The 41085-nt window shown below is 61.9% G+C and carries 44 protein-coding genes and 2 pseudogenes; 22 read left to right on the top strand and 24 right to left on the bottom strand.

The window, feature by feature from the left end; translation table 11 throughout:
* From Q8O69_RS11720 to Q8O69_RS11700, 5 genes are all read right to left on the bottom strand, one after another.
* Window positions 1-214, bottom strand: a 214-nt coding sequence (locus tag Q8O69_RS11720) for a hypothetical protein (RefSeq protein WP_305592302.1), incomplete at its 3' end; no start/stop codon positions are given.
* Window positions 211-1119, bottom strand: a complete 909-nt coding sequence (locus tag Q8O69_RS11715) for a hypothetical protein (protein ID WP_305592300.1) — start codon at window positions 1117-1119, stop codon at window positions 211-213. The genes Q8O69_RS11720 and Q8O69_RS11715, both read right to left, overlap by 4 nt.
* 61 nt (window positions 1120-1180) lie before the next feature.
* Entirely contained in the window at window positions 1181-1531 is a 351-nt protein-coding gene (locus tag Q8O69_RS11710) for a hypothetical protein (RefSeq protein ID WP_305592298.1), read from the bottom strand.
* A 163-nt stretch (window positions 1532-1694) separates the two neighbouring features.
* The gene (locus Q8O69_RS11705) at window positions 1695-3188 is read right to left on the bottom strand and encodes a M20 family peptidase (protein ID WP_305592296.1); all 1494 of its coding nucleotides are present in this window, start codon (window positions 3186-3188) and stop codon (window positions 1695-1697) included.
* 16 nt (window positions 3189-3204) lie between these two features.
* Window positions 3205-5580, bottom strand: a complete 2376-nt coding sequence (locus Q8O69_RS11700; protein ID WP_305592294.1) for a penicillin acylase family protein — start codon at window positions 5578-5580, stop codon at window positions 3205-3207.
* 114 nt (window positions 5581-5694) lie between these two features.
* Between Q8O69_RS11700 and Q8O69_RS11695 the strand changes: the two genes are divergently transcribed.
* On the top strand, window positions 5695-6750 hold the full coding sequence (locus Q8O69_RS11695; RefSeq protein ID WP_305592292.1) for an AraC family transcriptional regulator: 1056 nt from the start codon (window positions 5695-5697) through the stop codon (window positions 6748-6750).
* 34 nt (window positions 6751-6784) lie between these two features.
* The gene (locus tag Q8O69_RS11690; protein ID WP_305592291.1) at window positions 6785-7570 is read left to right on the top strand and encodes an ABC transporter substrate-binding protein; all 786 of its coding nucleotides are present in this window, start codon (window positions 6785-6787) and stop codon (window positions 7568-7570) included.
* Here the strand turns inward: Q8O69_RS11690 and Q8O69_RS11685 are convergent, their stop codons facing one another.
* Window positions 7571-8179 carry a DUF6436 domain-containing protein gene (locus Q8O69_RS11685; protein ID WP_305592289.1) on the bottom strand — a complete coding sequence of 203 codons (609 nt, stop codon included), beginning with the start codon at window positions 8177-8179 and terminating at the stop codon, window positions 7571-7573.
* An 85-nt stretch (window positions 8180-8264) separates the two neighbouring features.
* Between Q8O69_RS11685 and Q8O69_RS11680 the strand changes: the two genes are divergently transcribed.
* Window positions 8265-9197, top strand: a complete 933-nt coding sequence (locus Q8O69_RS11680) for an alpha/beta hydrolase (protein ID WP_305592287.1) — start codon at window positions 8265-8267, stop codon at window positions 9195-9197.
* A gap of 117 nt (window positions 9198-9314) precedes the next feature.
* Here the strand turns inward: Q8O69_RS11680 and Q8O69_RS11675 are convergent, their stop codons facing one another.
* The gene (locus tag Q8O69_RS11675; protein ID WP_305592285.1) at window positions 9315-10082 is read right to left on the bottom strand and encodes a hypothetical protein; all 768 of its coding nucleotides are present in this window, start codon (window positions 10080-10082) and stop codon (window positions 9315-9317) included.
* Window positions 10083-10183: 101 nt separating this feature from the next.
* Here Q8O69_RS11675 and Q8O69_RS11670 point away from each other — a divergent pair, with 101 nt between their 5' ends.
* Window positions 10184-10807, top strand: coding sequence for a 2OG-Fe(II) oxygenase (locus Q8O69_RS11670; RefSeq protein WP_305592283.1), 624 nt, complete (start codon window positions 10184-10186; stop codon window positions 10805-10807).
* A gap of 178 nt (window positions 10808-10985) precedes the next feature.
* On the opposite strand, the gene Q8O69_RS11665 is transcribed toward Q8O69_RS11670, so the two are convergent.
* On the bottom strand, window positions 10986-11543 hold the full coding sequence (locus Q8O69_RS11665; protein ID WP_371136118.1) for a DUF6160 family protein: 558 nt from the start codon (window positions 11541-11543) through the stop codon (window positions 10986-10988).
* Window positions 11544-11765: 222 nt separating this feature from the next.
* Between Q8O69_RS11665 and Q8O69_RS11660 the strand changes: the two genes are divergently transcribed.
* Window positions 11766-12254: a DUF523 domain-containing protein gene (locus Q8O69_RS11660; RefSeq protein ID WP_305592281.1), complete on the top strand. Its 489-nt coding sequence runs from the start codon at window positions 11766-11768 to the stop codon at window positions 12252-12254.
* Window positions 12255-12600: 346 nt separating this feature from the next.
* On the opposite strand, the gene serA is transcribed toward Q8O69_RS11660, so the two are convergent.
* Complete coding sequence (serA, locus tag Q8O69_RS11655; RefSeq protein ID WP_167146271.1) at window positions 12601-13830, bottom strand: phosphoglycerate dehydrogenase; 1230 nt, start codon at window positions 13828-13830, stop codon at window positions 12601-12603.
* Window positions 13831-14016: 186 nt separating this feature from the next.
* Between serA and Q8O69_RS11650 the strand changes: the two genes are divergently transcribed.
* The 5 genes from Q8O69_RS11650 to Q8O69_RS11630 all read left to right on the top strand — a co-directional run bounded on the left by Q8O69_RS11650 (window position 14017) and on the right by Q8O69_RS11630 (window position 18799).
* Window positions 14017-15411: an FAD-binding oxidoreductase gene (locus Q8O69_RS11650; protein ID WP_305592279.1), complete on the top strand. Its 1395-nt coding sequence runs from the start codon at window positions 14017-14019 to the stop codon at window positions 15409-15411.
* A 238-nt stretch (window positions 15412-15649) separates the two neighbouring features.
* Window positions 15650-16315 carry a fumarylacetoacetate hydrolase family protein gene (locus tag Q8O69_RS11645; protein WP_305592277.1) on the top strand — a complete coding sequence of 222 codons (666 nt, stop codon included), beginning with the start codon at window positions 15650-15652 and terminating at the stop codon, window positions 16313-16315.
* 125 nt (window positions 16316-16440) lie between these two features.
* Entirely contained in the window at window positions 16441-17361 is a 921-nt protein-coding gene (locus Q8O69_RS11640; protein ID WP_305592275.1) for an SdiA-regulated domain-containing protein, read from the top strand.
* A gap of 84 nt (window positions 17362-17445) precedes the next feature.
* The gene (locus tag Q8O69_RS11635; RefSeq protein ID WP_275962085.1) at window positions 17446-17793 is read left to right on the top strand and encodes a YgiW/YdeI family stress tolerance OB fold protein; all 348 of its coding nucleotides are present in this window, start codon (window positions 17446-17448) and stop codon (window positions 17791-17793) included.
* A gap of 88 nt (window positions 17794-17881) precedes the next feature.
* Complete coding sequence (locus Q8O69_RS11630) at window positions 17882-18799, top strand: SdiA-regulated domain-containing protein (protein WP_305592273.1); 918 nt, start codon at window positions 17882-17884, stop codon at window positions 18797-18799.
* On the opposite strand, the gene Q8O69_RS11625 is transcribed toward Q8O69_RS11630, so the two are convergent.
* Complete coding sequence (locus tag Q8O69_RS11625) at window positions 18780-20177, bottom strand: NorM family multidrug efflux MATE transporter (RefSeq protein ID WP_305592271.1); 1398 nt, start codon at window positions 20175-20177, stop codon at window positions 18780-18782. The genes Q8O69_RS11630 and Q8O69_RS11625 overlap by 20 nt on opposite strands.
* 138 nt (window positions 20178-20315) lie before the next feature.
* Between Q8O69_RS11625 and Q8O69_RS11620 the strand changes: the two genes are divergently transcribed.
* Together Q8O69_RS11620 and Q8O69_RS11615 are read left to right on the top strand one after the other, a co-directional pair.
* A complete protein-coding gene (locus Q8O69_RS11620; protein ID WP_305592269.1) occupies window positions 20316-21260 on the top strand; it encodes a LysR substrate-binding domain-containing protein in 945 nt (314 codons plus the stop codon).
* A gap of 325 nt (window positions 21261-21585) precedes the next feature.
* A complete protein-coding gene (locus tag Q8O69_RS11615) occupies window positions 21586-22377 on the top strand; it encodes a gamma-glutamyl-gamma-aminobutyrate hydrolase family protein (RefSeq protein WP_305592267.1) in 792 nt (263 codons plus the stop codon).
* Between the two features lie 58 nt (window positions 22378-22435).
* On the opposite strand, the gene Q8O69_RS11610 is transcribed toward Q8O69_RS11615, so the two are convergent.
* Both Q8O69_RS11610 and Q8O69_RS11605 read right to left on the bottom strand, forming a co-directional pair.
* Window positions 22436-23935 (bottom strand): YifB family Mg chelatase-like AAA ATPase, encoded by a 1500-nt coding sequence (locus Q8O69_RS11610; RefSeq protein WP_305592265.1) that lies wholly within the window; start codon window positions 23933-23935, stop codon window positions 22436-22438.
* Between the two features lie 39 nt (window positions 23936-23974).
* Window positions 23975-24244, bottom strand: a complete 270-nt coding sequence (locus tag Q8O69_RS11605) for an accessory factor UbiK family protein (RefSeq protein ID WP_305592263.1) — start codon at window positions 24242-24244, stop codon at window positions 23975-23977.
* 427 nt (window positions 24245-24671) lie between these two features.
* On the opposite strand from Q8O69_RS11605, the gene glnK reads away from it, so the two are divergent.
* The 4 genes from glnK (at window position 24672) to sutA (ending at window position 28278) form a co-directional block, all read left to right on the top strand.
* Window positions 24672-25010 (top strand): P-II family nitrogen regulator, encoded by a 339-nt coding sequence (gene glnK, locus Q8O69_RS11600; RefSeq protein WP_021700071.1) that lies wholly within the window; start codon window positions 24672-24674, stop codon window positions 25008-25010.
* Window positions 25011-25046: 36 nt separating this feature from the next.
* The gene (locus tag Q8O69_RS11595) at window positions 25047-26360 is read left to right on the top strand and encodes an ammonium transporter (protein ID WP_305592260.1); all 1314 of its coding nucleotides are present in this window, start codon (window positions 25047-25049) and stop codon (window positions 26358-26360) included.
* A 79-nt stretch (window positions 26361-26439) separates the two neighbouring features.
* A complete protein-coding gene (locus tag Q8O69_RS11590) occupies window positions 26440-27690 on the top strand; it encodes an ammonium transporter (RefSeq protein WP_305592258.1) in 1251 nt (416 codons plus the stop codon).
* A 258-nt stretch (window positions 27691-27948) separates the two neighbouring features.
* Window positions 27949-28278, top strand: coding sequence for a transcriptional regulator SutA (gene sutA / locus Q8O69_RS11585; protein WP_160014953.1), 330 nt, complete (start codon window positions 27949-27951; stop codon window positions 28276-28278).
* Window positions 28279-28429: 151 nt separating this feature from the next.
* Here sutA and Q8O69_RS11580 read toward each other — a convergent pair whose 3' ends face one another.
* Genes Q8O69_RS11580 through Q8O69_RS11555 form a run of 6 tightly spaced genes read right to left on the bottom strand, consistent with a single transcriptional unit; the run spans window position 28430 to window position 32985 of the window.
* On the bottom strand, window positions 28430-29125 hold the full coding sequence (locus Q8O69_RS11580) for an HAD family hydrolase (protein WP_305592255.1): 696 nt from the start codon (window positions 29123-29125) through the stop codon (window positions 28430-28432).
* Complete coding sequence (gene xerC, locus Q8O69_RS11575) at window positions 29122-30018, bottom strand: tyrosine recombinase XerC (protein ID WP_305592253.1); 897 nt, start codon at window positions 30016-30018, stop codon at window positions 29122-29124. Before xerC ends, Q8O69_RS11580 begins: the two co-directional genes overlap by 4 nt.
* A 53-nt stretch (window positions 30019-30071) precedes the next feature.
* Window positions 30072-30770, bottom strand: coding sequence for a DUF484 family protein (locus Q8O69_RS11570; RefSeq protein WP_305592251.1), 699 nt, complete (start codon window positions 30768-30770; stop codon window positions 30072-30074).
* Window positions 30767-31597, bottom strand: a complete 831-nt coding sequence (gene dapF, locus Q8O69_RS11565; protein ID WP_305592249.1) for a diaminopimelate epimerase — start codon at window positions 31595-31597, stop codon at window positions 30767-30769. Before dapF ends, Q8O69_RS11570 begins: the two co-directional genes overlap by 4 nt.
* Before the next feature lie 5 nt (window positions 31598-31602).
* Window positions 31603-32850, bottom strand: a complete 1248-nt coding sequence (lysA, locus tag Q8O69_RS11560; RefSeq protein WP_305592247.1) for a diaminopimelate decarboxylase — start codon at window positions 32848-32850, stop codon at window positions 31603-31605.
* A 9-nt stretch (window positions 32851-32859) separates the two neighbouring features.
* On the bottom strand, window positions 32860-32985 hold the full coding sequence (locus tag Q8O69_RS11555; RefSeq protein ID WP_090387640.1) for a lipoprotein: 126 nt from the start codon (window positions 32983-32985) through the stop codon (window positions 32860-32862).
* A 141-nt stretch (window positions 32986-33126) separates the two neighbouring features.
* On the opposite strand from Q8O69_RS11555, the gene Q8O69_RS11550 reads away from it, so the two are divergent.
* The 6 genes and pseudogenes from Q8O69_RS11550 (at window position 33127) to Q8O69_RS22195 (ending at window position 36149) form a co-directional block, all read left to right on the top strand.
* On the top strand, window positions 33127-34167 hold the full coding sequence (locus Q8O69_RS11550) for an AraC family transcriptional regulator (RefSeq protein ID WP_305592244.1): 1041 nt from the start codon (window positions 33127-33129) through the stop codon (window positions 34165-34167).
* A gap of 52 nt (window positions 34168-34219) precedes the next feature.
* Window positions 34220-34552 carry an iron donor protein CyaY gene (cyaY, locus tag Q8O69_RS11545; RefSeq protein WP_090254611.1) on the top strand — a complete coding sequence of 111 codons (333 nt, stop codon included), beginning with the start codon at window positions 34220-34222 and terminating at the stop codon, window positions 34550-34552.
* Window positions 34533-34739 (top strand): DUF1289 domain-containing protein, encoded by a 207-nt coding sequence (locus Q8O69_RS11540; protein WP_305592242.1) that lies wholly within the window; start codon window positions 34533-34535, stop codon window positions 34737-34739. The genes cyaY and Q8O69_RS11540 overlap by 20 nt, the downstream gene beginning before the upstream one ends.
* A 116-nt stretch (window positions 34740-34855) precedes the next feature.
* Window positions 34856-35269 (top strand): nucleoside diphosphate kinase regulator, encoded by a 414-nt coding sequence (rnk, locus tag Q8O69_RS11535; RefSeq protein WP_305592240.1) that lies wholly within the window; start codon window positions 34856-34858, stop codon window positions 35267-35269.
* Between the two features lie 57 nt (window positions 35270-35326).
* Window positions 35327-35971, top strand: a pseudogene (locus Q8O69_RS11530) (lipase family protein); the annotation flags it as partial.
* A gap of 73 nt (window positions 35972-36044) precedes the next feature.
* The gene (locus tag Q8O69_RS22195; protein WP_371136114.1) at window positions 36045-36149 is read left to right on the top strand and encodes a Dickkopf N-terminal cysteine-rich domain-containing protein; all 105 of its coding nucleotides are present in this window, start codon (window positions 36045-36047) and stop codon (window positions 36147-36149) included.
* Here the strand turns inward: Q8O69_RS22195 and Q8O69_RS11525 are convergent.
* From Q8O69_RS11525 to Q8O69_RS11500, 6 genes and pseudogenes are all read right to left on the bottom strand, one after another.
* Window positions 36128-38983: a class I adenylate cyclase gene (locus Q8O69_RS11525; protein WP_305592236.1), complete on the bottom strand. Its 2856-nt coding sequence runs from the start codon at window positions 38981-38983 to the stop codon at window positions 36128-36130. The genes Q8O69_RS22195 and Q8O69_RS11525 overlap by 22 nt on opposite strands.
* A gap of 177 nt (window positions 38984-39160) precedes the next feature.
* Window positions 39161-39406 carry a TIGR02647 family protein gene (locus Q8O69_RS11520; protein WP_305592235.1) on the bottom strand — a complete coding sequence of 82 codons (246 nt, stop codon included), beginning with the start codon at window positions 39404-39406 and terminating at the stop codon, window positions 39161-39163.
* A 178-nt stretch (window positions 39407-39584) separates the two neighbouring features.
* Window positions 39585-39854 (bottom strand): hypothetical protein, encoded by a 270-nt coding sequence (locus Q8O69_RS11515; RefSeq protein ID WP_305592233.1) that lies wholly within the window; start codon window positions 39852-39854, stop codon window positions 39585-39587.
* A 24-nt stretch (window positions 39855-39878) separates the two neighbouring features.
* Window positions 39879-40358, bottom strand: coding sequence for a GNAT family N-acetyltransferase (locus Q8O69_RS11510; RefSeq protein WP_305592231.1), 480 nt, complete (start codon window positions 40356-40358; stop codon window positions 39879-39881).
* 6 nt (window positions 40359-40364) lie between these two features.
* Window positions 40365-40607, bottom strand: a complete 243-nt coding sequence (locus tag Q8O69_RS11505; protein WP_305592229.1) for a hypothetical protein — start codon at window positions 40605-40607, stop codon at window positions 40365-40367.
* A 31-nt stretch (window positions 40608-40638) separates the two neighbouring features.
* Window positions 40639-41085 (bottom strand): annotated as a pseudogene (locus Q8O69_RS11500) (argininosuccinate lyase); the annotation flags it as partial.

Raw genomic sequence — 41085 nt, 5'->3', positions numbered from 1 at the left:
GCCCGGGAACTGTTTTGTTAAACGTTGGGCTTTTTTCATCAAGCACCCAATAGCTGCCAGATTTATAATCTGCAGATATGCATCCGCTAGCTGTGATGGCTATGAGAATTATTAAAGCAATACGCACGGTAGTCCTATAACGTTTGGTTAAGGGGCTGGCTTTAGCCAGTCCCAGTGAGCGAAGCGAACGGTTTGAACCAATTGTTATATTCATTCCCCGTACTTTTCGATAAGTGTTGAAAAATCTGTTTTGATGAATTTTCTGTCTAGAACTTTTACAGGGGATTGCTTGCCGGCAAATTTTTGCATTTGCTTTAGCACTCCAAAGTGAGCGAAATTTACTTTGCTTTCAAATTTCGAGTAACCCTCATTACCCTCGTCGCACTCCAAAGATAGAAAGAAAGATTTCACTGCTTCTAATGTTTTGCTTACTGAATTTCCAAGGATTGCAAACTTAAGGTGCATGTCTTCTGGGAAATTGCAGGGGAATGGAAAAATCGCATATTGATCTTCAGTGGTTTTAGCTGACTTTACATCGTGAAATGCTGATTGCCAGGTTGGATGTTTTATCTGGCAAAGCCATTTGTAGTTGTAATAACTTATTGTCCAGTTATCCTCGAATTCTTTTTGCGGATAAGGCTGGCCCTTGTACTGTATTTTTAACTCTCGTTTGGCGTTGAGTTTCGCGAGTTGCGTTGGTGCCCAAGGTATTTCGGCGAATTTTGTTGACCTTGCTTGGTTGGTCAAAGACTCAGACTCTGCGAGAACTGCAGCAGTTAGAGCGTTTTCCCATAGAGATGCAGCAATGCTTGCGGCTTGGGATGTATAGCCGATTCTTACTAATAAATGTATTGCTCTAAGATCTGTAAGTGCCCGTTTTAGGAATGGGGCAGCAGCATTAATTCGGGGCAGGCCATGATTTTTAGCCGGTAAAGTTGGGGCTAATCCTCCGGCTTCAATACAGCTTTTAATTATTTCATCCCAGTCTGATAGCTCGGCTCTAAGGCTTTCTCGGCTTAGTGACTCAATCTCTTCTAGAGCAGAGTATGCTCCTTCAATGAACTCTGTTTTTTTCATTTTGAATATAACTATAATTAGACGACATATCCAAATCTGCACACCATTTCCACTGCTGGCAATAAGTATCCAAATCTGGCTATCCCGTATCCATATGTGATCATCAGTTATTGATGATCCGTTCTTGCAGCCCCAGCTGCACTGCCGCTTTGTAACTCAGCAGCCATGCTTTCTCTTCAGGCTGCCATTTGCCGCCAGCCTGCTTTACCGCCAATTGCATATTTTTCTCGTGAAAACTGATACGCACGAATACCAACGCCGTTGGTTGTTTGGGCGTATGGGCGCGGGTTTTCGCGGGTTTGTGTTTGCGTTCGACGATCAGTTCGACAGTGGTGTAGCTGATCTGCTTTTCCGCGTCGTGGCGGTAGCGCACGGCGATCAGGTCGTCGCCGTAGCGTTCGACAAAGCGTTTGGTGCCGTTTTTGCCTGGCTTGAGGCTTTTTACAACGTCCATATCGTGCCCCGTTGGGTGGCAGTGTCCTGCTGGCAGTCTGCCTATATCCGTCGGGAGGCTCAAGCGAGCATGAGGTGGACAAGCTTCGCGTTGTCCACCCTACGCGGCGCTGTGTTGGCTGCAGCACACGCGATGGGCGTTGCGCCCCTCGCGTGGTTTCGGTCTAGTTGGCCGGGTTGTTCAGGCTCTGCAGCAGCCGGTAATAGAAGCCGCTGGCATTGGCCAGCGTATCGATCCCCACGCGCTCGTTGGTGCCGTGCATGCGCGGTAGGTCGTCGCGTTCCATCAGCAGGGGGCTAAAGCGGAAGATGTTGTCGGTCAGCGGCTCGTAGTAGCGCGAGTCGGTGCCGCCGACGGTGAGGTTGGGGCTGACCAGGGTGTTGCTAAAGCTCTGCCGGATCACTTCGGCGAAGGCTTTGTAGGCTTTGCCGTTGACGTCGGAGACTGCCGAGGGCTCGCGGCCGGCGGGCATGACTTTGACGCTGATCTGCTCATCCGCCACGGCGTTGCGCACGTGTTCGGCAACGCTGGCGATGCTGTCGCGTGGGTGGATGCGCAGGTTGAGGGTGGCGCGGGCGCTGGGCGGCAAAACGTTTTCCTTAATACCGGCGCGCAGCAGGGTTGGCGACAGTGAGGTTTGCAGTTGCGCGGCACCGGCCGGTGAGGCGGCAAGCTGCTGTTCCACCAGTGGGCCGAACAGCCAGAGGTTGGCGAAGATCAATCGATAACCGAAAGATTGCGCCGGGGTAAAGCTGGCCAGCAGGTCGCCGGTGGGGCCGTCGAAGCCGCGTTGAAACGGCGCATCGCCTACCCGTTGCAGGGCCTGGCTCAAGCGGCCGATGGCGGTTTCATCGAAGGCCGGCGGCTGTGAGGAATGGCCGCCCTGGGCGTTGGCTTGCAGGGTCAGGCTGACGTAGCCTTTCTCCGCAATGCCGACCACGGCTACATCCTGGCTGACGCCGGGGATTTGCCCGCGCACCACAAAGCCGCCTTCATCGCTGACCCAGGCCAGGCGTTTGCCTTGCGCCTGCAATTGCGCGGCGATGCGCCGGTTGCCTTGGTGGCCGCCGATTTCTTCATCGTGACCAAAGGCCAGCAGCACATCGCGTTGCGGCTGAAAGCCCTGGGCGATCAGGGTTTCCACCGCTTCGAGGATCGCCACCATCGAGCCTTTGCTGTCGATGGCGCCACGGCCCCAGATAAAGCCATCGGCTATCGCCCCGGAAAACGGCGGGTGGCTCCACAGCTCTTCGGTGCCGGGCGCGACGGGCACTACATCCTGGTGCGCCATCAGCAGGGCGGCGGGCAGGTTGCTGTCCTTGCCCGGCCAGCGCAGCAGGATGCTCGGGCTGCCGGTAGGCAGTTGTTCGGTGTTAGCAGTCAGGCGTGGGTAGCGCTGCGTCAGCCACTCGCGTAGGCCGGCAAAGGCAGCGTCGCTGGCGGCCTGTTGGCTGGCCGGGGTGCCGACCTGATGCGACAGGGTCGGCAGGCGAATCGCCGCCGCCAAACTCTCCGCTGCACGTTGTGCATCCACCCCCTCAGGCAGGCTGACTGGTGCCTTGTTGACGGCGGCGGCAGGCAGCAAAAGGGTGCGGCCGACGACTACGCCAATCAGGCCGAGCAGGGCGATCAATACAACCAATAACAGGCGTTTCATGGCAGGCTCCGGGCGCTTAGGGGCGAAGAATCAGCTGGCTGCGGCTATTGGCCTTGATCGCCTCGGCATCCAGGTGCATCGGCACGTACTCACCACGAATATAGGCGTCGGCCTGGTCCTTGTAGTGCTTATCGAATAGCACGCCGCTCTGCCCGACCGGGTTGATGCCCCGCGCGCTGCTGGCGTCGGCCATATCGATCAGCCGACGGGTCGAGGGGCCGTAGACCACTGACCAGGGCGCCGGGCCTACCGGTTGCGACAGGTTGTTGGGCGTTTCATGGCCGCCCGGCGCCGCGAATGGGCCGACGTTGAACAGCTTATCCAGCGGCTGCTGTTGGCCCAGCGGGTGGCTGTGGGTGAGGGTATGCGCGCTGCCCCAGGTCCACTGAGTGGTGTCGTCACCCAGGGTGCTGCGCAGATGGGCAAGGCTGGCCTGCCAGGCGGCCTTGACGGTATCGGCGCGGCTTTCCACGGCATCGCTACCGCGCTTGTCCCACCACGGCGAGTTGGCGTCGGCGGCCAGGCGCGGCAGGGCGCTGTCGAGCACGCGGGTTTGCAGCAGGTTGGCGAAGAAGGCTTCGCCCAGTTCGTCGGCCATCGCCTCAGATGTCAGTTGATAGACCAACTGGTTGAACAGGGTGGCGGCAGTGGCATCGAGCGTATGTTGGCCATCCCAGCTCAGCAGTTGCTCGACCAGGGCTTGCTCCTCGGCATCACCCGCTGCGGCGCGCAGGTCGGCGGCCAATGGTGCAAGCAGGTGCTGCGGATAGCCGGTGCCAGGGTCGAGTTGCAGGGCTTGGCTGTTGCTCAAGTCCCATTTCACGCTGCTGTCGCTCAGGCGCTCATCCAGGCGCTGGCCACGGTCGGCGAGGTTGTAGTAGCCGGGTATTTCCATGCCGGTCGGCGACACGGGCTGGTAGTTGGCCGAGACGATATAACCGCGCGCTGGGTTCTCCTCCTGCGGGTTGGCGCTGAACGGGTAGTAGCCGTCTTTTTCTGCCTCGCCACTGGCGCTGTCGAGGATAAAGCTTGGGTTGACCCCGGCCGGGCGGCGCGGCAGTTTCGCCGCCGCCCACCAGCCGATATCGCCCGTGGCATTGGCCCACACCACGTTCAGCCCCGGCGCCTCGATATGCTCGACGGCGGCGCGGGCCTGCTCCAGGCTGGCGGCGCGGTTGAGCTGGTAGAAACCATCGAGGATCGGGTTCTCGGTTTCCAGAAACGCCCACCACATGGCAATCGGCGTGCTGCCGACGGTTTCACCCAGGGCGCTGTTGATCAGCGGGCCGTGTGGCGAGCGGCGGATGGTCAGGCTGACCGGCGCGGCGTCCTTGACGCTGATCTGCTCGACGCGGCTTTGCAGCTCGACCCACTGGCCGCGGTACCAGACTTGATTGGGATTGGCCGGGTTGGTTTTCTCGGCGATCAGGTCGAGGTCGTCGTTCTGGAACATGGTCAGGCTCCAGGCGAACTCGCGGTTATGGCCCAGCGAAGCCACCGGGTTGAGCGCCTGGTGATGGCCGTACAGGCTGAAACCGGGGTAGCTGAGATTGGCCTCGTACCACACCGACGGCACCGCGAAGCGGATATGCGGGTCGCCAGCCAGCAGCGGTTTGCCGCTGGCGGTGCGGCTGCTGGACACCGCCCAGGCGTTGCTGCCCTCGAACTGCGGCAGGCCGGCATTCAGCAGCGCGGCGTGGCTTAGTTCGGCAATGGCGTTGAGATCCTGCCAATCACCAGCGGCGAGGTTCTGCCCGACCACGCCCTGCGGGTGCCAGTCGAGGTCGAAGACTTTGAGGTAGTCGGTGCCCAGCTGGTCGCGGATATGCGTCAGCACTGGTTCGGTGCGAAACGCGGCGGCGAAGCTGTAGGCCATATAACCGGCGACGCTGAGGGTGTCGGCGGTGGTGAACGGGCGTTTCTCGATGCCCAGCACATCGAACTCGATGGGTGCCGGGCGGTTGGCCTGGTACTGGTTGATGCCATCCAGGTAGGCCTGCAGTGCCTGGCTCGCCGGGGTGCTCATGTCCATCTTCGCCGCGTAGCGGTCGGCGTGTTCGCGTATGCCCAGGGTGCGGAACAGGCGGTCGGTGTCGACCAGTGTGCTGCCGAGAATCTCTGCCAGCTCGCCACGGGCCAGGCGCCGCAGGATTTCCATCTGGAACAGCCGATCCTGCGCATGCACATAACCCAATGCGCGGTACATATCGGCCTCGTTCTGCGCCTGGATATGCGGCACGCCACGCTCGTCGTAATCCACCGTGACCGGCGCCTGCAGTGAACTCAGGCTCAGCTCGCCCGCGCGTTGCGGCTGTTTGCTGTCGATATACCAGTAAGCGCCGGCGGCAGTGGCTGCGACTAGTACGGCAAGGACGGTCAGGGTGCGTTTCATGGGTGTTCCTTGTTATAGGTTTTATCAACGCAGCCATTGTGCGGGCGGATTACGGCCCCGGCATTGACCAAATACAGCAGGAATGAAAGTCTTTGGTCAATTATTGAGGGCTTTATGGAAACCGACCCGCATAACAGCATCGCCAGCGCGCTGACCCATTCCTCGACCCTGCGCCGCCTGCTGTACGAAGCGTTGGCGGAGCTCGGCCTGGACCCGACCGATACCTATCGCCAGGCCTACCAGGGCGCCGTGCTGGCGCCGCCGCTGTTCAATGCCCGCGAGGACCACGACAACGCGCCGCGCTTCTGGCAGGCGCTGGCAGGCATCAGCGGTGATGTGGATATTGGCCTGCACCTGGGCGAAACCATGCAGCCACGGCCGCTGGATGTGGTGGGTTACCTGCTGCTGGCCAGTCGCGACTTGGGGCAGGCGCTGGAAGGGTTTGTGCGCTTTCAACATATCCTTTCCGGTGGCTTTGCCGCGCGCCTGGAGCTGGACGACGAGCAGGTGCGGCTGATCTTCGACCTCAACTACCGTGGCGTCGGCTCGCTGCGCCAGCAGATGGAGTGTTTGGCGCTGCTGTTGCAGAAGATGCTCGCCAGCATCAACAACGACGGCAGTTTCCGCCTGTCGGGGCTGGACTTTCGTCACCCCGCACCGCGTCGCCTGAGCGAGCATCGACGCTTGTTCGGCCTGCTGCCGCAGTTTTCACAGGCGCATGACGCGCTGATCTTCCCGCGTGCCTGGCTTGGTCGGCCATCGCGCAGCGCCAACCCACGGCTGTTCGAGGTGCTCTGGGCGCAGGCAGAAGTTGAGTTGGCGGAACTGGAGGAAAACCAGTTGCTCAATCGCGTGCGCTACTGGCTGGAAGTCAATATTGGCGTGCAGCTGTGCGATCTGCCGCGCTGCGCCAAGGCCCTCGGTTACAGCGTCGGCGGCCTGCAACGAGCGTTGGCCGAACAACAGCAGAGCTTTCGCCAGCTGCACGATGAGGTCCGCCGCCTACGCGCCCAGACCCTGCTCGACAGCGGTCTGGCGATCCGCGAAGTGGCGCGCGCCTGTGGCTTTGCCGAGCTTTCGCCGTTCTACCGCGCGTTCAAACGCTGGCAGGGCGAGACGCCGCAGGGCTTTCGCCGACAGTCGGGTGCGGGAATAACAGCGCCAGACTGATCTAGCCTTTCTACACAGGCCTGAGGTAGTAGTTATGTGGCGAATGATGGCGAGTGGAGTGTTGGTGCTGCTGGCGATGCCCTGCCTGGCGGCGCCGCCAGTGCAGATTTGTCTGGGCGACAGCAATGAGTGGCCGCCTTACACCTATTGGCAGCGCAGCGATGGCGAGGTGGACCGCAGCCGTCTGACTGGGTCGGCCAGCACCCTGGTGCTGGAGATTCTGCAGCGTTTGCAGCTGCCCTATGAAGTGCACTACATGCCCTGGGCGCGGGTGCAGCAGGAGCTGGCAGACTTTGCTGAAAAGGGCCGCTGCGAGCTGACCTGGGATGCCAGCTACAACGCCGAGCGCTCGGCCTATGCGCATTACAGTGCGCGCCTCTACGCAACGCGGCTTGGGCTGTTCTACTCCGCTCAGCGCTTTGCCGAAGTGCCGTTACCCGCCTTGCTGCAGAACCTGCAGCCCTATCGGGTGTGCGGGGTGATTGGCTACAACTACCAGCCGTTTGGCCTGGGCGAGCCGATCAAGCGCTTCCCCGGCATTCAGCAGAACCTGGATATGCTGCAGCGTCAGCGCTGCGACTTCTTCCCCAGCGAGATCGAGCCGTTATATGGCGGCCTGGCGCTGGGTATCTATCAGGGCCATGAACAATTACGGCATGTTCCACTGGTCGCCAATAAGGAGTTCTTTCTGCTGGTCAGCAAGGGCTCAGCGCGGGGTGAACGTCTGGTCAGCCAGTTTGATCAGCAGCTTAAACAGCTGCAGGCCAGCGGCGAGGCGCAGCAGATCTTTCAGCGCTTTACGCCGGACGGCCTGAAGTAGTCAGTGGCTCTGCCAGTCGCAGAAACAGCCTACTGCGAGCGTGTTGCTGGCGTTGACCGGGCGCTCTTCAATCAGCGCATCGAGAATCGGTTCGATAAAGCTGTTGCTGGAGGTGCATACGGCGCCTTCGCTGTAGGGGCCGAAGTAGGCCAGTTGGCCATTGCGGTCCCAGATCGCCACCGCCGGGCTGGCAGGGATCTGCGAGCTGCCCGCCAGTTCTGCCAGCGGTTGCAGGGCGCTGAGGGTGCTGGGCAGCTGGCCAGTGCTGCCGGGTTTTTGCACGGCATAGAAGCTCACGCCCTGGGGGCCGAAGCGTTCGATCAATTCGGCCAGGTGCTGCTGGTTGCCGACATTGCACGGGCAGGCCGGGTCCCAGAAGTGCACCAGACGGATCGGCCCGGGGCCGGCCAGCTCATCCGGCAGGCGCAGTTGTTCACCGTAAAACAGCGCGGTCTGCTCGCTGAAACTGCGCAGGTAGCGCGCTTCGTACCACCAGTAGGCGGCGAGCATGGCGGCGGCCCAGAGCAGAATCAGCAGGCTGGCGAGTAGGGTCTTGCGCGTGGGTCGAGTCATCGGCGGTCTTCGGCAAACAGGCGCGCAGCTTGCCATGACTGGCGCGACAGCTGAATATCCGCAACCTGATTGCACAGCCCTGGATGGCCTGTGACTAGCCCGTAAGTTTGATGGAAGCCTTATGCCAGAGCCGTTTCAGCCGGAAAACCTGCTTGCCAGTCTGCGACCCTTGGCCGCAGCCGTTGCCCTGTCACCGGCCGAACAGGCATACCGGCAGTTTTACGGCTTCAGCGATACCTCGGCTACGCACAGCCGTATGGGCACGCTGCAGGCGGGCGGCTACCAGATTGCGCTACAAGCCTGGTGGCCTGAGCAGCCGCGTGCCACGTTGGTGCTGCTGCATGGTTACTACGACCACGTTGGCCTGTACCGCCATGTGATCGAGTGGGCGCTGGGCATGGGCTTTGCCGTGTTGAGTTTTGATCTGCCGGGGCATGGCCTGTCCAGCGGCGCGCGCGCCAGCATCGGCGATTTTGCCGAGTACCAGACGGTGTTGCAGGCGGTGCTGGCTGAAGCCGCGGTGCTAGAGCTGCCGCAACCCTGGCATCTGTGCGGGCAAAGCACAGGCGGGGCGATTCTGATCGACTACCTGCTGACCGGTGCACCAGGCGCGGCAATCGGCGAAACCATTCTCCTGGCGCCGCTGGTGCGACCGCGTGCCTGGGGCTGGTCGCAGTTCAGCTACCGCATCATGAAGCGCTTTGTCAGCGAGATTCCCCGGCGTTTCAGCGTCAATTCCAGCGATGCCGAGTTTATCGACTTCGTCCATCACCAAGACCCGCTGCAGCCACGCAACCTGCCGACCGCCTGGGTTGGCGCGCTCAGTCAGTGGGTGCCGCATATCGAAGCCGCCCCGCGCAGTGCACGCAGCCCGTTGATCATTCAGGGTGAGGCGGATATGACGGTGGCCTGGCAGCACAACCTTGACGTGTTGCAGGACAAGTTCGCCGCGCCGCAGATACTGCGCCTGGCCGAGGCGCGGCATCACCTGGCCAATGAAGCGCCGGCCTTGCGCCAGCGCTATTTCGAGTTTTTGACCGAGCATTTGGCGTAGGTTGGTGTTGAGGAGCAACGCGACGAAGCCCAACGACTGCAACGGATCGTCGAGCTGAGTGCCATGCACGCCATGTTGGGCTTCGCTGCGCTCAACACCAACCTACGCGGATTCGGCTCAGATGCCTTGCGGTGCTGGGGCCAGACTGGCGCTGCTCTGGCCAACCGCCAGCCCGCTGCGGATGGCGGCCAACGCGGCCTGGTAGTAGCTCTTGCCGCTTTCGGATTGAGCAAAGCTGACAAACTCTTCCAGTTCCGGATCACTCAGCTCGCGGTAGACGTGCAGCAGTGTGTTATCCAGATCCGCACCGATCTGCTCCATCAGGCGCTGACGCTGGCCATTGAGCATGGCCTGGGCGCTGTCGCCGCCGAGCAGGCCGGGGAGCATCTGACTAAGGCTGTCGGCGGCGACACCGGCCAGCGCCAGGCTGACTTCGGCGCCGGCTTCTTTGGCGGGCAGCGCCTGGGCCAGGTGACGGATCAGCAGGCGACGGGTGGCACTGGCTTCACTGCGCGGCAGGCCGTTGGCGTAGCGCGCCAGTTGATCGCTGCGGGTGGCCAGCAGCTCGGCGTCGACAATCTTGCGACCCAGTGGCGACTGAAAAAACTGCAAGGCGCTGCCCGGGTTGCCGAGGCTGTCACGCAGGCCCTGCTGGGCGCGTTGATCCACCGCGGCGGCGGCAAAGCGCTGGTTGCTGTTGTTTACCAGCGCCTGGTGCACTGCCGGCGGCAGGCTGCTGCGGTAGCGTTCCTGAGCGGCCTGTAGAGCATCGCTGAAATGCATGCGCTGCTGCGGCCAGCCGGCCGCCTGATACAGCTGCAGATAATCGTCGGCCAGGGCGGGCAGGCTAAGCAGCAGGGTCAACACAACGGAAAGGGCGCGCATAGGGACTCCATAGGGGGCAGCTATTTTCTGCGGCATAGCGATGCTTGTCGAGGTTCGCGAGGCTGTGAATCAAACGATGACAGGCTGGTAGAATCGCCAGCATGACGACCGATACCCATACCGCACTCCTGACCCGCATCGTTGACGGCCTGGCCGAACACGGTTGGTCGCTGCAGGCGCAGTTTATTGCCCAGTCTCTGACTCTCGAACTGGCCGAAGAGTGCCGTAAACGTGCCGCACAAGGTGCATTGGCGCCCGCCGGCGTCGGCCGTGGCGCGCAGCAGCAGATCCGCGAAGGGGTGCGCGGCGACCATATTCAGTGGTTGGAAGCTGGTCAGGCTCCAGCGTGCGATCAATATCTGCAGGCGTTTGATGAGCTGAGGGTGGCGCTGAACCAGGGCTTGTACCTGGGACTGGAGGATTTCGAGGGGCACTTTGCCCTGTATCCGCCGGGGGCGTTCTATCAGAAGCACGTGGACCGCTTTCGCGATGATGATCGCCGCGCGGTGTCGGCGGTGTTCTATCTCAATGAGGATTGGCAGGTCGAGCACGGCGGCGCGCTGCGTTTGTATCTGCCGAATGGCGAGACCCGCGATGTGTTGCCGCAGGCGGGCAGCCTGCTGCTGTTTCTCTCTGCCGATATGCCCCACGAAGTATTGCCGGCAACGCGCGAGCGGCTGTCATTGACCGGCTGGTTTCGCCGGCGGGGCAATGGGCCGTTCTAGTCAAGATTGGCTAGAACCTGTTCACGATCTCGCGAGCTAGAGCCATGCAAGGCGCTACGTAGTAACAGCCTTTGGCTGGTCAAAGCGGCGAGGAAGCGGAGTTTACTGGGGTAAATGAGCATTCCGAGCCTGTTTTTAACGCTGCAGGGCCGACGCGCAGCAGATCGTGAGGAGGTTCTTAGTGGCCCCAGACTTTGAAAGTCCCGCGCAGATCGGTGATGTCGCGCATCTCGATACTGCCCAGGCGGCTTTCGCCGACGTACATATCGGCGGCGACGCGCACGCGAATGCGCTGCGCCGGGATGCCGCTGGCCACCAACTGTTCGTTGATGGTGGTGAGGTCGGGCAGGGTCAGCTGCAGTTGTTGCTGGCCGCTGCCATTGGTCACCACATCGATTTTCAGCGTGGGCAGGTTGACGCCGAAGATTGGCAAGGTCAGACCCAGCTGCGCGGCGCCGAAGGCAAAGTTGCCACCGGAGCCGTTCGGGCAGCTGGTCGGGGTGATGCAGCCGTTGTCGATCTTCACATTGCGCAGCGAGGCGTGGCCGCCGTCATCGCTCCAGCGCACCTGGCCGATGGTCGCCAGCACATCCGCGCGGATGCTGATGCCGGCCTGCCCGCTAATCTCGCTCAGGCTCTGGTTATCCATCGGCAGCAGGGCCGCCTGGCTCGGCAGGGCATAGGCCGCAAGGCTGGCAGTGAGTAGCAGGGCGAAGGTGCGAAGTGGGCGATGCATGGAGGCGTCCTCTCTTAGAGTGGCGTGAGTCTGTGCCTGGCCTGGCGTGCGCGCCATCGGGTCGGTGTGCTTCCCGCCGAAGGATAGGTCGGCGCTGTGCGTGGATGGGGTTGCCTGCGTGAAGCGCTTGGCAATCTGCCCGGCACCCCGTCCCTTTGATCGGCGACCAGTAAGCGCAGTAACCTGGCAGTGTTACGGCGGGTGACTGAATGAGCGTGAACGATGCAGAAGATTCTGGTGAGCCGTTGCCTATTGGGCCAGCGCGTACGTTATGACGGCGGCGCCCATGGCCCGTTTACTGTGCTTGAGCGTTGGCAGCGGGAGGGGCGGATTGTGCCGCTGTGCCCGGAAGTTGCCGGCGGCCTGCCAACCCCGCGCGCCCCGGCGGAAATTGCTGGCGGTCAGGGCGCGCAGGTGCTTGATGGACTGCTGCCGGTGCTAACGGTGGACGGCGAGGATGTTACTGCCGCCTTTGTCGAAGGTGCCGAGCAGGCGCTGGCGCTGGTGGCGAAATATGGCATCCGCATGGCGCTGCTTAAGGCGCGTAGCCCGTCGTGCGGTAATCGGGAGAATTACGACGGCAGCTTCAGCGGCACCAAGGTCGCCGGTGAAGGCGTGACCGCTGCGGCCTTACGCCGTGTTGGGGTGCAGGTGTTTAGCGAAGAAGAGCTGCCGGCTGCTGAGGCAGCGCTACGCGAATTAGAAGTTTGAATCGCCTAGCAAGTAGGTTGGGTTGAGGAGCAACGCGACGAAGCCCAACGATGCAGGCCGCGTTCTTTTGGGCTTCGCTGCGCTCAACGCCAACCTACCGCACAGCGCCGCTCGGCTGAGTAGCCGTTGAAACTGCTATCAACAAAAAGGGAAGCCGAAGCTTCCCTTTTTCGTATCGCGGCAACGCCTAGAACCTGGATTACGATCTCGCGAGCTAGAGTCCTGCAAGGCAAGAACAGGCGAGGAAGCGGAGTGTACTTTTGTACATGAGCATTCCGACTGGGCTCGCATTCGAGCCTGTTTTTAACGCCGCAGGGCCGACGCGCAGCAGATCGTAACCAGGTTCTTAGAACAGTACGCGGCTACGGATGGTGCCTTTAACGTGTTGCAGTTTCTCCAGCGCCAGGTCGGAGTAATCGGCGTCGACGTCGATGACCACGTAGCCGACCTTGTCGTTGGTCTGCAGGAACTGGCCAGAGATGTTGATGCCGTTTTCGGCAAACACGTTGTTGATCTCGCTCATCACGCCCGGAATGTTGGCGTGGATGTGCAGCAGGCGGTGCTTGCCCGGGTGTGCCGGCAGGGCCACTTCGGGGAAGTTGACGGACGAAACCGAGGTGCCGTTGTCGCTGTATTTGACCAGTTTCTCAGCCACTTCCAAGCCAATGTTGGCCTGCGCTTCAGCAGTCGAACCGCCGATATGCGGAGTCAGGATCACGCGATCCAGGCCACGCAGCGGGCTTTCGAACTCTTCGTCGTTGGACTTCGGCTCAACCGGGAACACGTCGATGGCTGCGCCGATCAGGTGCTCGTCCTTGATCGCGGCGGCCAGGTGATCCAGCTCGACCACGGTGCCGCGTGCGGCGTTGATCAGGATGCCGCCCTTCTTCATCGCGCGGATTTCTTTCTCGCCGATCATCCACTGGGTGGATGGCAGCTCAGGCACGTGCAGCGACACGATGTCGCACATGCCCAGCAGGTCGTGCAATTTGGCGATCTGGGTGGCGTTGCCCAGCGGCAGCTTGGTCACGGTGTCGTAGAAGAACACCTGCATGCCCATGGCTTCCGCCAGTACCGAGAGCTGGGTGCCGATTGAGCCGTAACCGACGATACCCAGCTTTTTGCCACGGATTTCGAAGGAGTTGGCTGCCGATTTGATCCAGCCGCCACGGTGGCAGGAGGCGTTCTTCTCCGGGATGCCGCGCAGCAGCAGGATGGCCTGGGCCAGCACCAGTTCGGCTACCGAGCGGGTGTTCGAATACGGTGCGTTGAATACGGCGATACCGCGCTCGCGGGCGGCGTCGAGATCAACCTGGTTGGTGCCGATGCAGAAGCAACCGACGGCGACCAGACGCTTGGCGCAGTCAAAGACTTCGGCGGTCAGCTGGGTGCGCGAGCGGATACCGATAAAGTGCGCGTCGGCGATCTTTTCTTTCAGCTCGTCGTCGGAGAGTGCGCCCTTGAGGTACTCGATGTTGGTGTAACCAGCGGCCTTCAGGGTGTCCACTGCATTCTGGTGGACGCCTTCAAGAAGAAGGAACTTGATCTTGCTCTTGTCGAGAGAGGTCTTGCTCATCGGAGTACCTGTTGTCCCACAAATAGTGTCAGGGAAGGGTCAGCGGCGAGGGCTGACTACACCCGCAGATCGGCGCGGGGGCACGATTCACGGGGGGCGTATGCTAGCATACGAGCCCCGCGAAACACCTACCCTGGCAGATGAAGCGTGCTCAGGGTGACCATGAATCGTTTGAGAGTTCCGTAGATGACCAACCCTGCGCTGATCGAAGAGCTGAAGACCCTGGTTGAGCCCGGCAAGGTGCTCACCGATGCCGATTCCCTCAACGCCTACGGCAAAGACTGGACCAAGCACTTCGCCCCAGCGCCGCTGGCGATTGCCTTCCCCAAGAGCATCGAGCAGGTGCAGGCCATCGTGCGTTGGGCCAATCAGCGCCAGGTTGCGCTGGTGCCATCCGGTGGCCGTACTGGTTTGTCCGCCGGCGCCGTAGCGGCCAATGGTGAAGTGGTGGTGGCCTTCGACTATATGAACCAGATTCTCGACTTCAACGAATTCGACCGCACCGCCGTATGCCAGCCGGGCGTGGTGACCAAACAGCTGCAGATGTTCGCCGAGGACAAGGGCCTGTACTACCCGGTGGACTTCGCATCGGCCGGTTCCAGCCAGATTGGCGGCAATATCGGCACCAATGCCGGCGGCATCAAGGTGATTCGCTACGGCATGACCCGCAACTGGGTAGCTGGTCTGAAGGTCGTCACCGGCACCGGAGAACTGTTGGAGCTGAACAAGGACCTGATCAAGAACGCCACCGGCTACGACATGCGTCAGCTGTTTATCGGCGCGGAAGGCACCTTGGGCTTCGTTGTTGAAGCGACTATGCGCCTGGATCGTGCGCCGAAGAACCTCACCGCGATGGTCCTCGGCACCCCGGACTTCGACTCGATCATGCCGGTGCTGCATGCCTTCCAGAACAAGCTGGACCTGACTGCCTTCGAGTTCTTCTCCGACAAGGCCCTGGCCAAGATTATGGCCCGTGGCGACGTGCCGGCAGCCTTTGAAACCGATTGCCCGTTCTACGCCCTGCTGGAATTCGAAGCCACCACCGAGGAAGTCGCCGAAGCGGCCCTGGCCACTTTCGAGCATTGCGTCGAGCAGGGCTGGGTGCTGGACGGCGTGATGAGCCAGAGCGAGCAGCAACTGCAGAACCTGTGGAAGCTGCGCGAGTATATCTCGGAAACCATCAGCCACTGGACACCGTACAAGAACGACATCTCTGTCACTGTGTCGAAAGTGCCAGCGTTTTTGCACGATATCGACGCTATCGTCGGCGAACATTACCCGGACTTCGAAATCGTCTGGTTCGGCCATATCGGCGACGGCAACCTGCACCTGAATATCTTGAAGCCCGAGAACCTGTCCAAGGACGAGTTCTTCGCCAAGTGTGCCACCGTCAACAAGTGGGTGTTCGAGACCGTGCAGAAGTACAACGGCTCGATCAGCGCCGAACACGGCGTGGGCATGACCAAGCGCGATTACCTGACCTACAGCCGCTCGCAAGCCGAGATTGGCTATATGAAGGCCATCAAGGCGGTGTTCGACCCGAATGGCATTATGAACCCGGGCAAGATCTTCCCGCTCTGATTGACCGTGATCATCTGTAGCCCGGATAAGCCTTGGCGCAATCCGGGGCAGCGGCGCCCCGGATTGCGCTGCGCTTATCCAGGCTACGAGATCGTGCTTTGGTCGCAACGACGGCCGGCCCTAAAGCGGGCATGATCGTTGGGCGGATGTAGGAGCGGGCCATGCCCGCGAAACGGCCGCCGTAAAGCATCGCGGGCATGGCCCGCTCCTACGAAAAGTCAGCCGCAAGGAGTTGCCCATGAGCTACCAGCATCAGTATGTCGATGGCACCCACATCCATTTCCCCATGGGCAAGGTGGTGTGCATCGGCCGTAATTACGCCGAGCATGCCAAGGAACTGAACAACCCGGTGCCGACCGAGCCGTTGCTGTTTATCAAGGCGGGCAGCTGTGTGGTGCCGCTGGATGACGGCTTTACCCTGGTCGAGGGTAAGGGTGACGTGCATTACGAAGCGGAAATCGCCGTGCTGATCGGCAAGCCACTGTCGCGTACGCCGAATGCCGAGGAGGTGCGCGACGCTATTTCCGGCTTCGCCCCGGCGTTGGACCTGACCCTGCGCGACCTGCAGGCCACGCTCAAGGCCAAGGGCTACCCCTGGGAAACTGCCAAATCCTTCGACGGTGCCTGTGTGCTGGCACCGTTCGTGCCGGGTGATGCAGTCGAAGACCTGGCCGATATCGGCATCCGCCTGGCGATCAACGGTGAAGTGCGGCAGGACGGCCACAGCCGCGACATGCTCAACCCGATTCTGCCGATGATCCAGCACATCTGCGGGCACTTCAGCCTGCAGCCGGGTGATGTGATCCTCACCGGCACGCCAGTCGGCGTCGGCCCGCTGCACAAGGGTGATGCGCTGGTGCTGGAGCTGGTTGGTCATAGCCGCTTCGAGAGTCGCGCGCTCTAACCGCAACGGCTAGTCGCCAGCTGATATAAAGCGGCACCTGGAGGTGCCGGCTGGCCTGGCGGCTTAACAGAAACTTAAGGGTTGCTCTCTAGTCTGATAGCCATCGTTCTGCTGAGTTGTGTGCGATGTCGATCTGGATTGCTCGGCTGGTGCGTCTGCGCTGGCTAATTGTGCTGCTGTTCCTGCTCACGGTTGCTCTGCTGGTGGCCAATTACCGTCATTGGGATGATCGCCTGTCCTTCTGGTTTCAACAGCAACAGGTGGGAGTTGCCGAGCAGCAGGCGAGCATCTGGTTGCCAGGTTATAAGGCCGTGCTGCAGGGCAAGCCGCTGCAGGGGCTGGAAGGTGATGAGGTGTCCGGGCTGACCTACAACCCCGAGAGCGACACGCTGTTCACCGTAACCGGGAAATACCCGCAGTTGATCGAGCTGACCCTGGATGGCCAGGTGATGCGGCGCATCGATCTGCATGGTTTCTCCAACCCTGAAGGGGTGGAAATGCTCGCCGATGGTCGCCTGGCGATTATCGATGAGCGCAAGCGCACCCTGACCACCTTCAAGCTCGGCGCGCTGACCCGCAGCCTGGAGTTTGCCGATCTGGCGTCCTTCGACCTGGGCTTTATCGATGCCGGCAACAAGGGCTTCGAGGGCATTGCCTGGGATTCGCGCAACGAGCGCGTGCTGCTGGGCAAGGAGCGTGGTCCGCTGGGGCTGTTCAGCATGCCGTTTCCCGGTGAGGACGGTGCGGTCGGAGCCCTTGAACCGCTGAGTTCCGGTCATCTGTTTCTGCGCGATATTTCCTCGCTGAGTTACGACGCCCGCACCGGCCATGCCCTGGTGCTCTCGGATGAGTCGCGCCTGCTGCTGGAAGTGAACGAGCAGGGTGAACCGGTCAGCTTTATCAGCCTGGCGCGCGGCATGAATGGCCTGCGCCAGGGCATCGGCCAGGCCGAAGGGGTGACCATGGATGCGGCCGGCAATATCTATATCGTCAGCGAGCCCAACCTGTTCTACGTCTTGCACAAAGAGCCGGCGGCAGCGGATTAAGTTTGGCTTAAGCGTCGATTAAGCCTGGCTTCAGCTAGGCCCTCTAATCTAGCCCCATCACCTAACTGATTAGAGGTTCACCCCATGAAGCGTTTCACTTTGGCTCTGCTGCTGGTTCCACTGTTCTCCACTGCTGCTATGGCCACCGGTTACACCGGCCCAGGCGCCACCACTCAGGTCACCACCGTGGCAGCTGCGCTGGATGCGGCCGATGACACCCCGGTGGTACTGCAGGGGCAGATCGTCAAGCGCTTGCAGGATGAGCTGTACGAATTCAAAGACGCCAGCGGCACCATCAATGTCGAGATCGACGATGAGCATTGGCCAGCCCAGGCCATTTCCGAAAAGGCCGTGGTCAAGATCAGCGGCGAAGTTGACCGTGACCTGACCAGCCGCGAAATCGATGTCGAGTACCTCGAACTGGTCAAATAAGTCGCCCCATCATGTGCCCATGTCAGCCCGAAGCCCTGCTTCGGGCTGACGCCGTTGTGTCACCCGTGATAGTTGAGAGTGAAGCGCCATGCGAGATCATTTCACCCTGAAGCGCCTGTTGCTCAGCTTTGCCGTGCTGGCGTTGCTGCTGCTTGGTTTGTTCGCCCAGGAGTACCGCCTGTTTGAACGGGCCTGGTTCAATGTGCAGCAAGCGGGCAAAAGTCTGGCTGCGGAGCGCGACATACTGCTGTCGGGCTATCAGGTGGATATCGAAGCCAAGGTGATCAAGGGGCTGAACGATGATGTCTCGGCACTGACCTACGACCCGGACCGCAACAGCCTGTTTAGCGTGACCAACCAGAAGGCGCAGCTGATCGAGCTGTCGCTGGATGGCGAGTTGCTGCGACGTATCGACCTGCATGGTTTTGGCGATGCCGAAGCGGTTGAGTACATCAGCCCGGGCCTCTATGTGATCAGCGATGAGCGCCAGCAGCGGTTGATCAAGGTGCGGGTCGATGACAGCACCACCGAGTTGCATGCCGATCAGGCGCAGCAGTTCTCGCTGGGTATCGGTCTGAATGGCAACAAGGGCTTTGAGGGGTTGGCCTACGACTCGGTCGGCCAGCGTCTGTTTGTCGCCAAGGAGCGCGACCCGATCCGCATCTATGAAATTCACGGTTTCCCGCAGCGTGATCCGCAGCAACCCTTCGCCGTGCATGTGGTGGATGATCAGCAGCGCGATGCCGGGTTGTTTGTGCGCGATCTGTCCAGCCTGCAGTTTGATGAGCGCAGCGGCCATCTGCTGGCGCTGTCCGATGAGTCACGGCTGGTGCTGGAGCTGAATGTCGAGGGCAAGCCGATCAGCAGCCTGTCGCTGCTGGCCGGGCGCAATGGCCTGACCCGCAGCGTGCCCCAGGGCGAGGGCATCGCCATGGATAACCAGGGCGTGCTCTACCTGGTCAGCGAGCCCAATCTGTTTTATCGCTTCAAGAAACCAGACGCCTAGCGGGTGAGGCGAGCGCTGCTGCCGTTGGTTGCAGCAGGCGGGCGGTTTTCCATTCGAAACCCAGGGTCAGGCCGATGGCCGCGCAAGCCAGGCCGCCGGCCAACCCCCACCACACGCCTTCTGCGCCCCAACCCAGGGGAAATGCCAGCGCCCAGGCCAGCGGCGCACCGACTGCCCAGTAGCAGCCGAGGCCGACCCAGAAGGTGGTCTTGGCGTCCTTGAGGCCGCGAATCGCGCCCATGGCGATGGTCTGGATACCGTCGAAGAATTCGAACCAGGCGGCAATCGCCAACAGCGCCACGGCCAGGCGCACCACCTCGCTATAACCGCTGTCCGTGTGATCGAGAAACAGCCCGACCACCCATTGCGGTGCCAGCCAGAACAAACAGGCGAAACCGAGCATGCACAGCGCACCAAGGCTCAGGCCCAGGCGTCCGGCTTGCCGCGCCTGCAGCAGGCGGCCGGCACCGAAGTGCTGGCCGATACGGAAGGTCACCGCGTAGGAAATCCCCACCGGCACCATAAAGGCCACATACACCGACATGATCGCGATCTGGTGTGCCGCCAGTTGGGTGCTGCCCAGCGCGCCCATGCACAACGCGGCAAAGGCAAACAGCCCGGACTCCACCGCATAGGTGCCGCCAATCGGCAGGCCCAGGCGCAGCAGCTCTTTCAGCTCGGCCCAGACTGGCCGTAACAGGCCGCGCCACAGTGGATAAGGGCTGTAGGCGCTGTGGTGCAGCACATGCCAGGCCAGCAGCAGCGCCATGACATTCATCACCACGGCAGTCACCAGGCCGATGCCGGCCAGGCCCAGTGGTGGCAGGCCGAACCAGCCCTTGATCAGCGCATAGTTGAGGACGAAGTTGGCCAGCGCGCCGCCAATGCTGATGGCCATTACCGGGCCTGGGCGGCCGATGGCGCTGGTAAAGCCGCGCAGCGCCATAAAACTCATATAGCCGGGCAGGGCAAACACCAGGGTGGAGAGAAACTGCATACCGCCGCTGACGCTCTCCGGCTGCTGGCCGAAATACAGCAGCGCCGGGCCGAGGTTCCACAGCGTCAGGCCGGCCAGCAGCGCCAGGCCCCAGCCCAGCCACAGGCCGTTTTGCGTCAGCCGGGTGACGCCGGCCGCGTCCTGCGCGCCGTGACGGATTGCCACTAGGTTGCCAACTGAGGCAATCACTCCAACGCAGAAGATCGACACAAAAGAGTAACTGGCCGCGCCCAAGCCACCAGCTGCAAGAGTTTCCGGGCCGAGCATGCCCATCATCACCGTGTCGGTAAACACCATCAGCACATGCGCCAGTTGCGCAGCAATCAACGGCCCGGCGAGTTTCAGAATGGCGCGCAGTTCGCCACGAAGCGGATGCAGCATGATGAGTTCTACTCAGCTAGAAGGCTTGCCCGGGTGATCCGCGCAGGCAGAGAATGCGCCTATTCTCATGAGCCAACGGCGACAGCACAAAAGGATAATAGCGATGACAGGCATAACTATTACTCATGGACCGCAGTCGTGAGCCAGCGCTTGCCGCCGCTCTATGCCCTGCGCGCCTTCGAGGCTGCGGCGCGGCACAGCTCCTTTACCCGCGCCGCCGAAGAACTGGCGATCACCCAGAGTGCGGTCAGCCGTCACGTGCGCACCCTGGAAGAACACTTCGCTTGCCGCCTATTCGAGCGTCGTGGCCGCAGCCTGCAACTCACCGAGACCGCGCGCATATTGTTGCCGGGGCTGCGCGATGGTTTCGAGGCGCTGGAGCGGGCCTGCAACACCCTGCGTGTCGACGATACCGTGCTGCGCCTGAAGGCGCCGTCGACCTTGACCATGCGCTGGCTGCTGGCGCGCCTGTCACGCTATCGCCTGAGCAGTGCCAGCGAGGTGCAACTGACCAGCGCCTGGATGGATGTGGACAAGGTGGACTTTCTGCATGAGCCGTTCGACTGCGCGGTGCTGCTGAGCCAGGGCGACTTCCCGGATGAGTGGGAGAGCACTGAGCTATTCGCCGAATGGCTGATTCCGGTCTGCGCGCCTGAGGCCTTGAGCGAACAGCCCTGGGATCTGCCACGCCTGCAGGCCGCCGAACTGCTGCACCCCACCCCGGATCGCCGCGACTGGCGGCAGTGGCTGCAGGCCATGGGTTTGGCGGATCAGGTGCCGCTCAAGGGTGGCCAGGTGTTCGACACCCTGGAGCTGGGCATGGTCGCTGCTGCGCGCGGCTATGGCGTGTCGATTGGCGATCTGGTGATGGTTGCCGAGGATGTCGCTCAGGGCCGCCTCGGTCTGCCTTGGCCCAGCGCGGTGCCCAGTGGCTGCAGTTACTACTTGGTCTGGCCCAAGGCGCGTCGAGGCCAGGAGCGTTTTCGCCGCTTGCGCGATTATCTGGTGGCGGATGTGGCGGCGATGCAGCTGCCCGTGGTCGAGCGGGTGGAAAATCGAGCGCGTTGGCACGACAGCGCATAAGGCGTAAAAAATATTGGACTATCGTTTGCCGGCTTTCTCAGATTAATGCTGTTAAAACAGCAGCTTGCTTCGTTGGTTGGGTTGGGTTGACTGCTGCTTGCGGTCTGATTCCTTAACATTATGAGCGTATTTGTTTGACATATTTTACGGCTTTGGCAGACTGGCTTCAGGGTTGTGACTGCCAGATGAGCGTTTCTCGCGCATCTGCTGCCGCTGCGGCGGGCATCTAGACAGGCGCAATCAGCCGTAAAACAGAAGGTGCGCGACAACCGTCAGCCCTTCTGCACAACAACGGCAGCCAATCCCGGCTGCCCCAAGGTGATGTATGTCCAACAACAATACGAAACAGCGCCCAGGCGCGCGTAAACCGGTTGTCCTGATGTCCATGGGTGCTCAAGAGCGCAAAGGGCATGCCTATCAAGTAATGACCCACAAATACATAACCCCCCTGGTCGAACTGTCTGGCTGTGTGCCGCTGCTGGCGCCCAGCTGCTGCGGCGTCGATGACATCGAGCAGTACCTGTCGATGGTCGACGGCGTGTACCTGACGGGTGCGGGCAGCAATATCGACCCGGCCCTCTACGGCCAGGAAAACCTGACCCCGACCAAGGGCCAGGATCAGGACCGCGATCTGTTCGATATCCCACTGATTCGCGGCGCCCTGGCCCGTGGCCTGCCGCTGTTTGGCATCTGCCGCGGCATGCAGGAAATCAACGTGGCCCTGGGCGGCAATATCCACCAGAAGGTCTACGAAGTCCCGGGCATGAATGACCACCGCGAAGACACCAGCGCGCCGGTGGACGTGCAGTATGCCGACAGCCATAGCGTGCGGGCGCTGCCGGGCAGCTGGTTTGCCGAGCTGATGGGTCATGCGGATTTTCCAGTCAATTCGCTGCACGGCCAGGCCGTTGATCAACTGGGCGAGGGTGTCGAAGCTCTGGCCCATGCCGAAGATGGCCTGATCGAAGCGATTCACCTGCCAGGCGCCGAGCAGTTCACCCTGGCGGTGCAATGGCACCCCGAGTGGCAGGCGGCGCAGAACCCGCATTCGGTGAAAATCTTTAAGGCGTTTGGCGATGCCTGTCGTGAGCAGGCCGCCCGCCGCGACTCGCAATAACTCTTACGTCTACATATATAAAGAAGCCCCGCATGCGGGGCTTCTTTATGGGCGCGATTCAGGCCCCGCTGATGCTGGGGCGGTACTGCAAGGCTTCACCCAGGTGGCTGCGGCTGATATGCGCGGCGCTGTCCAAATCGGCCAGGGTGCGCGCCACCTTCAACACCCGATGGGCCGCGCGCAGGCTAAGTCCCAAGCGTTCGCAGGCGTTTTCCAGCCACTGACGGTCTTCGCCCTGCAGGCTGCAATGCTGTTGCACGCCGTTGAGGTCGAGGTGAGCATTGGCGCAGCCCTGGCGAGCCAGTTGCTGCTGGCGCGCCTGTACCACCTGGGCGGCCAGCTCGGCGCTGCTTGGGCCGGGTTCGGCGTTGGCATCCAGCCGGGTGGTTTCCCGTGGCACGCTGAGGTGCAGGTCGATGCGGTCGAGCAACGGGCCGGAAAGTTTGCTGCGGTAGCGCTGGATCTGCTCAGTGGAACAGCGGCAGCGCCCGGACGGATCGCCCAAATGCCCACAGGGGCAGGGGTTCATCGCCGCCACCAACTGAAAGCGCGCAGGGAAACGCACCTTGTCGCGAGCGCGGGCAATCACGATCTGGCCACTTTCCAGGGGCTCACGTAAAACTTCCAAAACCTTGCGATCAAACTCGGGGAGCTCATCGAGGAATAAAACACCGTGATGGGCCAAGGTGATTTCGCCGGGTTGCGGGCGGCTGCCTCCACCGACCAGCGCCGGGCCGGATGCGCTGTGATGAGGCGTTCTAAAGGGTCTTTGCGGCCAGGCACTTAGCGGCGTGTGACTGGCCACGGAGTGAATCGCCGCCACTTCCAGCGCTTCCTGTTCATCCAGCGCTGGCAGCAGGCCCGGCAGGCGGCTGGCCAGCAGGGTTTTTCCCGTACCGGGCGGCCCGGTAAATAGAAGGTTGTGCGAACCGGCTGCCGCTACCAGCAGGGCGCGTTTGGCGGCGATCTGTCCCTGCACTTCGGCCAGATCGGGGTAGGGCAGGATCTGGCGCAACAGGCCCTGGGCCTGATACGGCGCAATCGGCGTTTGGCCATTGAGGTGGGCGGCGACTTCCAGCAGGTGCTCGACGGCAATCACCGTCAGCCCCGACGCCAGGCTGGCTTCTTCGGCATTCGCCTTGGGCACCACTAAGGTGCGTCCGGCGGCGCGGGCGGCCAATGCAGCAGGTAAGACGCCCTGTACTGGGCGAATCGCCCCGGACAGCGCCAATTCGCCCAGGCATTCGAGGTGCTCCAGCGCGCTGGCCGGCACCTGGCTGCTGGCGGCGAGAATGCCGAGGGCAATCGCAAGGTCGAAGCGACCGCCGTCCTTGGGCAAATCTGCCGGTGCCAGGTTCAAGGTAATCCGTCTGGGCGGGAACTCGAAGGCGCAGTTGAGGATGGCGCTGCGCACCCGGTCCTTGCTTTCCTTGACCGCGGTTTCCGGCAAGCCGACCAGGGCCAGCGAGGGCAGGCCGTTGGCCAGGTGGGCTTCGACGGTGACGGCGGGGGCTTCAACACCCACCTGGGCGCGGCTGTGGACTATGGCCAGGGACATCGATCACTCCTTGATCGGCTGATGCATCCGCGGTGGGCGTTACTCGCTGGTGGCTGGGGCGTCTGCGCTGCGGGTTTCCATCTCGGCGACCTTGGCTTCGAGGGCTTCCAGGCGGGCGCGGGTGCGGGCGAGGACGACCATCTGGCTGTCGAATTCGTCGCGGCTGACCAGGTCGAGTTTGCTGAAGGCGCTTTGCAGCAGCACTTTGAATTGGGCTTCGAATTCACCGCGCGGCAAGGGCGCGTCACCGTTGAACAGGCGCGAGGCGTGGCTGGTCAGGGCGTCTAGCAGGGCTTTAGGTGGCAGCATGGTGAGGTTCCGTTTGCAGGTGGCGGCAGTGTAGCACGCAGCTTTACCCGGCTTGCCGGCTGCGGCCGGGTCAGGATTGGCGCGGGCTGCACAGTTTTCGCGCGTTGCTTGGTCGGCTGCTGCACCGTTGTTGTGCGCTGGCGGTTGGCTAGTACCGGGCTAAAACGCCTGTTTGTCGGGTAACTGCATGAAATAAATCGGTTTTGGCGGTTCTGGCAAGCTTTCTGCTTTGTCTCTTGCGACGCATGCACCGATGCAGTTCCGGTGCGTCAGGCGAAGCGGGGAAGTGTTTCGTCGGGAGCGGTTGGTGAGCATCGGTGCCGCTGGGTCAGGGCTGCGATGTATTACAAAAGCCAGGCACTGCGCTTAGACTTGGGCCGGGTTCGTAATTCCTGGGGCAAGTCCACCATACACGGGAGAGAGTTACATGAAGCTAGTCACTGCCATCATCAAGCCGTTCAAGCTGGACGACGTCCGTGAGTCACTGTCGGAGATCGGCGTGCAGGGCATCACTGTCACTGAAGTCAAAGGCTTTGGTCGCCAGAAGGGCCATACCGAGCTGTACCGCGGCGCTGAATACGTGGTCGATTTCTTGCCAAAAGTGAAAATCGACGTGGCCATCGCTGACGATCAACTCGATCGCGTGATCGAGGCCATCACCAAGGCTGCTAACACCGGCAAGATCGGTGACGGCAAGATTTTCGTTGTAAACCTGGAACAGGCGATCCGCATCCGTACCGGCGAAACCGGCACCGACGCAGTTTAAGCCTCCGAACGAACCCCACGCCCCAGGAGTTAAACCATGACTCTGCGAAAAATCGCAGGGCTAGGAGCCCTTTTGTCTCTCGTTCCTGGCTTTGCCATGGCCGAAGAGGCAAGCCTGAACAGCGGCGACACCGCTTGGATGTTGGTCGCCACTGTACTGGTGCTGTTTATGACCATCCCTGGTCTGGCGCTGTTCTACGCCGGCATGGTGCGTTCCAAGAACGTGCTGTCGGTGTTGATGCAGTGTTTTGCGGTAACCGGGTTGATCAGCATTCTGTGGGTCGTTTACGGCTACAGCCTGGCCTTTGACAGCACCGGCATGGAGCAGGGGGTCGTCAACTTCAACTCCTTCGTCGGCGGTTTCTCCAAAGCCTTCCTTTCTGGTTTGACCCTGGACAGCCTGGTGGCTGGTGTTCCGGAGAGTGTGTTCATCACCTTCCAGATGACCTTCGCCATCATCACCCCGGCGCTGATCGTCGGTGCCTTTGCCGAGCGCATGAAGTTCTCGGCCATGCTGATCTTTATGGCGGTGTGGTTCACCCTGGTCTATGCGCCTATCGCGCACATGGTCTGGGGCGGCGACGGGGCACTGATGTGGGACTGGGGCGTGCTCGACTTCGCGGGTGGCACCGTGGTGCACATCAACGCCGGTATCGCCGGTCTGGTGGCCTGTCTGGTGCTGGGCAAGCGCAAGGGCTTTCCAACCACTGCCATGCCGCCGCACAACCTCGGCTACACCCTGATCGGCGCAAGCATGCTCTGGGTCGGCTGGTTCGGCTTCAACGCAGGTTCTGCGCTGGCAGCCAACGGCAGCGCTGGCATGGCCATGCTGGTCACCCAGATTGCCACCGCTACAGCGGCGCTGAGCTGGATGTTCGCCGAGTGGATCACTCACCGTAAACCAAGTGTCCTGGGCATTGCCTCGGGTGCTGTGGCGGGTCTGGTGGCGATCACCCCAGCATCTGGTACAGCGGGGCCGATGGGCGCTCTGGCGATTGGTCTGGCCAGTGGGGTGATCTGCTTCTTCTGCGCCACCAGCCTGAAACGCAAGCTGGGTTATGACGATTCCCTCGACGTGTTCGGCGTACACGCCGTGGGCGGCATTGTCGGCGCCATTCTCACCGGGGCGTTCGCCGCACCGGCCTTGGGTGGCTTCGGCGAGGTGGAGAACATTCCGGCGCAGTTGTGGATCCAGTTCGAGGGGGTGGCCTTCACAGTGGTGTACACCGCGGTGGTGACCTTCGTGATTCTGAAAGTGATCGACCTAGTAATGGGCCTGCGTGTCAGCGAAGAGGAAGAGACCATCGGTCTCGATCTCGCCCTGCATAACGAGCGCGGCTACAACCTGTAAGCACACGGAGCGCGTCCGGAGCCAACCCCGGACGTCTTAACCGAATAGCGCTAAAAAGCGCAACGGCAAGAGGTGAACCATGGACAACACAGCATTGACTGCACTGCAGTACGGTTTTGATACCTTCTACTTTTTGGTTTGCGGCGCCCTGGTAATGTGGATGGCAGCGGGTTTTGCCATGCTCGAATCCGGTCTGGTGCGAGCCAAAAACACCACTGAAATTCTCACCAAGAACATCGCCCTGTACGCAGTGGCGAGCATCATGTACCTGGTGATCGGCTACCACATCATGTACTCCAGCCCGGAAGGCGGCATCCTGCCAAGCCTGGGTTTTCTGCTGGGTGAAGAGAACAGCGTTGAGTCGGTTCTCGCCGGCGGTGACGATGCCCCTTACTACTCGGCTCGTTCGGACTTCTTCTTCCAGGTAGTGTTTGCCGCGACCTGCATGTCGATCGTTTCCGGTGCCGTTGCTGAGCGCATGAAGCTGTTTGCCTTCCTGGCATTCGCTGTGGTCATGACCGGTTTCATCTACCCGGTACAGGGCTTCTGGAAGTGGGGTTCGGGCTTCCTTAACGAAGCGGGTTTCCTCGACTTCGCCGGTTCCGGTGTGGTGCACATGGCTGGCGCAACCGCTGCCCTGGCTGGCGTGCTGCTGCTCGGTGCACGTAAAGGCAAGTACGGCCCGAATGGCCAGGTCAACGCCATTCCGGGTGCCAACCTGCCGATGGCAGCGCTGGGTACCTTCATCCTGTGGATGGGCTGGTTCGGCTTCAACGGTGGCTCGCAGCTGAAGATGAGCACCATCGAAGACGCCAACGCCGTGGCTAACGTGTTTGTGAACACCAACATGGCGGCTGCCGGTGGCTTGATCGCTGCGCTGATCGTGGCACGCATCCTGTTCGGCAAGGCTGACCTGACCATGGCCCTCAACGGCGCCTTGGCTGGCCTGGTGGCAATCACTGCCGAACCGCTGACCCCAACTGCCCTGCAAGCCACCCTGATCGGTGGCGTGGGTGGCGTGCTGGTGGTGTTCTCGATCCTCGGTCTGGACAAGCTCAAGCTCGACGATCCAGTCGGTGCCATCTCCGTTCACGGTGTGGTCGGTATCTGGGGCCTGCTGGCTGTCTGCCTGACCAATAGCGACGCCACCATTGGCGCACAGCTGCTGGGTATCGGCGCGATCTTCGCCTGGGTCTTTGTGGCCAGCCTGATCGTCTGGTCCATCATCAAACTGGTGATCGGCCTGCGCGTTACCGAGGAAGAAGAGTACGAAGGCGTGGACATCGCCGAATGCGGTATGGAAGCCTATCCGGAATTCACCAAGCGTTGATTTCCTCTGCTTTCAACAAGGGCGCCTAAGGGCGCCCTTTGTTTTTTCCGAAAGCAACTAAAGGGTTGTGTTTTTTCAGCATGTGCGCGGTTGTGATAGAGCGGCAACAGACCCTAGAATGCGCGCCGTTGAGCGCAGTTCGCCGATGCGCCGCGCTCAGCCCAAGGCAAGGCCACGGGATTTTTTATCAGCGACGTTAGAAAGCTGACGCAGCTGGGCTATAACTACTCTGCTTTTCGCAAGTCATGAGGTTGGAACATGAGCGACGAAGATCTGGAACACGACGAATTAGAAGGCGCTGACGAAGACGAAGGCGAGGAGCTGGCTGCCGCCGATGATGGCGACAGCAGCGACGATGGCGACGGTGACGACGAAGTCGTACCCGCCAGCAAAGGTAAAAAGGCCAAAGCCGCCGTCGACGTAGAAGAACTGCCGAGCATCGAAGCCAAGCAGAAAGAGCGTGATGCGCTGGCCCGCGCCATGGAAGAGTTTCTCTCCCGTGGTGGCAAGGTGCAGGAAGTCGAGCCGAATGTGGTCTCCGATCCGCCCAAAAAGCCGGACAGCAAATACGGCAGCCGCCCTATCTAAGGGCCTGCCGTAAAACGAAAAAGCCCGCATGCCATCCGCGTGCGGGCTTTTTTGTGCGCGATGCCTTGTTAAGGCCGGCAGATGACTGTGTAGGGTGGATGGCGCTTTATCCATCCACCGCTCATCGTCGGTCAGGATCGCGTGTGTTCGTCTACGCCCAGCTATGCAGCAATGCCGGCAGCTCGGCCAGGCTGCGGATCTGCCCGTCCGGGGCATTGTCGGCCTCCCAGGCTTTGCCCTGGGGGTTGAACCAGATCGCCCGCAAACCTGCAGCCTGAGCGCCAGCAATGTCGTCGCTGGGGTGGTCGCCGATATGCACTGCGTGTTCGGCGGCAATTCCCGCGCGTTTCAGCGCTTCGGTAAAAGGTTTCGGGTCGGGTTTGCCGACGCCCAGCTCCTCGGCGCACAGGGCGAACTGGAAGTAGTCGGCTAGGCCCAGGCGGCGCACATCGGCATTGCCGTTGGTGATCACCCCGAGCTGGAAGCGATTGGCCAAGGCTTCAAGGGTTGGATGCACCTCGGCAAACAGCTCGACCTGATGGCGCGCGGCGAGAAACACCTGAAAACCAGCCTCGGCCAGCGCCTGCGCATCCGCGTGTGCATAGCCTGCATCTGCCAGGGCATGGAAAAGAATGCGCCGACGCAGTTCGCTGAGGCGATGCTTGAGCATCGGGTCGGCCTGCAACAGGGTGGCGCGAATCGACCACAGATGCTCCACCGGCACCGCACCCAGGCGCGGCGCATGCATCGCCAGCCAGTTGCGCAGCGCCGCTTCGGCGTCCTGCATCACCGGGGTGACATCCCACAGGGTGTCGTCGAGGTCGAAGGTGATCAGCTGAATACTCATTCTGTGCTGCCTTTGCGTTTGGCCCTGGGGTGCGCCTGGTCATAGACCGTGGCCAGGTGCTGGAAATCCAGGTGGGTGTAAACCTGGGTGGTGGCGATATCGGCATGGCCGAGCAGTTCCTGCACGGCGCGCAGGTCCTGGGATGATTCGAGCATATGGCTGGCGAAGCTGTGGCGCAGCATATGCGGATGCAGGTGCTGGCCCAACTCACGCACGCCGGCCTGACGCACGCGTAGTTGCACCGCGCGCGGGCCGATGCGCCGGCCCTGCTGGCTGATAAACACTGCGCCGTCGCCCGGGTTGGCCAGCGCGCGCAGTGGCAGCCACTGCTGCATGGCTTCGCGCGCCATACGCCCGAGGGGTAATTCGCGGGTTTTATTGCCTTTGCCGATGACGCGTACCAGGCCGGCGGTCAGGTCGAGGCCATCCAGGTTCAGGCCCACCAGCTCGGACAGGCGCAAGCCTGATGAATAGAACAGCTCAAGCATGGCCTGATCGCGGCGGGCGATAAAGTCGTCTTCCAGGGCGCCGTCGAGCAGCTGCGCGGTGCGGTCGGCATCCAGGGTTTTCGGCAGGCGCCGCTCGCCCTTGGGCGGCGTCAGGCCGCTGGCCGGATCGCTCTGGCAGTGGCCTTCACGAATCAAATAACGATAGAGGCCGCGGGTGGCCGAGAGCAGGCGCGCCAGGCTGCGGCTGGATTGGCCCTGCATATTCAGGCGGCCGACCATACGCCGCAGGCGCGCAGTGTCGAGTGCGCTCCAGCTGTCGATCTGCTCCTGGCTGCAGAACGCCAGCAGCGTGCTCAGGTCGTGGCGGTAGCCGATCAGGGTATGGGAGGAAAGCTGGCGCTCGCTGCGCAGGTGTTCGAGGTAGGCGTCCAGGAGGTCTTGCATGGAAGCTCCCTGCGGTGCGCGGTCGGTGCGGTGTTTAGCTAGCTGTTGAGAACTTAGCGCACCGAGCGCAGTGGTGTGGCAAAACCGGGTACGACACGGGCCAGCACTTCGGCGATATAACCGAGGAACAGCGTGCCCAGCGAGCTTTTGTAATGCTGCGGGTCGGCGCTGCCAATCGCCAGTACGCCATGCAGGCCTTGATAGGAGATGCTCACCACCGCCGCCGAACCAACTTGCGCGCCGTCTTCGGCGCCGAACAGGAAGTTCAACTCATGCTCGCGCAGTACCCCGCAGATGGTCTTGCCACCGGCCAACAGGCCGCCAATGGCTTGATGGGCTTCGGCGCTGCTGACCGAGCGGCCGACCGGTAGCGGTGCTTCGCTGAACAGAATCAGGCTGACAAAGGGCACCTGAAACTCGCGGCGCAGGCTGTCTTCAACGCAGCTGACCACTTCTTCCAGGCTGCTGGCGTCGAGCAGGTCGAGCACCAGGCGGCGGGTCTTGTCGAACAGGCGGTCGTTGTCGCGGGCTACGTCCATCAGTTGCGAGAGGCGGTGACGCATCTCGATATTGCGCTCGCGCAGCAGTTTCACCTGGCGTTCGACCAGCGACACGGTATCGCCGCGCTGGTGCGGAATGCGCAGCTCGGGGATCAACTCATCGTGGTCGATAAAGAATTCCGGATGCAGGCGCAGATACGCGGCAACCGTTTCCGAATCCAGTGGCTTGGGTGAATCCTGCTTGTCGGTCATAAACGAACCTGTCCTTCGTACACACGTACTGCGGGTCCGCTCATCATAACGGGCTGGCCGGGGCCTGCCCACTCGATGCTCAGTTTGCCGCCGGGCAGTTCGATCTGCACCGGTGAGTCCATCCAGCCCTGACTGATCGCCGCCACGACTGCGGCACAGGCGCCGGTGCCGCAGGCCTGGGTTTCCCCGGCGCCGCGCTCCCAGACGCGCAGCTTGGCGCGTTGGCGATCAACCACTTGCAGGAAACCGACGTTCACCCGCTGCGGAAAGCGCGAATGGTGTTCGAGTTTTGGCCCCAGGCTGTGCACCGGCGCGTTGTCGACACTGTCGACGCGCAGCACGGCATGCGGGTTGCCCATGGACACGGCGGCCAGCTCAACGGTCTGGCCGTCGACGGCCACGCTGTAGCTCAGCGCCTGCTGTTCGGCCTGGAACGGGATGTCGGCTGGCACCAGGCGCGGGGCGCCCATATTGACGCTGATCTGCCCGTCATTGCGCACGTCCAGCTCGATGATGCCGCCCTTGGTTTCCACGCGCATCTGCTTCTTCACCGTCAGGCGCTTGTCCAGCACGAAGCGGGCGAAGCAGCGCGCGCCGTTGCCGCACTGCTCCACTTCCGAGCCGTCGGCATTGAAGATGCGGTAGCGGAAATCCACGTCCGGGTTGCTTGGCGGCTCGACCAGCAGTAGCTGATCGAAGCCCACGCCGGTGTGGCGGTCACCCCACTGCTTGGCGTTTTTCGGCTGGATATGCGCGTGCTGGCTGACCAGGTCGAGGACCATAAAGTCATTGCCGAGGCCGTGCATCTTGGTAAAGCGCAATAGCATCAGACTTACTCCGGCAGGCGGCTTTCGCCCGCAAAGAGTTCGCTGAGCGTCTCACGGCGACGCACTTCGAAGGCCTGTTCGCCATCCACCATCACCTCGGCGGCGCGGCCGCGGGTGTTGTAGTTGGAACTCATGACAAAACCGTAGGCACCGGCCGAACGCACGGCCAGCAAGTCACCTTCGGCCAGAGCCAGGTCGCGGTCCTTGGCGAGGAAGTCGCCGGTCTCGCAGATCGGCCCGACGATGTCGTAGTTGCGCGTCGCGCCATCGCGCGGCTGCACAGGCACCACTTCCATCCAGGCCTGATACAGGGCCGGGCGGATCAGGTCGTTCATCGCCGCATCGACGATGGCGAAGTCCTTGTGTTCGGTGTGCTTGAGGTACTCGACTTGGGTCAGCAGCACGCCGGCGTTGGCGACAATCGAACGGCCCGGTTCGAACACCAGGGCCAGGTCGCGGCCGGCGATGCGCTCACGCACGGCCTTGATGTAATCGCCAGCCAATGGCGGCTGTTCGTCGCGGTACTGCACGCCGAGACCGCCACCCAGGTCCAGGTGCTTGATGCGGATGCCGTCTGCGGCGAGCTGATCAATCAGTGCGAGCAAACGGTCGAGGGCATCGAGGAACGGCGGCAACGTGGTCAGCTGCGAGCCGATATGGCAATCGACACCGACAACCTGCAGGTTTGGCAGCGCAGCGGCGCGGGCATAAACAGCCGGGGCCTGCTCGATATCGATGCCGAATTTGTTTTCTTTAAGGCCCGTGGAGATATACGGGTGGGTGCCGGCGTCGACGTCCGGGTTGACCCGCAGCGAGATCGCCGCTGTCTTGCCCAGCTCGGCGGCAACGATTTGCAGGCGTTCCAGCTCGTCGGTGGATTCTACGTTAAAGCAGTGCACGCCGACTTCTAGGGCGCGGCGCATGTCGTCACGGCTCTTGCCAACGCCGGAGAAGACGATCTTGCTCGGCTCGCCGCCGGCGCTGAGTACGCGCTCCAGCTCGCCACGCGAAACGATATCGAAGCCAGCGCCGAGGCGGGCCAGGACATTCAGTACGCCGATATTGGAGTTGGCTTTCACTGCAAAACACACCAGATGCGGCATGCCCTGCAGGGCATCGGCATAGGCGCGGTACTGCGCCTCGATGTGCGCACGCGAGTAGACGTAGGTCGGCGTACCGAAGCGTTGGGCGATGGCGGACAACGCCACGCCTTCCGCGAACAGCGCACCGTCGCGGTAGTTGAAGGCGTTCATAAGCTGTCCCTATTCGGTTTGCGCAGGCGCTGGCTGGCTTTCTTCCGGCAGGTACAGCGGGCCTTTCTGGCCGCAGCCAGCGAGCAGGGCGCTGACGGCAAGCATCGCGACAAAGGCAGTAAATAACCGCTTCATGGTGGAATCCTTGTAATAAAGCATGATTGCGCCGGAGTATACCGGCCCCCCGGCGCCTTGCCTATGCGCCGGGGTTCCCGTCGGGCGGGGCTTTGCCTGTATCTTTGGCGATGCACCCATCGCCAGTGATCAGGAGACTGGATGGACAACCCCGTACCCGTGAGCAGCTCGGTTTCCGTTGCCTACCTGCAAGGTTTGCTCGATTACCTGACGCGCCAGGGCGTCGACAGCGCTGAACTGCTGGAGCGGGTGCAGCTCAGCCCGCAGCTTCTTGCTCAGCGTGATCAACGCATCGCCGCCAGCACCTACCTGGAACTGCTCGGCCATGGCGTAAGGCTGACCGGCGATGAGCAGCTGGGATTGCACCTGGGCGAGGCCGTGCGCCCCGGTTATTACGGCGTGCTGGGTTACCTGATCATGAGTTGCGCGACCCTCGCCGACGCATTGCATCGTCAGGCGCGCTACGCCGCGCTGGTCGGTAATCTGGGTCAGGTCGATCTGGCCGATGAGCCGCCGCGTGCAGGGCTGGAGCCGCAGGTGGCGCACAGCTGGCAGCCGTTGTTGCCGCAGCAGAAGCGTCAGCTCAGCGAAGAAACCCTGGCGGGCTGGGTAACGTTTGGCCACTGGATCAGCGGCCTGGATATTCCACCGACCGAGGTGCGCTTCCAGCATTCGGCCCCGGCGGATACCTCGGAATACCAGCGGATATTCCGTTGCCCGGTGCTGTTCGATCAGGCCGATAACGCCCTGGTATTTCCCAAACGTTTGCTCGCCACGCCGCTCGGCCAGGCCGATGCCCAGGTGCGCCTGATGCTCGACGCCTATGCCGATCGCCTGCTTGGCGAGATTCAGCAGGGCCATAGCGTGCTCGACCGCGCACGCCTGGAATTGTCGCGCCAGCTGCCGGAAGTGGGCGCCGACCTGCAGCAAATCGCCGCGCGTTTGGCGCTCAGTCCGCGTACCCTGCAGCGGCGTTTGCGCGAAGCCGGGTTATCCTTCAATCAGTTGGTGGATGAAACCCGCCAGCAGCTGGTGTTGCATTACCTGCGTGACCCGGCGCTGGAACTGGCGGAAATCGCCTTCCTGGTCGGCTTCAGTGAACCCGGTTCACTGGCCCGCGCATTCCGCCGCTGGACCGGGCAAAGCCCAGGCGAATATCGCCGCCAGCTGAAAGATCATTAATCACCGCAGCCCAAGACTTTTGCAGTCGCTGAATTTTTTGAGGTAAGTCGCAATGAGTTTGACCGAAGCCCGCTTTCACGATCTGGTCGATGCCACCCAGCAGGCGGTGGAAGATATTTTCGATGACAGCGACCTGGACCTCGATCTGGAAAACTCCGCTGGAGTGCTGACTGTGCGTTTTGAAAACGGCACTCAGCTGATTTTCAGCCGTCAGGAGCCGCTGCGTCAGCTGTGGCTGGCGGCGCGTTCGGGTGGCTTCCACTTCGATTATGACCAGGCCAGTGAGCGTTGGATCTGCGACAGCAGCGACGAGCAGCTGGGCGAAATGCTGGCGCGCATCACCCTCGAACAATCCGGTGCCGACCTTGAGTTCGAAGAGCTCTGACGGCGCGGGCCAGGAGGTCGCCTCGCCCTGTCGTCGCCAGTGTTGTCTGGATGATCAGGATATCTGCCTGGGCTGTGGCCGCACGCTGCAGGAAATTCTTGCTTGGAGCAAAGCCGACATGCCCGGCAAACGCGCCATCTGCGCGGCTGCCGAGGCCCGCTTACAGCAGCATCACGGCATACCTTGACCGGGCGGTCTTGTTTATTTGAGTGGCTGTGATACGGTCGGCCTAACCCCTGCAAACCCCATCTCCTTGATGGGGTTTTGCTTTTTTTGCCCTTAGGTAGGAGATATATCCGCACCATGACCAGCGCACCTTCGCTCACCATTACCCGTCTTGACCTGCAGCGCCTGGAGCACCTGCTCGACAGCCTGGATGACTTCGGCCCCAGTGCCATTGCGTTGCAGGCCGAACTGGACCGTGCCGATGTGGTTGGCCACGACGAAGTGCCGGCCGGGGTGGTGACCATGAATTCGCGGGTGCATTGCCGTGAAGAAAGCAGCGGCAAGGATTACCACCTGACCCTGGTTTACCCGCAGGACGCTGGCGGTGAAGGCTGTGTGTCGGTGCTGGCGCCGGTCGGTACGGCGCTGCTGGGGCTGTCCGTGGGCCAGCATATCGACTGGGCCGCGCCCGGCGGCAAAGTGCTCAAGCTGACCCTGCTGGCGGTGGAGTATCAGCCGGAAGCGGCGGGCGAATACAGCCGCGCCGAGTGAGCAGATTGGGCAAAGCCTTCTAGAGTAGAGCTAAGCCAATCTCGGCATGGAGGCCGTATGTCCAGTCTACCCCTGTACTTTCCCCAAGGTTTTGACCTTCCTCGCGCGCTGCAATGCGCGCAGTTGGTCAGTTCGGCCTACGACCAATACAGCCAGTGGCAAGCCCAGCAGCGCCCACGGCGGCCCGAGGATTTCACCTGGCAGCTGCCTGCGCTGCCCGGCTGGGGCTTTTCCGCGCCGATCTGGAGCGTGCTCAGCGAGCTGCACTTTCTTAACGAATCAGAACCTTTCGGCTTTGCCGCGCGCGACCCGCAGGGCGAGGTCTATCTGGTGTTCCGTGGTACAGACACGGTGCAGGACTGGCTGGATGATCTGGATGCCGATCAGCGTGCTTACCCCTGGCAAGCTGGCCTGGGCAATGTGCATGACGGCTTTCTCAAGCTCTACACCTCGCTACGCGACCAGGCTTTGCAGGCTGTCGATACTCAGCAGCCCAACGGGCCACTGTGGGTATGCGCGCATAGCCTGGGTGGTGCGCTCTCCAGCCTGGCAGTGCTGGATCTGCGCGAACGCTGGCCGGACTTGCCACTGCAACACTATAGCTTTGCCAGCCCGCGCCTGGCCGCCCCGGATTTCGCCGCGCACTACAACGGGTTGCAGGTGCCGACCTTCCGCGTGGTGAATGACAGTGATCTGGTGCCGCAAGTGCCGCCGGGCGTTACCGGCAAGTGGCTATATCAGCATCTGGGGTTGGCGGTAACCTTCACGGCCAGTTATGCCTCGGTGGCCGACAATCACAGCCTGGCCGGCTGTTACCTGTACGCCTTGCAGAACCCGCAGGCGCCGATGCGCGGCTGATCAGGCTTTCTGCAGTGCCTGATTCAGCGCCGCTTCCAGGCGGCTTTTGTAACGCAGGTAATGCACGCTCTGCATATGCCCTTCGCCGAGTACCGCCGACAGGTCGAGGTCGGTGATATAGCAGGGGTAGCGTGCGCCATCGCGGCGTTGCGCGAGGATGTGCTGGGCGACGGCAGCGAACAGGTCGCCGGCATACTCCAGCTCGGAAAATTCACGGTGATTACAGTACAGGGTGACGTGTGAGCGCTTACCATCTGCCGGCTCGACGATGGCCTGCACGTCATAGAACGGGTGGCTGATCGGTGACAGCGGCGGCGGTCGGCGTTCCAGGCGTTGGGCGCGCAGCGGCGCATCCGGCAGCACCTGGTAATACAGCACCTCCAGCGGCTGATGCGCCGGCAGGTTATCCAGCGGCAGCAAGGCGTTGCGCCGGTACAGCACCGACTGTAGAAAGCGTTGCAGCGGGGTCAGCAGGCTTTGTTCATCACGGAACGGCATCTGCTGACGCCACAGGGCGTTGTGTTCGTCGAGCACGCTCAGTTCGGCCGTGGCGCTGGCTTCGTTCAGCCGGTAGAACACCTGAATGCACTGCGGCCGGCCCACGGGCAGGATCAGCGCCAGGTCCTCACCTTCCAGGGCGCTGCGGTCCAGGTGCAGCTCGCTGTAACCGGGAAGCTCCTCGCCCAGGTGGTCGATCAGTGTGGGCAGGTCTTTCAGGCTGGTGTGGTTGACGTGGCCGGGCTTCAGTTCGAGTACGTGGTAGTGCTGTTTGATCTGCAGCAGGTAGCGGTTGGCCTGTTCGCTGCTGAAGCTGCCGAGGGTTTCGCGGAACAGCTCTTCGACTCGTTCGGCAATCGCCGTGGCACGGTTGCGGCAGAAGCAGCGCACCCGCAGATTGGGCTTGCGGCCGCTGGCGGGCAGGGCGTTGAGGAAGTCGCGCAGGCAGTCGAGCAGCGCGTGCGGGCCGTCATAGCGGGTCACCAGTAGCTCGTTCCAGCTGTTCAGGGTGACCTGGTCGATGGTCAGAATCAGGTTCTCGCGCACCCCGGAATAGCCCAGCGCATCGGTGCGCTCGGTGGTCATGTGCATGTTCATCTGGCTGAACTGCTTGAGCGGGTCGATGCCGACGTTGACCAGCAGCAGCACCTCGCCGGGCACGCTGGCGCTGAGCAGCGCCGCTTCATCGACCGCCGGCAAAGGCAGTGGCACCACCTGTTGCAGGCTGCTGAGCAGGTTGGACAGCTCGTACTCGGTCAGGTCGCTGGAGCCTGGATGCAGCGACAGCCGCGTGCTGTTGTCGATCACGCCATTGCGCTGGCACCAGGCGAGCAGCTCGATAAGCTCGCGCGAGCGCTTGAGCGGTGAGAAGTCCTCCAGATCCTGAGCGTTGACGCTGCCACTGTAGAGCGCCCACAGCGTTTCATTGGGCTCGTCCGGGCTGGGGCTCTGCGCCAGGGTCAGGGTGTCTTCGGCGAGGTCCGGGGCGATGCCTGGGTTGATAAATTCGATCTTGCCGGCCTTGCGCTCGAAGGCGGCGTAAAGGCGGCGGCCGAGGATGCCCAGATCACGGCTGTTGAGCGAGCTGCCGGCGTGTTCGCTGCGGGCAAATTCGGAGAGAAAGCGGTAGCTGTAGGTCAGCTCGTTGACCAGCATGCGCCGCTCGGCGCTGACTTGGCGCACCTTCCACTGGCTGCGGCTGTCGAGCATCGCCAACTGGCGGCTGTCCCAGTTCCAGTCGCGGGTCAGGCGCTCGAGCAGCAGGCGTTGCCAGCTCTTGCGGTTGTTGCGCGGTGGGCGGCTGAGCTTCTTGTCGACCTTGAGGTACAGGCAGCGGCGGATCAGCTCCAGGCGCTCATGCTCGCCACGGGCCTTGAGGTATTCCTCCAGGCGGCGGTAGACCACGATGTAGGGGTCGAGCTCGTCGACGTCCAGGCGATTGGCGAACACCGCCTGCTTGAAGCGCAGTGACAGGCACTCGACCTTGGGGTGTTCGCTGGCGTAAACCTCGGTGAGCAGCAGCTTGAGCACCGATTTGTAGGGCGACTCGATGCCCTTGAACAGCTGCCACATGCCGGCGCCGATAAATTCTTCCGGCGGAATACGCGCCAGGTGGCCGAGGTCGAGCACGTCCTCGGCGCGGATAAAGCGCTTGGCCAGCAAGGTGCTGGTGTAGTGCTGATAGCGCTGCTCTTCATACACCGGCACCAGCCACCACAGCGGCGTGCGCCCGCCGAGCCAGATGGCGGTGCGGTAGAACTCGTCGAGCAGCAGGTAGTGCTGGGTGGTGCCGCAGTCATCCGAGGTCAGTTGCGCTTCGCGTTCGCCCTGGGTGAAACGGGCCGGGTCGATGAGAAAGAAATGCGCTTCGGCGCCGAAGGTGGCCGCCCAGCTTTCCAGCAGCGCGCACTTCTTGTGCAGCTCATGCAGCTGTTGCTGGCTGAGGTCGCTGGCGTGGCACACCCACAGGTCCATATCGCTTTGCTCGGCCTGGGCCACGGTGCCCAGGCTGCCCATCAGAAACAGGCCGTGGATCGGCAGCGTCTGTTTGCCGCGGTAGGGCTTGTAGGCGAACGAGCGGGTCAGGCGCTGCACTTCGGACAGCAGCTCGTCATCCGGCTCGAAGCCGCTGAGGCCGGCCGGGGTCAGCCCGGACACGTAGCCCGGCAGCAGCGGATGATTGACGTGGAACAGCAACGGCAACAGCTTGAGCACCAGTTGCTGGCGCGTCGACAGCGCCTGCATGGCGCGCTGCAGACGGCCCTGGTTGAGTTTGAGGAAGCGCGCACGCAGCTGCGTCAGTACCTTGCGGTCGATACCGTCTTCAATGTCCGGGCGAATTTCCTCGGTACGACTCATGCTCAGGCTCTGCAGGGCGGTGCGTGATCATGCCTTGCCAGGTGGCTGGCGGACGGCTGCGGATACAGGGTTATCGCCTGCGTCGCGGGCAGCTTGAGCAAGCCGCTGCAACGCAGGCTGGGTTGGCTCAGAAACGGTTTCGATCACGCACTGGTTGGCGCGATGTGAGGGCGCTTCTTAGGCCGCTTCGGTCACATTGAGAATGGTCAGCAGAACTTGCGCGTGTTCGGCGGCGTCGAGGCCCAGGCTGGTCAGGTAGCCGCCGTCGGGTTGATTGATCAGGCCTTTGTCGTGCAGGCGTTTGGCGGCGGCAATTGCCGAGGGAGTGGCAGTGTGGTGAACCTTGATTCCTTCCTGGGTGGTGCCCAGGTTGTACAGCGCGAGGATTTCCAGTTCGGCAATCAGTTCAGGGGTAAAGGCCATAAGTACTCCAGCTTCTTGTTTTAGTGAGCTGCGGCCGGCGGCGGCAGCACCCGCTGCGATAAATCGGCTGAAACAACAGGCAGCCTGCGAAGGCAGTGTAGTGAAGCCCCAGGCAGTCTGCCTGTGACCTGATGCTGCCAGAAGTTGGAGTGCTGTGGGGTAAATTTTTCCGGGTTGTTTACGACGCCTGTTCGGGTAGCTCGGGCAAGGCGCGCAGGCCCTGCTCGTAGCGGGTGAGATCGAAGGGGCGGTCATCGCGCAGCATGACGTCGATTTCATCGGCCAGCACCAGGGCCATCAGCTCGATGATCTCTTCGCGTTCATAGCCGACCAGGCTCAGCTTGTTCAGCACCGCCTGGACGAAGGCCGGTTCGCCGGCTTCCAGCTGGTTTTCGATGGCCTGGATCAGGGTGTCCTGGGCGAAATCTTCGTCGTCTTGCTCGCTCATATGCTGCTCCAAAAGAGTGCTGCTTCAGCCTTGGGCAAAATCCAGCAAAGCCTGGCCGGTAAGGCGGTAGGTGGTCCATTCGTCCTGCGGGCGGGCGCCGAACGACTGGTAGAAATCAATGGCTGGCTGGTTCCAGTCCAGCACGGCCCACTCGAAACGGCCACAGCCTTTGGCCACGGCCTGCTGCGCGAGGTGACGCAGCAGGGCTTTGCCCGCGCCCACGCCGCGCTTTTCCGGGCTGACGTAGAGGTCTTCAAGGTACAGCCCGTGTTTGCCCAGCCAGGTCGAGTAATTGAAAAAGTACACGGCATAGCCAATCGGCTGACCTTCATGCTCACAGATCAGCGCGCGGGTGCTGCTTTCGGGGCCGAACAGGCTCGCCTCGATCCCCGCTGCGTCGGTCTTCACCTCATGCTCGGCTTTCTCGTAGATCGCCAGGTCGGTGATAAAACCCAGGATCAGGGCGGCGTCTTCGATGGTAGCGGTGCGGATATGCAGAGACATGGGTACTTAACCGTAGAGAAAAACCAGAACAGTCAGCGGCAGGCCGGCCACACAGAGAAAGCCGAAGGCGCTGACCCAGCTGCTGCGCGGGTCCATCGGGTCGGATATACGCAGCGGCAGGCGCGGATAGCTGCCCAGCGTGAGCAGACGCAGCACCAGCCAGCCGCTGGCGTAGAAGAGGTAGCCGAACACCAGCTCCAGTACGACTTCCGCCAGGACAGCCAGGCCGCGTAGCAATAGCTCGAGCATGGGACATCCCTTTCCCTTGGTGTGTCGACGATCAGCGCGTAGCCAACAGCTCGCGGCCGCGCACGACAGCCGCACGCACCTGATTCGGCGCGGTGCCGCCGATATGGTCGCGGGCGTTGACCGAGCCTTCCAGGGTCAGCACGGCAAACACGTCCTGCTCGATCTGCTCGCTGAACTGGCGCAGCTCGGCCAGGCTCATCTCGGCCAGGTCCTTGCCGGACTCGACGCCATATTTCACCGCATGGCCGACGATCTCGTGGCAATCGCGGAACGGCAGGCCCTTGCGTACCAGGTAGTCGGCGAGATCCGTGGCGGTGGAGAAGCCACGTAGCGCCGCTTCACGCATGATCGCGTGCTTGGGCTTGATCGCCGGGATCATGTCGGCAAAGGCGCGTAGCGAGTCGCGCAGGGTGTCGGCGGCGTCGAACAGCGGTTCCTTGTCTTCCTGGTTGTCCTTGTTGTAGGCCAGCGGCTGGCC

This window comes from Pseudomonas sp. (genome assembly GCF_030690725.1).
Classification (GTDB): domain Bacteria; phylum Pseudomonadota; class Gammaproteobacteria; order Pseudomonadales; family Pseudomonadaceae; genus Aquipseudomonas.
This window is presented reverse-complemented; position numbering and strand designations above follow the sequence as displayed.

Coding starts and splice junctions, on each gene's coding strand:
- Q8O69_RS11710 (WP_305592298.1), bottom strand. CDS start 1,531: ATGGACGTTGTAAAAAGCCTCAAGCCAGGCAAAAACGGCACCAAACGC.
- Q8O69_RS11705 (WP_305592296.1), bottom strand. CDS start 3,188: ATGAAACGCCTGTTATTGGTTGTATTGATCGCCCTGCTCGGCCTGATT.
- Q8O69_RS11700 (WP_305592294.1), bottom strand. CDS start 5,580: ATGAAACGCACCCTGACCGTCCTTGCCGTACTAGTCGCAGCCACTGCC.
- Q8O69_RS11695 (WP_305592292.1), top strand. CDS start 5,695: ATGGAAACCGACCCGCATAACAGCATCGCCAGCGCGCTGACCCATTCC.
- Q8O69_RS11690 (WP_305592291.1), top strand. CDS start 6,785: ATGTGGCGAATGATGGCGAGTGGAGTGTTGGTGCTGCTGGCGATGCCC.
- Q8O69_RS11685 (WP_305592289.1), bottom strand. CDS start 8,179: ATGGCAAGCTGCGCGCCTGTTTGCCGAAGACCGCCGATGACTCGACCC.
- Q8O69_RS11680 (WP_305592287.1), top strand. CDS start 8,265: ATGCCAGAGCCGTTTCAGCCGGAAAACCTGCTTGCCAGTCTGCGACCC.
- Q8O69_RS11675 (WP_305592285.1), bottom strand. CDS start 10,082: ATGCGCGCCCTTTCCGTTGTGTTGACCCTGCTGCTTAGCCTGCCCGCC.
- Q8O69_RS11670 (WP_305592283.1), top strand. CDS start 10,184: ATGACGACCGATACCCATACCGCACTCCTGACCCGCATCGTTGACGGC.
- Q8O69_RS11665 (WP_371136118.1), bottom strand. CDS start 11,543: ATGCATCGCCCACTTCGCACCTTCGCCCTGCTACTCACTGCCAGCCTT.
- Q8O69_RS11660 (WP_305592281.1), top strand. CDS start 11,766: ATGCAGAAGATTCTGGTGAGCCGTTGCCTATTGGGCCAGCGCGTACGT.
- serA (WP_167146271.1), bottom strand. CDS start 13,830: ATGAGCAAGACCTCTCTCGACAAGAGCAAGATCAAGTTCCTTCTTCTT.
- Q8O69_RS11650 (WP_305592279.1), top strand. CDS start 14,017: ATGACCAACCCTGCGCTGATCGAAGAGCTGAAGACCCTGGTTGAGCCC.
- Q8O69_RS11645 (WP_305592277.1), top strand. CDS start 15,650: ATGAGCTACCAGCATCAGTATGTCGATGGCACCCACATCCATTTCCCC.
- Q8O69_RS11640 (WP_305592275.1), top strand. CDS start 16,441: ATGTCGATCTGGATTGCTCGGCTGGTGCGTCTGCGCTGGCTAATTGTG.
- Q8O69_RS11635 (WP_275962085.1), top strand. CDS start 17,446: ATGAAGCGTTTCACTTTGGCTCTGCTGCTGGTTCCACTGTTCTCCACT.
- Q8O69_RS11630 (WP_305592273.1), top strand. CDS start 17,882: ATGCGAGATCATTTCACCCTGAAGCGCCTGTTGCTCAGCTTTGCCGTG.
- Q8O69_RS11625 (WP_305592271.1), bottom strand. CDS start 20,177: ATGCTGCATCCGCTTCGTGGCGAACTGCGCGCCATTCTGAAACTCGCC.
- Q8O69_RS11615 (WP_305592267.1), top strand. CDS start 21,586: ATGTCCAACAACAATACGAAACAGCGCCCAGGCGCGCGTAAACCGGTT.
- Q8O69_RS11610 (WP_305592265.1), bottom strand. CDS start 23,935: ATGTCCCTGGCCATAGTCCACAGCCGCGCCCAGGTGGGTGTTGAAGCC.
- Q8O69_RS11605 (WP_305592263.1), bottom strand. CDS start 24,244: ATGCTGCCACCTAAAGCCCTGCTAGACGCCCTGACCAGCCACGCCTCG.
- glnK (WP_021700071.1), top strand. CDS start 24,672: ATGAAGCTAGTCACTGCCATCATCAAGCCGTTCAAGCTGGACGACGTC.
- Q8O69_RS11595 (WP_305592260.1), top strand. CDS start 25,047: ATGACTCTGCGAAAAATCGCAGGGCTAGGAGCCCTTTTGTCTCTCGTT.
- Q8O69_RS11590 (WP_305592258.1), top strand. CDS start 26,440: ATGGACAACACAGCATTGACTGCACTGCAGTACGGTTTTGATACCTTC.
- sutA (WP_160014953.1), top strand. CDS start 27,949: ATGAGCGACGAAGATCTGGAACACGACGAATTAGAAGGCGCTGACGAA.
- Q8O69_RS11580 (WP_305592255.1), bottom strand. CDS start 29,125: ATGAGTATTCAGCTGATCACCTTCGACCTCGACGACACCCTGTGGGAT.
- xerC (WP_305592253.1), bottom strand. CDS start 30,018: ATGCAAGACCTCCTGGACGCCTACCTCGAACACCTGCGCAGCGAGCGC.
- Q8O69_RS11570 (WP_305592251.1), bottom strand. CDS start 30,770: ATGACCGACAAGCAGGATTCACCCAAGCCACTGGATTCGGAAACGGTT.
- dapF (WP_305592249.1), bottom strand. CDS start 31,597: ATGCTATTGCGCTTTACCAAGATGCACGGCCTCGGCAATGACTTTATG.
- lysA (WP_305592247.1), bottom strand. CDS start 32,850: ATGAACGCCTTCAACTACCGCGACGGTGCGCTGTTCGCGGAAGGCGTG.
- Q8O69_RS11555 (WP_090387640.1), bottom strand. CDS start 32,985: ATGAAGCGGTTATTTACTGCCTTTGTCGCGATGCTTGCCGTCAGCGCC.
- Q8O69_RS11550 (WP_305592244.1), top strand. CDS start 33,127: ATGGACAACCCCGTACCCGTGAGCAGCTCGGTTTCCGTTGCCTACCTG.
- cyaY (WP_090254611.1), top strand. CDS start 34,220: ATGAGTTTGACCGAAGCCCGCTTTCACGATCTGGTCGATGCCACCCAG.
- rnk (WP_305592240.1), top strand. CDS start 34,856: ATGACCAGCGCACCTTCGCTCACCATTACCCGTCTTGACCTGCAGCGC.
- Q8O69_RS22195 (WP_371136114.1), top strand. CDS start 36,045: ATGCCTCGGTGGCCGACAATCACAGCCTGGCCGGCTGTTACCTGTACG.
- Q8O69_RS11525 (WP_305592236.1), bottom strand. CDS start 38,983: ATGAGTCGTACCGAGGAAATTCGCCCGGACATTGAAGACGGTATCGAC.
- Q8O69_RS11520 (WP_305592235.1), bottom strand. CDS start 39,406: ATGGCCTTTACCCCTGAACTGATTGCCGAACTGGAAATCCTCGCGCTG.
- Q8O69_RS11515 (WP_305592233.1), bottom strand. CDS start 39,854: ATGAGCGAGCAAGACGACGAAGATTTCGCCCAGGACACCCTGATCCAG.
- Q8O69_RS11510 (WP_305592231.1), bottom strand. CDS start 40,358: ATGTCTCTGCATATCCGCACCGCTACCATCGAAGACGCCGCCCTGATC.
- Q8O69_RS11505 (WP_305592229.1), bottom strand. CDS start 40,607: ATGCTCGAGCTATTGCTACGCGGCCTGGCTGTCCTGGCGGAAGTCGTA.